The organism is Pseudomonas sp. GW821-FHT05H12, from assembly GCF_059419385.1.
In genome coordinates, this window is sequence record NZ_JBWKRS010000044.1 from 1 (window position 1) to 47,030 (window position 47,030).

The window sequence follows — 47,030 nt, forward strand, 5'->3', positions numbered from 1 at the left end:
CCCCCCCCCCCCCCCCCCCCCCCCCCCCCCCCCCCCCCCCCCCCCCCCCCCCCCCCCCCCCCCCCCCCCCCCCCCTCACTACAAATAGCAGGCGTTGATCCAATCGGCCGGGTGTTCGGCCAGTTGTTTGGCCACGGGGAGGTAACGCGGGTCCAACTGCGCCGCCAACCAGAACAGCGTGGCGCTGCTCTTGGGCTGCCAGGTGCCGGCGTACCCGGCCTCGCCGACCTTGGCGCGGTCTTTGTCGAATTGCACGTGGGTATGCACGAACTCTTCGTGGCTGCGTTGCCCGGTGGCATAGGGCACGAGCCAATCCAGCGCGGCGCCCAGTGATGCGCCATTGGCGCTGAGCGTCAGCCAGTCGCCGCCGTAGGGCTTGGCCGCCAACGCGGCCTGCACCAGGGGCTCGAGGTCGTAGACTACGTAATGCAAGGCGTCGCGGTCCTGAAAGTCCGTCACCGAACCGTCAGGCAGCACGTTATCGGCAATCTGCTGTTTGAACAGTTGATGGGCCTGCTCCAGCATCGCCCGGTCACCCAGCGCGGCGGCCGCCACGGTCACCAACTTGACGCGATGGCTCTGCCAGTTGTTGGTCTGGGTACCTTTTTTCTGCCCGTGAAACTGCTGGATATGCGCGATGTAACCGTTGCCCAGGCGGCTGATCAACTGGCGGGCGGCCTCGCGGGTCTGCGGGTGCAGGTGGTCGGCCGTCAGCGCGTAGGCATTGATCAGCATATCGAGGTTGGTTTCGTCGATCGGGTTGAAGTCCGGCTGGTACACCTCGGCCCAGGCGGCGAGGTAGTCATCGACCTGCTTGAGGTAACGCGCATCGCCGCTCAAGCGCCAGGCCAGGGCCGCTTGGCGCAGGATCGGCCAGTCTTTTTCCGCAGTAATGCTCTGCTCGCGAATCCCTTGATGGGGCAGGGTGCCTTCGGTGTGCAGGTGGGCCAGCGGGTGAGGCTGGTCGCCCAGATGGCGTTCGGCAGCGGCCAGCAGGGCTTTGTTCGTCGGGTTGGTGGCGGTGGGCTGGCACAGGTCGGCGGCCAAGACTGCGTGGGACAGCGCAGCCAGCACGGCAGCCAGGGCAAAGGCAATTTTGTTCATGAAGGGCTCGGCAGGATTGGCACCAAAATACGCTAGCACGCGACCGAATCCGCCGAGATGAAACTGCCGTATGCTTAGGCTCCCGTTCAGCTCGCCCACAGGAGCGCCCATGACCTTGCCGTTTGTGAAGATGCACGCCCATGGCGACGACTTCATCATCATCGACCGCCGTGGCCTGCACGACCCCATCACCGCGCAGGTCGCGCGCACGCTCGGCGACCGCCACACCGGCATCGGCTTCAACCAGCTGGCCGTAGTGCTCGACTGCGACGACGCCGCTGCGCGCATCAAGTTCTGGAACCCCAACGGTACGCCCCTGGCGACCTGCGGCAGCGCCACCCGTGGCGTGGCCGACCGCCTGATGCACGAAGCCGGCACCGACACCGTCGTGTTGCGCACCGATCGTGGCCTGTTGACCTGCGAACGTGCCAGCGGGCAGTGCGTCTCGGTGGACATGGGCCAGCCCTCCCTGGACTGGGCGGCCGTGCCCCTGGCCGAGGCGCTGGACACTTGCGTGTTACCCATCGAGGGCAACCCGGCCGCATGCAGCATGGGCAATCCGCACCTCACGTTTTTTGTGGAGGACATCCACACGGTCGACGTCGCGGCACTCGGCCCGGTGCTGGAAGTTCACCCGCTGTTCCCGGCCAAGACCAACGTGCATTTCGTGCAGGTGCTCGACCGTGGCCGCATCCGCCTGCGCATCTGGGAACGTGGCGGCGGCGTGCCGCTGGGCTCGGGGTCGTGCTGCTGCGGGGCGGTGGTCAACGGCATCCGCCGTGGGTTGCTGGACGACCGCGTCGAGGTGCAGTGCGACGGCGGCAGCGTCACCGTGCAATGGGACGGGCAGGGCGGCGTGGTGTTGACCGGCCGCGTGGAGCCGATCATGCAGGGCACTGCCTGCGGTTTCTAGAACGTTACGGTAAAGGTGGTGCCCTGGGTGGCGCAGGAACTCACGGCCACGTCGCCACCGTGCACCCTGGCCAGTTCGCGCACGATGTACAGGCCAAGGCCCACGCTGCGCACATCACTGCCCTGGTCGGTGCCGCGGGTCATGGGTTCGAACAGCCCGGCCAGCAACGTTTGCGGGATGGCTGCGCCGTGGTTGTGCACCGACACTTCGCAGCCGCTGTCGCCCAGGCGTGAGGTGATGGTGATCGGCCGCAGCAGGTCGCCATACGCCACGCTGTTGGCCACCAGGTTGCCGATGATCTGCTGCACGCGGTCGGCATCCAGGCAAGCCTCGCCGCTGCCGTCGGCGGTGTGTTCCAGCGTGGCCTTGGGGAAGGCCACGCGCAGCTCGTCCACGGCGCGATGAATCACCGCGTGCAAATCCAGCGGCGCGGCCTTGATGGTAATGCCCTGGCCGACCCGAGCCTGGGTGAAGTCCAGCAGGTCGGCGATCATCCGTTGCGCACGCTCGGAGGATTGGGCGATATGCCCCAGCAACTGGCGCTCCTTGGCGGTGCGCTCGCCCCGGTTGAGAAAGTCCGACGCCATGCGAATGGCCGTCAGCGGGTTTTTCAAGTCATGGCTGACGATCGCCACCATCTGCTCGGCAAACAGCGCGCGGCGCTGGGCGATGGCGTACGCCTCGCTGAGTTCGGCCTGGGCGTTTTTGAGGGCCAGTTCGGTGGCGGTTTTTTCCTGCAGCAGCGCCTCGGCCAGGTTGCGCGCGTTGAGCAACTCGCGCTCGTACTTGTCGCGGTCGGTGGTGCCGAACAATGCCAGGTCATGCACCACGCCGTCGGCCTGTTCGCGCTTGAGAGCATTGAGCAGCACGGTCACCTTGTGCCCGTCGCGGTGCAGCATGTCGAGCTTCACTTCGGTGACGCTGCCGCGCATGCGCAACATGGGCGCCAGGTGAGTCTGGTGGAAGATCCGCCCGCCCATGGTCAGCAGGTCCTGGAAGCGCCGGCCGCACAACTCGGCGGTGCTGAACCCCAACCAGTCGCTGAAGCGGGCGTTGGCTTGCAGGATCGTGCCGTCTTCGGCGGTGACCGCCAGGGCACAGGCGGCGCTGTCGAACAGGTCAACTGGCATGAGCGACCGCCCACGGCGCCAGGAAAACTTCCATGGCCGCCGCGCACGCCTGTGGCGCGCTCATGTGCGGGCAATGGCCGACGTTATCGACCAGGCAATAGGTGCTGTTGGGCAACACGCTGTGCAGGTATTCGCCCACGGCGACCGGAGCGATCAGGTCATCGCTCGATTGCAGAATCAGCACCGGGGTGGTGAGGCCGCTCACGTCCTGACGGTTATCCGACAGGAAGGTGACCCGCGCAAATTGCTTGGCGATCTCCGGCTCGGTGCGGCAGAAACTGTCGGTCAGTTCCTCGCTCAGCGCCGGTTGCCCAGGCGCGCCCATGATGACCGGGGCCATGGTGCTGGACCAACCGAGGTAATTGCTGTCGAGGGTGTCGAGCAGGTCGTCGATGTCGCTGCGCTTGAAGCCGCCGACATAGCCGACGTCATCGATATAGCGCGGGGAAGGGCCGATCATCACGTGGGCGGCGATACGCCCGGGCACCTGGCGGTCGGCGAGGGTGCCGATCATCGCGCTGACCGAATGGCTGACCAGGATCACCGGGCCGACGGCAAAGGCGTCGATCAGCTCGTTCAAGTCACGGGCATAGCCGTCCAGCGTGCTGTACTTGGCCTTGTCGAATGCACCCAGGTCCGAGAGACCGGCGCCGACCAGGTCATACATGACCACCCGGAAGCGCTCGAAAAATTGCGGCGCCAGGTAGTTCCACATGGCCTGGTTGCAGCCGAAACCGTGGGAAAACACCAGGGTCGAGGTGCCGTGGCCCATCACACTGACGTTGTTGCGGTGTCGTAGGTCCATGGGCTTCTCGGTTATGGCGTATTGCTAGCGTGTTGGGAGTTTAGATAGTCAAAGGCGTGGGGTCACGCGTTATAGCGCCGATAGGGTAAAGTCGGCGCCTTCAGGAAGAAACTTCAGGTAACAAAACATGATGGCGACTCTGCGGCAATCGATCGTGAGCCTGATGGCCATGCTGTTCATCGGCCTGTTGAGCACCGCCCAGGCGCAGAGTTCGCCCATTGGTGTTGCCCTTGACCAGCGGGTGATCGACCTTACAAACACCCTCGATGCGGGCACGACCACCCGTCTCAAAGACCAACTCGCGGCGCTTGAGCAACGTAAAGGCGCGCAAGTGGCGGTATTGCTGGTGCCCACCACGGGTGGCGCGAGCATCGAGGACTATGCCAACCAGCTGTTTCGCGCCTGGAAGCTGGGGCGCAAGGATGTCAACGACGGCATCCTGCTGGTGGTGGCCAAGGAAGACCACAAGGTGCGCATCGAAGTGGGTTACGGCCTTGAAGGCACCGTGACTGACCTGCTGGCCCACCGCATCATCGAAGAACACATCACCCCGGCGTTTCGCCAGGGCGACTTTGCGGGCGGCGTGCAGCAGGCGGTCAACGATTTGACCCTGCTGGTGGACGGCGGTGATCTGCCGGCGCCGGCTGCACGAGAGGTTAACCCTCAGTTCATTGCGCTACTGCTGGCGTTTATCGCCGGGGCCATCGGCGGCGTGCTGATGGCAGCCGGGAAGCTGCATTGGCGCCGTGCGTTGATTGCCAGCGTGGCGGCCACGGTGTTGCTGACCATTTACGGCGGTGGCCCTGACTGGCCGATGTACTTGCTGGTGTTGCCGTTGACCCTGCTGATTGGCGGCGCCACCTTCGGCGCATTGTGGATGGCGCGCGTGGTGTTTTACAGCGTGGTCGCGGTGCTGGCGTATATCGTCGGGTTGTTGGGGGTGGATCACTTCGTGGCAGTGGACTTCGTGCGCTGGCTGGCGATGCCACTGGGTGGCGCCTTGGTGCTGGGGTTATACGCGGGGTTGTTCTTTGTCATCCGCGAATCCTGGAGAAAAAGCCCGCGCTTTTTCATCGTACGGGTGCTGGCGGTGGCGGCGGTGTACGTGGCGGTGGGGATGTTGCTGGGCCATGGCTACCAGGACTGGCTGGTCGCGATACCGGCGGCCTCGATCGTGGCGTTTATCGTGTTTGTGCAGAGCATTTCCGAGGGCGGTTCGGGGTCGGGCGGTGGCTCGTCGGGTTCGAGTTCAGGCAGTTCCAGCTCCAGCAGTAGCAGTTCTTCGGGTGGCGGTGGCTCCAGCGGCGGCGGCGGAGCCTCCGGCAGCTGGTAAATGATTCCTCGCACTTGTAGTGAGCGAGCTTGCCTCGCGCCGCGGACGACGCAGTTCCCCCTGAAAAAAACACGGCGCCCGGGCTGGGGCGACGCGTTCCATCAGGTGGGGCGCAGCGCGGGGCAAGCCCGCTCACTACAAGGGTTTGTGGGCGATCCAGCCCTTGAAGCTGAAGCCAGCGTAGAACAGCTCCACGCCTTCGAACCCGGCCTCAACTAGCAAGGCCGCATCCGCCTCGGGCGACAACACCGGCAACTTCTCACTGATCGCCGCTATCGCTCGCTCGGCATCCGCCGCCGGCACACCTGAATCCACCGCAAACGCGGCGTAGCGCTTCAACCACCGGGCTTTCTCATCTGACGCCTGGGGGAAGCTGTGGTGCGCCACAATCAAAGGCGCCCCAGGCCGCAAGCGTTGCCATAACGCTTTGAGCGTCTGCAGGCGCTCCTCGGCCGGGATGAAGTGCAGGGTCAGCAGGCACGTGGCCCCATCGAACGGGCCCGCTGGCGCCGTGTCGATGTACCCTTCATGCAACTGCGCGCGTTCCTGCAAGGGCCCCAACGTCGCATGCGCCAGCTTCAACATCTCTGCCGACGGGTCCACCCCCACAAAACGCCAACCCGGTTCCGCCTCGGCAAACCGCTTCAACTCCAACCCGCCGCCAGCCCCCAGCACCAGCACATTGCCCGTGGCCGGCACGTTTTCGCGCAGCAGTAACGTGGTCATGCGTTGCAGGCCTTCAAAGCCCGGCACCAGGCGCACAGGGCCTTCGGCGTAACGGGCGACGGCGTCGGGGTCGGAAAAAAAGCTCATGGCGGGCTCCTGTAAGGTGGGCGAGGCGACAACCCTACTGCGGCAAACCAGCAGTGGCAATTGCCTCAAGGAATCAGGGATCATGTCGATATGATCTCATCGCTCACAAGGACCGTCACTCGATGAAACTGCTGAAACTCGCCGCCGTCTTGACCCTGCCACTGCTCGGCGCCTGTTCCTCGGACTACCACTACAAGAATTACCAGGGTGATTGGGCCCCGGAAAAACTGCACCCCGTCGACCTCTCCAACAACGCCCCCGACGCCGCACTGGTGTACTTCGACACCTGGCGCGAGCGTGAGCTGGGCATTCCGTTCCACCGCCTGGTGCTTGCCCTCGAAGTGGACGGCGTCAAACTGCCCGGTGCCGGGCGCACGTCGATCCTCAACGTCACCGGCGAACAGGCGCTGAAACTCAGCCCCGGCAAACACTCGCTGCGTTGGTGCAACGTGTCGATGAATGCCCTGGGCACCGGCGGCGCGTTCTGCAACAACGGCGCCGACGACGTCGACTTCAAGCCCGGCCAGCGTTACGTGGTGACCTTCCGCCTGACCGCCAGTACCAAGGGCGTTGGCCCGAACTACAGCACCGAATACCGCACCTATTCGAGCATCCGCAACCTGGACACCCAGGAAGTCATCTTCCCCGTGTCGGGGCAGCAGGGTTGAGCGCCGTGATCCGCCAGGCCGCCCCCCGGGACGCCCTGTGCATCGGTGTGCTGGGCATGCAGGTGTTCCTCGACACCTACGCCACCGAAGGCATTCGCTGCGCGATTGCCAAAGAGGCCCTGCACGCCTTTGCCCCCGAGTCCATCGCCCAACTGATCGAGCAACCCGGCACATTGTTGCTGGTGGCCGAAGTGAACAACCATCTGGTGGGGTTCGCCCAGCTCACACTCAACACCCGCCACGCGATGATCGAGGCCGGTGACGTTGCCGAGTTGCAGCGGCTGTACATCCAGGAGCGCTTCACGGGGCAGCGCATTGGCCAGCAGTTACTCGACGCGGCGGAACAGCAAGCGGCTGCGGGCGGGGCTTCGCTGCTATGGGCGACCGTGTGGGTGGGGAATGAACGGGCGCTGGGTTTTTACCCTCGGCGCGGGTATGTGGAGCTGGGTTCGCCCACCTATACCTTTCAAGGGGAAACCCATGAGAACCGTCTGTTTGGCAAAGCCCTGAGCACTACAGCGACTTAGACAGAAACACCCGGCAGCTGCCCTGCGGCTCACAAGGAACCTCGCCAAACCGCACCCAGCCGTGCTTCTCGTAAAACCCCGGCGCCTGGAAACTCAGGGTGTACAACACTGCATTGCGGCAACCCCGGCGCCGGGCTTCGTCTTCAAACGCCTGCAACAACTGGCTGCCCAGGCCTGAACCGCGCAGGGATTCGGGCAGGTGGAACAGGTCGAGAAACGCTGTGCCCAGGGTGGTCTTGCCGGTGATGCCGCCGAGGGTTTGCTGGGTGACGGGGTCTTTGATCAGTACCGTCAGCGAGCGCCGGTCGTTATAACCGGCGACTGCCTCATTGAACGTCGCCAACCCGCTGCCCAGGAGTTGCTCGGCTTCGGCGTTGGTTTGGTCACTGATTTCAATCTGCGGCGCCAGCATCAGAGGCTTCTCACCATCTCATGCCACGCCATCCCGCCGTGATCCGAGGGCGATGGCTGCACGTAGTCATAACCCATGCGCTCATACAGCGGCACATGCTGCGCCTTGCACATCAAATGAATCGTCAGCTTGCCCATGTCACGCATGCGCTGCACAAACTCGGTCATCAACGCCTTGGAATAGCCTTTGCCCTGATGCGCCGGGTCGACCACCACCGACATGATCACCACATTCGGCGCCTCGGGCGAATGGCCCACCAGTTCCTTGAAGGCCTCGTCCGACATCACCACGTCAAACGCGCAGCCACAGTTGATAAAACCCACCACCGCGCCATCGGCTTCCAATATCAGAAAACCTTGCGGGTACTGCGCAATACGCGTGGCGATTTTCTCCAGCGTCGCCGCTTCGTCGCCTTCGTAGGCGCTGGTTTCGATCTCAAAGCAACGGGCGGCGTCGGCGGGCAGGGCATTGCGGAAGGTGAGGGCGGGCATGGGTATTTCCTGAGGCGCTAAGCGAAAGCCCACATCATAGGCATCAGGCCAGATCACTGCCAGCCATGCCGCCGCTTTCGCGGCCTCGCTAAAGCTCGACGGCTCCCACATTAGAACAAGCATCGCCCATCCCCCGTGGGAGCAACTGTCTTAAAGGTTTTAAAAAACCATCATCAAGCCAGCCATAAAAACTCCCACAGTTGACCGAGTACACCCGCTGATCTGTCCTCACTGTAGGAGCCGGCTTGCCGGCGATACCGATCCATCAGCGAGTAAAGTTGTAGCTGACCCACCGCCATCGCTGGCAAGCCAGCGCCTACAGTAGATCTTCGTCGGTACGCAGACCCCTGTGGGAGCTGTCGAGCGCCAGCGAGGCTGCGAAGGCGGCAGCCCAGGCACCACAAACCTCCCCTCAAAACCCAATACTCCGTTCACCAAAAACCAGAAAACCCGCCAAAGCGGGTTTCCTCACAGCTCACATCAACTCAACCCACAACAGGCGAATCAAACCCCCGCCGCTCAATCACCGAAAACACATCCGCCACATCCTGGACCATGATCCGGGCAGTATTGGCGACGGTATTGATGTCGTGCTCGGCGTAGTCGGACACATTGGAGCAGGCCATCAGATGCAGGTAGGCGAGTGCGGCGTTTAGACGTTCACTGGCGCAAGCGTGCAATTCGCTGAGTGGCGCGTCGCTGTCGATCAGCAAAACGGGGTAGTCGGTAGCGGTTTGAGACATGGGGGTGAAGCGGCGGGGCGGGTGTTGAGTCGTCATGGTGTAAATCCTCAAGTAAAAAGAATTACCACCGGTTCTGCTGCGAAACAGATTGGGTGGCAGTTGTGCGCGGGTTCGCAGACCGGACGATTTACACCAAAACCCGGCAGACCCGAGGGTCTCCCACGCACAACCGCCATAAAACATTGGGCAGCCGAGAGCCGGCTTGGCATGTCTAACGGTATTGGTGTGAATCGTTTTAGGGCTGCGAAACCCCGTCACTGGCGGGTGCCAACGACAGGTCGAACTATAAGGTCCTGCTAGCTAGGGTGCAACCAAGGGGACGTATAAAATCTCACCCGCCAAACCCGGCAAGCCATCTGCATTCGAGCTAATCAGCCTTTTGGGTTGGGGTTGTTAACTGAAAAATTGGCAGCGATCACGGTTGCGATTCCCTAGTGGCTTGGTCAGTTTTCGAAAACCACACAGAGATGCGTTAGAGCTATGCAGTACCAACTGCCATCCGCCCATCGAAAAATTATTGGAAACGACTATCTCCTTGGTGATGTCATTCTGATATGATCGCGTGAATAAGTGGCCTTAAAATCCCTATTTCGTAGTTATTTGATAATGAGCGGGATAGAGGAAGCACAAAGGCCTTAGGAGCAATTGTAAAGCAGGAGCAAAAGCACTCATGTCTCGTAGACCTCAGACCAAGAATCCAGTACGTCCCGCCATAATTTTTAAGCTAATGTCTAGAGTGATAGCTCTAGATAAACGTAACTTGGCCAGAGGTTATGCTTCGAAAGAATTGCGTGTCAGTTCTGAAATAGAGGCTATACGTGAGGGGAACTCTCTTGAAGATATAATGACAATTGGGTCTTTGCTAAAAGGTACTGATGGGCTTTTGGGTGGTAGTAAAAAGAAAGTTAGTACTGATTTGTTTAAGTTTACCGGTTTTAGTCCGCTGGGCTGGAAAGATGAAATCCGATACACCGCCGGTTACTTGAATTCGTTCGAGTCTGAATGTTTGGATGCCGTGCAATTGATGCAGCCATTAGGCCAGATAGAGCGCTTGGACACAAACTTTGCTTTGGATGCGGTGCATTCGCTCGCAAGCGCATATGGGGCATCAAATTTTCTCTCATATAAACTAGCCTATCTTCGTGTTGCTCGGCAGCTAACCGCGCCACAACTAGCGAAAATTCATAGTATTGAGGAAGAGTTTGTTCATAGGGATAAGCCGGGCTTTCACTTTAGTGCATTAGAAAATCTTAGCCCGAGAATCTCTCTGTTTTTGATTGCGCAGCGGAGAGTTAGTAGTTTGGTTGGCAAGGTTAATGGGGAGCTCAGGAAGTCATATGTTCTGAGTAACTTCATTCCTACGCCCCTTGATGATGATGATTTGGCTGCATTTCTATTGCGGGCTAGTGAGTCATCTCTCCTAGATACCTTGCACGCCCTGGTTGTGATTCTAAATCTTCAGGAGAAGTTTCCTGCGCAAGTTTGTGAACTTAAGAAAAGGCTTAACCCTTGTGTGCTGGCTGCGTTGGAAGACCTGATAGCATATAGTTCAGCGGTGAACGATGGTCTTATAGTTACTGAGCATTACCGAAGTGGGGATGGCGATAGTGAGTCTTCTCTAGATTTGTACCGTTTGTCGTCAGCATTTCTCGAGCGAAAGCATTTAGCAGAGTTTAGGCACGAGCTTGATTGTGTGATTGGAGCAAGATTATTAGCCGAGATTATCACAGGGAAATCTGATTGTTTCGGTGGTGGGATTTCAGATAAGCATATTCTATTGCAGTCTGATGGTTCGATTGTCAGGGCCCAACCTAGAATTTTGTTGGATTCTTTTTATCGTACCTTTTTGTTTTTGCAGTTTATAAAGGATCGTACAAATTTTCTTGATTTAACGGATGATGACATAACGTACATTTTTGAGAATACGGTTTCTCTTGAAAGCTTATTTACCGAGGCAGAGCTTCGATCTGTTTACGGGTTGGCTCCGGATGAAAGTCAAAAATTAATTGCGGTTTTGGCTTTGGCGCTATTTCGTAAAACATCAATTGATCCGGATGTGGATTTTGAGTTTCGGGAAGATTTAGTTGCGCATGTTACGTCACGCCATAATGGGTCAATAGTGGAATTTATTGATTACCTAATTGGCGACTCACCTCAGATTGCAAGCTATATAGCGGAATCTCTTGATGAGGTTACGCTGGAGAAAATGTACGAGATTATTAAAACCGCTTCGCAGGCTGCGGAAATTCGAAGGGATTTATTAAGGCTTTTGGGTCGTAAGCTCAATCGTATTGAGTACTTAATAGAGGCGGATGCTATCGAAACTAGGTCAAAGCTTTCCACTTTGCAGAAGTATTTCGATAGTAGTCGTATGTACGTTGATAGCGTTGCAATGAAAAAGTGGCTGGATGGAAATCCATCCGTTTCAACTGAGCAGTTCAGAACACTTCAGCCAAGTATTCAAGCGACACTTCGTACAATTGAGTCTGAGCCAGGTAAGAGTAAAGATATCTACCTCGTAACACTGAATGCTCAAAGTGAAGGCTTGATTGAACAAATAGCTAAAGACTCCTTTGAGCAGTTTTGCCTAAATACGGAGTTTGGTATTGAGTCCTATTTGGGGCGACGAATTCGCCATAATACTTTGGATGGTGTTACAACAGAGACGGTAGATGCAGTGTTTAATAAGCCTGAGTACCATATGGGGCCCAGCATGAAACGAACTATCGATGCTTGGACCGCTCAGTATAGAGCTATTGTCGATAAGTTGCGTAAGGAACATTTGCAGTTTAAGTCTGGCGGCTCTTTGTTTAATGCAAATGTTGATCTTGAGGATTCTGCCACTAGAGAGAATATTCGCTTGTTATCAAGCAGTCTTCGCACGGCAGGTAGTCAGCTTTTAAATGATTTGGTTATCTCTTTTTGCTGGAAGCAAGTCTCCCCTCAGCTTGAGAATGCTGCTAGATATATTAAGACGGAGCTTCTGAAAGAGGCAACGAGCAGTATAGATAAGCACTTTTCGGGAGCGTTTGGAAGTGTCGAAGAGCAGATTAAGATTGGGCTTCATGAGGCTGTTAGTAGTGTGTTTATGAAAGTTGCTGATTGGTTCAGAGTGCCCCAGACTGGCTTTATATCGGCATCTGTTAAAGAGTTGTGTGAGATTATCCTGTACGATTTGAATAGATCACGAGCCGTAGAGTACGTGGGTGGTGCGCTCGGAAATAAATACACTGGTATTAGTGTGCATAGGTTGTACGACTGTTTGGCCGTTCTTTTGCAGAATGCCCTCACTCATGGTGCCGAAGGTGAGTCTGTTGTCGTAAATGTTACGGCTCGCAAGGCTGAGGATAATGATATTTTAGATGTGGTTTTTGTAGAGGTGACTTCAGTAGTTGCGTCCGAACTTTACGAGAATTCAAAGCAGCGTATTGAGAGATCAATCAGCTCGATATTAAATGGTATTGATATGGTTACCGAAGGATATACAGGTATTAAAAAGGTAAAGTTTATTACGCAAAAAAGTGAGGGGCAGCACACTGTAGAGTGTACTGCTGATGATGAGGCTAAATCTCTGAAGCTGAGTTTTTCTTTGCATTCTGAAGTTGTATTGGATGACTCAGTTGGGGTGCGCGATGAACAAGTTGTTGCTTGTTGAGGATGAAAATCATAAACGGGATGAGATAAACGGTTGTATTAAGGAGGTTTTCGATTTGTTACCCGATATGGCTGATAGCGTAAGCAGTGCTGTGCTGAAAGTTAAGTCGGGAAATTACGATCTCATAATTCTGGATATGGCACTATCTACGTTCGGGGAGAGCGCCGCGGATAATAAAAAAGGACATGACCAAGCGCAGGGTGGAATTGAAGTTCTCCGAGCTCTCAAGGCGTACAAGAAACATACAAAAATATTGATAGTTACGCAATACCCGGACTTTTTTGTTGGTGGCGCTAAAGTCAAGTTAAAGAGCTCTATTGACATTATACGTGAGAAGTATTCGCAAGATGTCGTAGGTGCGATTCTTTATACTTACAAGTCAAAACAAACTTTGCAAAAAATAACATCTATATTGAGATCTGTTCGTGAAAATATTGCTTATTGAAGATGATGATTTAAAGTCTCAGGCGATTTTGGCTCATTTGAAAGAGCGGGATATTGCAAGCAGTGATATTGTCCATGCTAAAAACATGACTGATTTTGCAGCATGCCTTGGTAATGAGATCGGTCTGTTTATAATTGATTTTAAGGTTCCGAATCTAGATAGTGGTAGTGCTATTCTGAATGGTAAGGTGATTCTTGAATCTATAGTGAAGGCTGGGAAAAATGATGCGCTTCTTCTCGCGATCAGTTCCTATCCTGCTGAATTTCCAGAGCTTCGTGATGAGTTTGAAGCGCAGGGCTGTATTCTCGCCGATTACAGAAATACTTCTGGGTGGAAGTCTACACTGGACCATCTTCTAACTCAGCTGAAAAAGAATGTTAGATTTGATTTTCTCATTTTCTGTGCTTTGAAAGAAGAGCGGAGACCCTACAGCGCCTTTATTGACGGGCGTGCAGTAACTCGTTCGGGTATAAATTTTCTAGATTTCAAAATTGATAGGGCGAGGGGGGCGGTTGTGATACTGCCTCAAATGGGGCTAGTTAACGCGGCTGTCATAGCTGCGACGTGTATCGATAGATACAAGCCAAAGCTCGTTGCTATGAGTGGGATCTGCGGTGGCTTTGAAGGGCGGGCGGAGCTGGGTCAACTACTCGTTTCGAAAATGACGTACGAATATCAGAGCGGAAAGTGGTGTGATGAAGGGTTTCAAAATGATCCCTATCAAGTACCTACTGACGCTGGGTTCGTATCTTTTATGGAACTGCTACTCGACCAGGAGGACCTCTTAGAAGAACTTGAGAGAGGGTTTAAAGGTGGAGGCAGGCCTTCAAAACAAACTGCTCCTGCAGTTGGTATATTTACTAGCGGTTCTGCGGTTGTCGCGAGTCAGGAGTACATGGATCAAATAAAAAATCTACACAGAAAAGTAAATGGTTTGGATATGGAGATTTTTGCTATACAAAAAGCGGCGGAAATATCTATTGTTAAGCCACTATGTTTGTGCGCCAAGGTCGTCGTGGATCTATGTAATGCGGAAAAGGGTGATAATATTCACCAATATGGTTCGTATGTTTCCGCAAAGTTCGTATTAAAAGTTATTGGGGAACACTTTTCCTCAAGATAAGGTGGTTGCTCATCAAGTAGCAGAGCTGATTCTGATGTTGACTTTCGAATCTGTAAAATTTGATTCGTATATTTTTGTCTGATGAAAATAGTTTTTTCTCAGCCAAGGTTATTCTGGAAGCGCGAGAAGTGATGTTCTGGGTAAGCAAAAATTTTGACATTAAAAGTTGTTCGGTCGCATGTGGTAAGGTTGGGTGGCAATGATAACTCAAATGGTTAATAGCATTTTTTGGTTGTCATTTAATAGTACTCTATCTAGCGGTTAAGCAAGCGACCACATGGACCTCAGGATAAGCCTTTCGAACACCTTTATGGATTCGCCGTCAACATAAAGACCCGGGGTCGGGTCTTTATGGGCTTGCTTGTATAGTTCGTTGGCCGATCGAGTTAATTCGTATATCCGTTTAATGGATGCTTTTGGCTGGTAGGCTTCTGTCTTGACCGTCGGCATTAGGGCGAATAGTCAATTTCAAAAGACTTCGGTCAGTTTAGTCAAACCTCACCCACCAACTTCCCCCCCTCCATCCGGCGCTTATACGCACTGTCCCGACTCGCCAACCAGAAATACAACGGCGACGTCACCACCAACCCCACCACCCAGGACAAATCCGCCCCGTTAATGTGCTCGGAGATCGGCCCCACATACAGCGGCGTGTTCATGAACGGAATCTGCACCGCAATCCCCACTGCGTACGCCAGCAGCGCCTGTGGGTTGTACTTGCCGTAGATCCCGCCATCCACGCGGAAGATCGAGGCGATGTCGTATTTGCCTTTGTGGATCGCGTAGAAGTCGATCAGGTTGATCGCTGTCCACGGCACCAGTACCACCAGCAGCACCAGCACCATGTCGACGAAGTGGCCGATGAAGTCTTTGGAGGCGAACACCGCCGCGATGGCGCAGGCCGCCAGCACCAGGGTGGAGATTACCGCGCGGCTCTTGGCCGTTGGGATCCAGCGGTAGGCGAAGGTCTGGATCAGGGTGATGATCGACAGCACGGCGCCGTACAGGTTGAGGGCGTTGTGGCTGATCACGCTGAGCAAGAACAGCACCAGCATCAGCGGGCCGATGGCGCCGGTGGCGAGTTTGACGGCGTCCATGGTGTCCATGCCCACGGGCGTGGCGAGCACGGCGACGGCGCCGAAGATGAAGGCCAGGCTGGAGCCCAGGGCAGAGCCCAGGTAGGTGGTCCAGAAGGTCGACGCCACCGGTACGTCGGCTGGCAGGTAGCGGGAGTAGTCCGACACGTAGGGGGCGAAGGCGATTTGCCAAAGGGCCGCCAACGACACGGTCGCCAACCAGCCGGAGATGTTGAATTCGCCGCGGGTCAGAAAGTCGGTGGTCTGTACGTGGGTGAAGATGTAGCCGAAGCCCAGCACGATGCCGGCGCCGAGCACCCAGGTGCCAATGCGGTTGAGCACGTGGATAAAGCGGTAGCCGATGATGCCGATGATGCCCGAGCCAATGGCGCCGATCACAATGCCCACGGGCACCGGCACGCTGTCGACCACGCCGTGCAGGGACTTACCCGCCAGCACGATGTTGGAGGCGAAGAAACCGATGTACATGACGCCGGCGATCACCACCACCAGCAATGCGCCGAGGGAGCCGAACTGGGCGCGGCTCTGGATCATCTGCGGGATGCCCATTTGCGGGCCCTGGGCCGAGTGCAAGGCCATCAGCACGCCGCCGACCAGGTGGCCGACGAGGATGGCGACGATGCCCCACAACAGGTTCAGGTGGAACAGTTGCACACCCAGTGCACCGGTGACGATCGGTAGCGGCGCGATGTTGCCGCCGAACCACAGGGTGAACAGGTCTCTTACCTTTCCATGGCGATCTTCCGGGGGCACGTATCCTATCGTGTGTTTTTCGATGAGCGGGGCGGAGGATGTTGCAGTGGTAACCATGACGAGCTCCAAGGCAAGGTGAGTACGTTGACGTACTTCGCTGTGCGCCGCACGGGCGGGCGCTTTGTTGTTGGAGTGATCATCTGCAATGGACGCAGGGAGGTAAATTAGTAAGTTTGTTGCTATAGACCTTAAAAAATATAGCTCGCGCGTGAGCGTGCTCCGGTATGTTGCCTACCTGTGTCTATGGGCGAAGTCCCGCGTTTCTGGAGGTCCCGATGGCTGCCTACAACCTGCGCCAACTCAGATATTTCGTCACCACGGCCGAGTGCGGCAGCGTCGCCGAGGCCTCGCGCAAGCTCTACATCGCGCAGCCGTCTGTCTCCACTGCGATCAAGCAGCTGGAAGACAGCTTTGGCGTGCAGCTGTTTATCCGCCATCACGCCCAGGGTGTGTCACTGACGCCCAGCGGCGCGCGGTTTTATCGCAAGGCGTTGGAGCTGTTGCGGGTGGCCCACGAATTCGAGCAGAACGCCCTGGCCGACAATGATGTGGTGGCCGGGCAGATCGATATCGGTTGCTTTGAAACCGTTGCGCCGTTGTACCTGCCGCGTCTGATCGCCGGGTTCAAGGCGCTCTGGCCGGGGGTGGAAATTCGCATCCGCGACGGCGAGCAGCAGGAGCTGGTGCAGGCGCTGACGGCGGGCAGTATCGACGTGGCGATGCTGTTCGAGCACGACCTGGGCGGCACCATCGAAACCACGCCGCTGATGCCGCCGCAGCAACCTTACGCGCTGCTGCCGGCCGATCACCGCTTTGCGCAGCAGGCCAAGGTCTCGCTGGCGGACCTGGTGCTGGAACCGATGATCTTGCTCGACGTGCTGCCCAGCCGCACCTACTTCGTGAGCATCTTTGAAGAGCGCGGGCTGACGCCGAACATCGTGTTCAGCTCGCCGTCCATCGAAATGGTGCGGGGGATGGTGGGACGGGGGTTCGGGTTTTCGATCCTGGTGACCAAGCCGTTCACCGAGTACACCTACGATGGGCAGAAAGTGGTGTGTGTACCGCTGGCCGAAACCGTGACCGGCTCCGGCTTGTCGGCCGTGTGGCTACGTCGCGCGCCGCTGACCAAGCCAGTGCAGCTGTTTGTGGATTACTGCCGCGAAGAGCTCGCAAGACTCCTGGGTTAAACACAGCGCAAAAATGTGGGAGCGGGCTTGCCCGCGATAGCGGTGGATCTGTTAGCACATTTGCCAACTGACCTACCGCCATCGCGGGCAAGCCCAGCTCCCACAGAGTTTTGCATTGGGTGAGGGGCCGGTGTTCGGCTTAGGAGGGTGCAGCTGTTTGTGGGTTTTTGCCGGGAGAACTGACAAGACTTCTGGGCTAACACAAATCCCCTGTAGGAGCTGGCTTGCCAGCGATGGCGGTACACCAGCCGATCACTGTGCTGGCTGATGCACCGCCATCGCCGGCAAGCCGGCTCCTACTAGGGATCGTCTAATAAGTTACGTGCGGATCGAGTCCAGCATCCTTTGCAGCATGGCATCACAACCTGCCAGCTGCTCAACCCTCACAAACTCATCCGGCTTGTGCCCCTGGTCCATGCTTCCGGGCCCGCACACCACCGTGGGAATGCCCTTGGCGTCAAACAACCCGCCTTCGGTGCCAAAGGCTACGGTGCCAAACTCCCGCGAGTCCGAGAACGCCGCGATCAATTCCGCTGCCTGGCTGCGCTCGTCGGTGACCAACCCGGGATACGCCGACAGTTCGGTAAAACGAATCGCACTCTGCGCGCTCACCGCCTGCATACGCGGCAACACATGCTGCTCGGCGTAAGCCTTCAGCTCAATTGCTACCTCGCCTGGGTCCTGGGATGGCAACGCCCGCACCTCGAAATCAAACCGGCAATCCGCCGGCACGATGTTCAAGGCCTTGCCGCCGCTGATCACCCCGGTCTGTACGGTGCTGAACGGCGGGTCAAACCGCGCATCCTGTGTGTCCCGCAGTCGCTGCCCAATCCGCCCCAGTTCACCGATCAACTCGGCGGCATGTTCGATCGCATTCACGCCATAAGGCGCATACGCCGAATGGCACGCTTCGCCATGCACGTCGCAACGCATAGCCAGCTTGCCCTTGTGACCCAGCACGGGTTTGAGTTCGGTCGGTTCGCCGATGATGCACAGCATCGGTTTCACCGGCCGTTGCTCCAGTACGGTGAGCAACGAACGCACACCCAGGCAACCGACTTCCTCGTCATACGACAGCGCGATATGCACCGGCAGGCGCAGGCTTGCCTCGACCAACGCCGGCACCAGCGCCAGCACGCAGGCGATGTAGCCCTTCATGTCCGCCGTGCCACGGCCAAACAGCTTGCCGTCGCGTTCGGTCAGCTCGAAGGGCGGCAGCGTCCACGGCTGCCCATCCACCGGCACCACGTCGGTATGGCCCGACAGCACAATCCCCGGCAGTTCAACCGGGCCGATGCTGGCGAACAGGTTGGCCTTGCTGCGCTCCTCGTTGTAGATCAGCTCGCTGGCCACGCCGAAACCGGCGAGGTAATCGCGCACGAATTCGATCAACTGCAGGTTCGACTCGCGGCTGGTGGTGTCGAATCCCACCAGCGTCTGCAGCAGTTGGCGGCTGCTGCTCATCGGTCGTCTCCGGCCACGCCGTAGCCCGGGGAGCGATCAGGGGCGAGGGCGCGGTCGATGTAGTCCTGCACTTGCGGGCAGTAGGCGTCCCAGAGTTTTTGCAGCGCGGCGATGGGCTGTTCATCGGCCCAATCCACCCGCAGGTTGATGATTGGCCAGGTCAGTTCACCCACCACCACCAGCGCCGCAGAGTGCACCGGGCCGGCTTCGCCACCGGCGGCGATGGCGGCATGCATCGCCGCCAACAAGCGATCCGCCAATTGGCCTTCGCCGCCTTCAAACGCCGCGACCATGGCCTCGATCACCGCGCGGTCGGCGAGCATATTGCCCGCCGCCACACACTGCTCACCGGAGACCGCATGGTGGGTGCCCAGGGTTTCGCTGCCGCTGAAATGCACGGTGCGGCCCAGGTGATCAATCGCCGTCAGTTGCCGGTATTGGCTGTAGCCGTTGCTCGTCAATGCTTTATCGATGGCCTCAGCCGGGGCCAGGCCCTGTTCCAGTAAATCAAGCACGTCCGGGCCCAGGGCTGGCAGGGTGATGTTCTGGGTCGACACCGCGCCCACACCGGGCCGCAGCCATGGGCAGCGGGCGCCCACGGCAATGCTCGATGAGCTGATGGCAATGCCCAACTGGCCGGTCTCGGCGCAACGGGCGACGATTGAAAAGGTCATGGTGGCGCTCCTTATTCGGGAATAACCGCGATCACATCAATTTCCATCAGCCACTGCGGCTGGCCCAGGGCCGACACCACCAACCCCGTGGAGATCGGAAACACGCCCTTGAGCCACTTGCCGACTTCCTGGTACACCGGCTCGCGGTAGCGCGGGTCGATCAGGTAGGTGGTGGTCTTGACGATGTGCGACAGGTCGGAGCCCGCTTCTTCCAGCAGTTGCTTGACGTTTTTCATCGCCTGTTCGGCCTGTGCACGCGGGTCGCCGAGGCCGATCAGGTTGCCCTCGAAATCAGTGCCCACCTGGCCGCGCACATACACGGTGTTGCCGGCGCGCACGGCCTGGCACAGGTCGTTGTCCAGGCTCTGGTTGGGGTAGGTTTCTTTGGTGTTGAACATGCGGATGCGAGTGTGAGTAGGCATCAAAAAAACTCCGGCAATAAATGATCAGGCGCTGACAGGGGACTGGCGAACCACCGGGGCGGCTTCGCGGTATTCAAGGTATTGGCGCTGGATGGCGATGTGGTCGGCCACGTATTTGGCGTCGTGCCACACCCCCCAGATAAACGACGAGCCACGGCGCGACTGCCACGGCAAACCGAGGAAGTAGATCCCGGCTTCGGTGGAGACCCCGCGCTGGTGCGCTGGCTTGCCGGCGGCGTCGAAGGCATCGACTTTCAGCCAGCTGTAGTCCACGGCAAAGCCGGTGGCCCAGATGATCGAAGTAATGCCGGCCGCGGCCAGGTCCAGCTCAAGGATCGGCTGCTTGATGCACTCGGCGTCGGGGAACACGCGGCGCGCTTCGGGTTCCAGCGGCAGGTCCAGGCCGTTGCGTTCGATGTAGGCATCGGCCGCATCCAGCAGGGCCAGGTAGTTCTCATCGCCACGGGCCAGGTTGTCCACCAGGTTCGGCTGGAAGGTGGCGACGCTGCCGTTGAAGGCCTGGGTGAGGCCGACCAGGGTCATGCCTTGCTGCGCCAGCTCACGGAAGTCGATGGTCTTGCCGCCGTGGGCACCGCTGACCGCGATGGTCACGTGTTCACGCCCCGGCTTCATGGCCGCTTGGTCCCATTCGCCCAGCACACCAAGCCACCAGCAGAAGTCGCGGTTGCGGTAGGCGCGAGGCGGGCGGTCGTGGGCGCCGACCGACAGGTACACCTTGCGCCCGGAACGCTGCAGTTCATCGGCAATCTGCACGCCGGACGAACCAGCCCCCACCACCAGCACGGCACCGGCTGGCAGTTGCGCCGGGTTGCGGTAGTCGGCGGAGTGGATCTGGTGCAGCGCCGTGTCTTTGGGGGCGATGGCCGGGATCACGGGCTTCTGGAACGGCCCGGTGGCCGCGACGACGCGGTTGGCTTCAATCACGCCTTCGCTGGTGTGCACGGTAAAGCCGGGGCGGCCCACATTGCGCACCACGGAGGTGACGTCCACACCGGTACGAATCGGCGCGTTGAATTTGCGTGCATAGGCTTCGAAATAATCCGCGACGCGTTCTTTGGGCGCGAATGCATCGTCGGCGACGTCATCGAAGTGCAGCCCCGGAAAACGGTCATGCCAGGCCGGGCCGTTCGCCACCAGCGAATCCCAGCGCCCGGTGCGCCAGCGCTCGGCAATGCGGCTGCGCTCCAGCACCAGGTGCGGCACACCTTGCTTGCTCAAGTGCTCGCTCATGGCCACGCCAGCCTGACCGGCTCCCACGACGAGGGTGTCTATTTTTGTTATTGCTTGGGTCATGTGTCTGTCCTTGCGTAATGCAGTTGGATTCAGCTTGGGCATGACTTCAAGGCTAGGGGGAGGGCGGTTTTTAATAAAATATTATTAAGCTGGGAAGTGAGCATAAATATCGAATGCAGGCTCACCCTATCGGGTGATTTCGATGAGGGGGCGGGTGTGTGACCATTCTCGCAGTCCCTTGAGCGAGTCTTCGAAGTGGAAAACGACCGGCTTTCTTCCGCGCAGTGGTTTGAACAGATGGCCCGGGTCACCGAGAGCATCGGGCAAGCGGGTTTCGCGGCCACTCTGTTCGAGGCCCTCGGTTACCTGCAACCGATCCAGGCCACGACACTGTATTGGTACCCGCGTGACGGCATGCCCAGCGCCTTGTTCGAGCTGGACGGGCCGTGGCTGCCCCAGGGCAACGTGCGCCAATACTTGTCCGGGTTCTATCTGCTCGACCCGTTCTACGGCGCCTGCGTCGAGGGCGTCAGCTCGGGCTGCTATGCCCTGGCCGACGTCGCCCCCGACCATTTCGAACTCAGCGAGTACTTCCAGTCGTTCTACCGGCATTCCCACCTGGAGGATGAACTCAACTACCTCCTGCAGTCGGGCAATGGCTCGAGCCTGGCGGTGTCGCTGGCGTTTACCCAGAAGCTCGACGCCGCCACCACTGAGCAGTTCAAGCGCATCACGCCGTGGCTGCTGGCCGTGCTGGGCAAGCACTTTGTGGGCTTGGACGCCCAGGGCGCGCGTTTTGCCAATGAGTTGGAGCAGCGCATTCACTCGGCGCTGAACAACTTTGGCTCGTCGATCCTGACCGAACGTGAATGCCGGATCGCCCAGTTGATCCTGCGCGGCCACTCCACCCGTTCGCTGGCCGAGCGCCTTGACGTCTCGGAAGACACGATCAAGTCCCACCGCAAACACATCTACACCAAGCTCGATATCGGCGCGCAGTCGGAGCTGTTTGCCCTGTTTATCGACTCGCTCGCCGAAGCCCAGGGCGTGCTGAGCAAAGACCCCCTTGAAAGCTACATGAGCAAGCACCGCTGAGCGGCGTTGCTCCCCCTTGCGTCATCACTAATAAGAGAGAACCGCCATGAATCTACCCGCCCACCTGAAACGTCGCACCGAGGATTACCAGGCGTCCGATGCGGCCCACCACATCCACGCTTTCGTTGATCAAAAAGCGCTGAACGCCGAAGGCCCGCGTGTGATGGTGCGGGGCGAGGGCCTGTACCTGTGGGACAGTGAAGGCAAGCGTTACCTGGACGGCATGTCGGGCCTGTGGTGCACGCAACTGGGCTATGGCCGCAAGGACCTGACCGCTGCCGCCGCCGCGCAGATGGACCAACTGGCCTACTACAACATGTTCTTCCACACCACCCACCCGGCGGTGGTCGAGTTGTCGGAACTGCTGTTCAGCCTGCTGCCGGCTCACTACAGCCACGTGATCTACACCAACTCCGGCTCCGAGGCCAACGAGGTGCTGATCCGCACCGTGCGCCGCTACTGGCAGGTGGAGGGCCAGCCACAGAAGAAAATCATGATTGGCCGCTGGAACGGCTATCACGGTTCTACCCTGGCGGCTTCTGCGTTGGGCGGCATGAAGTTCATGCACGATATGGGTGGCCTGATTCCGGATGTCGCGCACATCGACGAGCCTTATTGGTACGCCCAGGGCGGTGACCTGACGCCGGCCGAGTTCGGTCGCCGCTGTGCGCTGCAGCTGGAAGAAAAGATCCTTGAACTGGGCGCTGAAAACGTCGCGGGCTTTATCGCCGAGCCGTTCCAGGGTGCAGGCGGCATGATCTTCCCGCCGGAAAGCTACTGGCCCGAGATCCAGCGCATCTGCCGTCAATACGACGTGTTGCTGTGTGCCGACGAGGTGATCGGGGGCTTTGGGCGCACCGGCGAGTGGTTCGCCCACCAGCACTTCGGTTTCGAGCCCGACACCTTGTCGATCGCCAAGGGCCTGACCTCCGGCTACCTGCCCATGGGCGGCCTGGTGCTGAGCACACGCATCGCCGATGCGCTGGTGGAGCGGGGCGGGGTGTTCGCCCACGGGCTGACCTATTCCGGGCACCCGGTGGCGGCAGCGGTGGCGCTGGCCAACCTCAAGGCCCTGCGCGATGAAGGCATCGTGCGCCAGGTGAAGGACGACACCGGGCCGTACCTGCAAAAGATCCTGCGCGAGGTGTTCGGCAACCACCCGATGATCGGCGAGATCCAGGGCACCGGCCTGCTCGCCGCCTTGCAGTTTGCCGAAGACAAAAGCACCCGCAAACGCTTCGCCAACGAAAACGACCTGGCCTGGCAGTGCCGCACCTTCGGCTTCGAAGAGGGCGTGATCATTCGCTCGACCCTTGGCCGCATGATCATGGCCCCGGCCCTGGTGGCCACCCGTGCGGAGCTGGATGAACTGGTCGACAAGACCCGCATCGCGGTGGACCGCACCGCACGGATCGCGGGAAAACGCTGATGTGACCCGCTCACCCCTCCACGCAGAGGGGTGAGTGATCGCCTTCCGACAGCGCTTGAACGGCATCGATCTCATCGCATGCCGCGACCCCCTGCATGCCGATTTCCAGGAGTCACCCATGACGACAATAAAAAACGTGGCCGATACCCCCTCTCATCCTGCGTCCGCTGCACCTTCTGGCGGTCGACGCTTCCGCCAACCGCTGGGCCTGGTTGGGCTGATCCTGTTCGGCCTGGCCTACATGGTCCCGCTGGCGGTGTTCACCACCTATGGCCTGGTCACCCAGATGACCCGTGGCCACTTGCCGACCGCCTACATGCTGACCCTGGCGGCGATGCTGCTGACCGCCTACAGCTACGGGCGCATGGTCCAGGCCCATCCCTATTCGGGGTCGGTCTACTCCTACACCCGCAAGGCGTTCGGCGCGTGCTTCGGCTTTATCGCCGGGTGGACGCTGCTGCTCGACTACATCTTCCTGCCGCTGCTCAGTTACCTGCTGATCGGCATCTACCTGTCCGAATACTTCCCCGGCGTGCCGACGGCCGTGTGGGTGCTGAGCTCGATTGCCCTGGTGACGGGGCTCAATCTGGTGGGCATCGAATCGATCACCCGGGTCAACTGGGTGCTGATCGTGGCCCAGCTGGTGTTTATCGTGGTGTTCGTGGCCTTGTCGGTGCACAACCTGAACGCGCAAGCGGCACCGGTTTCGCTGTTTGCGCCGTTCCACCATGAAGGCTTCAGCGCGCCGCTGATCATGGCGGGGGCGGCGGTGTTGTGCCTGTCGTTCCTGGGTTTTGATGCGGTGTCGACCATGGCCGAGGAAACCCCCAACCCGCGCCGCACCATCCCGCAGGCCATCCTGCTGGTGTCGTTGATTGGCGGCTTGTTGTTCCTGCTGGTCTCGTATTTTGCCCAGATGGTATTTCCCGAGTGGAACAGCTTCGCCGACCCCGATTCCGCCTCGGTCGACGTGATGCGCCGCGTCGGCGGGGAAATGCTGGTGACCGCCTTTACCGCCACCTACGTCGCCGGCTGTTTTGCCTCGGCGATGGTGTCCCAGGCCAGCGTGTCGCGGGTGCTGTTTGCCATGGGCCGTGACGGCGCATTACCTCGGGTACTCGGCAAGCTGGTGACGAAAAAGCGCGTGCCGGCCACGGCGATTGTGCTGGTCAGCCTGTTTTCGTTGATTGCCTTGTTCATCACCCTGGACACCGTGGCCAACATGATCAGCTTCGGCGCGCTGTTCGCGTTCTCGGCGGTGAACCTGGCGGTGATCAAGCATTACCTGGTCGACCAGAAATTGCGTGGCCTGCGTAACTACCTGTTGTACGCCGCGCTGCCGGCCCTGGGGTTTCTCAGCACGATCTGGTTGTGGACCAGCCTGTCGAGCATGTCCTTCACCATCGGCCTGTGCTGGATGGGCCTGGGGCTGCTTTGCCTGCTCGGTATCACCCGGGGCTTGAGCGTGAAGATGCCCGAATTGCAGATCGCTGAATAACCCTTCTTATCCCTCCGAAATCCATTGGGAGCACACCGTGTTCGATCTTGATTACTGGCAACAGCGCGTTGCCCGCCAGCGCTTTATCACTACCGCCTTGATCGGAGGCCGCGCCGTGAGCGCGGCCTGCGGGGCGACCTTCGACGCCATCAACCCCGCCACCCACCAGTTGCTCTCACGGGTGGCCGCCTGTGGCGAAATGGAAGTCGACCTGGCTGTACGCAGCGCACGCCAGGCCTTTGAAACCGGTCCTTGGCGGCGCATGGCGCCGGCGGAACGCAAGAAAATCCTCATCAAGCTGTCTGAGTTGCTGATGACCCATCGCGAAGAACTGGCGCTGCTCGATTCGCTGAACATGGGCAAGCCGGTGATGGACGCCTATAACATCGACGTGCCCGGTGCGGCCCATGTGTTTGCCTGGTATGGCGAGGCACTCGACAAGCTCTACGATCAAGTCGCGCCCACGGCCCACAACGCGCTGGCAACCATTACCCGTGAAGCCCTCGGTGTGGTGGCGGCCGTGGTGCCGTGGAATTTCCCGCTGGACATGGCCGCGTGGAAGCTGGCCCCGGCCTTGGCGGCCGGCAACAGCGTGGTGCTCAAGCCCGCCGAGCAGTCGCCGTTTTCTGCGTTGCGCTTGGCCCAGCTCGCCCTCGAAGCGGGTATCCCCGAAGGCGTGCTCAATGTGGTACCCGGCCTCGGCGAAAGCGCCGGCAAAGCCCTGGGGCTGCACCCCGATGTGGATTGCCTGGTGTTCACCGGCTCCACGCAGGTGGGCAAGTACTTCATGCAGTATTCCGCGCAGTCGAATCTGAAGCAGGTGTGGCTGGAGTGCGGCGGCAAGAGCCCGAACCTGGTGTTCGAGGACTGCCAGGACCTGGACCTGGCAGCGGAGAAGGCCGCCTTCGGGATTTTCTTCAACCAGGGCGAAGTGTGTTCGGCCAACTCGCGACTGTATGTGCAACGTTCCATCCATGACGAATTCGTCGAACGCGTGATTGCCAAGTCCCGCGCGTGGATGCCCGGCGACCCCCTCGACCCGCGCAGTGCTGCCGGCGCCATCGTCGACCGTGGGCAAACCGCGCATATCCTGCAGGCCATCGAACAGGCCCAGGGCGAGGGCGCCCGGCTCTTGTGTGGCGGGCAGCAGTTGACGATCAACGGCTCGTCAAACTTTATCCAGCCTACCGTGTTCGGCGACGTGACCTCGGACATGGCGCTTGCCCGTGACGAGGTGTTCGGCCCGGTGCTCGCTGTCAGTGCCTTCGACACCGAAGAGCAGGCGATCCAGCAAGCCAATGCGAGCATCTATGGCCTGGCGGCGTCGGTGTGGAGCGACGACCTCAACCGCGCACACCGCGTTGCCCGTGCCCTCAAGGTCGGTACGGTGTCGGTCAATACCGTCGACGCGCTGGATGTGACGGTGCCCTTTGGTGGCGGCAAACAGTCCGGGTTTGGGCGGGACCTGTCGTTGCACTCGTTTGATAAATATACGCAGCTGAAAACCACCTGGTTCCAGTTGCGTTGATTCAAGCGCTCATCCGGTCGTGCATTCCTGGGTGCACGACTGCTGCCGGTGCAGGCACACTGGGCCCTCACTCAGAGGGCTTTCAGGACCATGGTCAACATTCGCGTGATGAGCACTGCCGACTACGACGCGGTGCTCGAACTGATGCAAGACACCCCCGGTATCTCACTGCGCGACGCCGATTCCCGCGAGGCCACCGAGCGTTACCTGGCGCGCAACCCGGGCATGAGTTTTGTGGCGCAAGACAGCGGCCGGTTGGTGGCCTGCGTGATGTGCGGCCACGATGGCCGTCGCGGTTATTTGCAGCACCTGCTGGTGCTGCCGGCGTACCGCCGCCAGGGCATCGCCCAGGCCTTGGTGCAACGTTGTCTTACGGAGCTTGAGCAACTGGGCATCCACAAATGCCACCTCGACGTGTTCAAGACCAACACAGACGCGGCCCGCTATTGGCAAGGGCAGGGCTGGACACTGCGCACGGATATCGACCGTTATTCATTCACCCGGGCGGGAAATGAAAACGCCTGAATCAGGGTTCCCTGTGGGCGCTGGCTTGCCTGCGAAGGCGGTGGCACGGCTGAAACAGATGTTGCCTGAACCACCGCTATCGCTGGCAAGCCAGCTCCTACAGGGGCTTTGTGGTGCCAGCTACGGCTCGCATCGATGAAGGCAAGGGCGGCAGGATAACGAAGGCGTAGGCCTGTATCCCACAAAAGCAGCCAATCTGTGTCTACCGCCCAACCGGGCAGGCCGTTAGTTTCACGTCACGTTAACTGACGACCGAGTACATCATGGATCTCACTGCTGTTGCGTTTGGCACCACCGATTGGTCAACCCTCGAAGCACAGCTTCACCCCGGCACCACGGGCAGTGCCTTATGGCGGACCTGCCACTTCGGCACCACCCGCGTGCGCATGGTGGAATACACCCCGGGCTACCTGGCGGATCACTGGTGCTGGAGAGGGCATGTCCTGTTGTGCCTCGAAGGCGAGTTGCACACGGAGCTGGAGGACGGTCGACAGTTCGTCCTCACACCTGGGATGAGTTATCAGGTGGGCAATGACATGGAAGGGCATCGCTCGTCGACGCCTGTTGGCGCGAAGCTGTTTATCGTGGATTGAAACGCAGATAAAAGCGCTTCATGCCTTTCGATAGATCCCACTCAATTCCCGCGCCAGCTCGATGAAGTTTTGCAGCGGTGCTGACGGGTTGAAGGTACGGCGTACCAGCGTAATCGGCGCCAGCAACTTCGGGCGGGCGTCCTTGATCCGGCAGTACACCACGCTTTCGCGGTGCACATCGCGCATGGAGGCGGGCACCACCGAGATGCCTTCGCCGGCCGCCACCAGGCTGACGTTGGTCAGCATGCGTTCCACTTCAAAGGCGATCCTGGGCTCGAAGCCGGCGTTCTGGCAGGCCTTGATCAGGTTAGCGTACATGCCCGGCGCGCCGGGGCGGCGGACCAGGATGAAGCGCTCGTCCTTGAGGGCGACCAGGGGGATGGCCGTGTCGTTCAGCAGCGGGTGGCCGGTGGGCAGTGCGAGCAGCATTTCTTCGTTGAGCAGGCGGTGAAAGGTCAGGCTTTGGTGGGTGCTGACCGGCGCGCGGAGGATACCGATGTCGAGGCGTTTTTCGATGCTGTCCTCGGTCACTTCCTGGGCGCTGCCTTCGTTGATCGACAGCTCCACGCCGGGGTAACGCTCGCGATAGGCACGGATGATGCGCGGGATCAGCGGGTGGGCGGCGGCGGAGCTGGTGAAGCCGATCATCAGCGTGCCTTCGATGCCTTGTGCGGCGCGAGAAGCCTTGAGCGAGCCGTGCTCGACCCGGGCCAGGATCACTCGGGCCTCCTCCAGAAACACCAGGCCGCCGGCCGTGAGATCGACGCCCTTGGGGTGGCGCTTGAACAGGTCGAAGCCCAGCTCTTTTTCAAGGGCGCGGATCTGTTGGCTGAGGGGCGGTTGCTGCATGTTCAGACGCGCAGCGGCACGGGTGAAATGTCGCTCTTCGGCCACCATGATGAAATAACGTAAATGGCGAAGTTCCATGGTGGTATATCCCGTGACAAGACTTTATTATTTGCGGCCTGCAGCGGCCAGGCGGTCAATATGCCGAAAGCGGCGGATGCCGACAATAACAATAAGTAAAAACATGCCGGAGTGCTGATGTTCACCCGATATACCCAGAATGGAACCTTGCCGATTCTGATTGCCATCGCACTGGGCATGATGTTGGGCCTGGTGTATCCGGACCTGGCAATCGAGATGAAAGTGCTCAGTGACGCGTTCATCAAGTTGGTCGGTTTATTGATGCCGTTTTTGCTGTTTGTGCTGGTGTCCACCGGTGTGGCCGGGATCAAGCGCGAACCCCATCACCGCCATGTCGTGCGGCGGATCATCGTGTATTTCCAATTAATGTCCTGCGCCGCGCTGATGGTGGGCATGGCAACCGGCTGGGTGTTCAACCTGGAGCACAGTGCCTTGCCGACGCCACCGTTACCGGTTGAAGGCTTCCTGCACGAACTGTCGCTGTTGTCGGCGTCTTCCACGCTGTATCACGTGTTTGCCCAAAGCCTGGTGCTGCAGGTGATGTGTGTCGCTATTGTCTGCGGGCTGCTGCTGGGGCGGGGCAGCCGGGTGGGCAACCGCTGTCTGGGTTGGCTGGAAAGCGGCGTACAAGGCCTGTTTCTGGTGCTGCGGATTATCTTGAAATTTGCCCCCTTGGCGGCGTTTGGGGCGATGGCATTTGTGGTGGGTAAATACGGCGTTAGTTCGGTATTGCCCTTATTGAAGTTTGTGGTGGTTATTTATCTGGTCAGTGCGTTATTTGTGATTGTGGTATTTGCCGCAATAACACGTTGGGTCGGCGTTAAGTTATCCAGCCTTATTATTTATTTAAAAGAAGAGTTGTTGTTGGTGACATTCACCGGCTCTTCCGTGGCTGCGCTTCCGGGGTGCGTGAATAAACTCGAAGCTCTGGGTTGCGACCGCCAATTGGTACGCCTGGTGTTGACCACCGGCTACACCTTCAACCTGGCGGGCACCAACCTCTACCTGACCACCGCGATCATGTTCCTCGCCCACCTGGCCGGTGTGGAAATGGCCATGCCGCAATTGCTCGCGGTGCTGGTGATCTGCCTGATCACCTCGTTGAGCTCTACCAGCGTGGCGGGCTCGGCGCTGTTCACCTTGATCGCGACCTTGAACATCCTGCAACTGGTGCCGCTGGAAGGCGTCGGGTTGTTGCTGGGCGTGGAGCGATTGATGAAGTGCCGCTCGTTGACCAATGTGCTCGGCAACTGCGTGGCGTGCCTGGCGATCTGCGCGTGGCAACGATCAATTGACCGCCAGGCCCTGCACACCCAACTGACACACCCCTCACTGTAGGAGCCGGCTTGCCGGCGATTTGGCCCTCGGATTCAAGGGTGATCCTGAGGACGCCATCGCCGGCAAGCCGGGCTCCTACAAGGTGAGGTGTCAGCCTTTGGGGTTAGCCAACGTTTCGAACGTTTCTGACACACCACCCCCTGTAGGAGCCGGCTTGCCGGCGATGAGGCCTTTGGATTCAATGGTGATCCTGAGGACGCCATCGCCGGCAAGCCGGGCTCCTACAAGGTGAGGTGTCAGCCTTTGGTGTCGGCCAGCCTGCCAAAGCCTTTTGACACACCACCCACTGTAGGAGCCGGCTTGCCGGCGATTTGGCCCTCGGATTCAAGGGGGATCCTGAGGACGCCATCGCCGGCAAGCCGGGCTCCTACAAGGTAGGTGTCAGCCTTTGGGGTTGGCCAGTTTGTCGAAGGCTTTGTCGAGGTTGCCTTCGGCGTTCTGCAGCTTTTCACGTCGTTCTTTCAGCCACTGCTGATCGCCTTCCAGGGTCTTGCGGGCCTCCACCAGCATGCGCTTGACCTCTTGCGGTTGCGGGCCGCCGGTGCCTTTGCGGGTCTGCACCATGGTGGTCGGCGACAGCGCTGCGCGGAAGCCGGCCTCATCAAGTGGCAAGGTGTTCGGCGTCCACTTGTACTTGTCCGCCGCCTGGCTATACAGCTTCTGCGCATCGGCATACGGGAAGGTTTTCGGCGTGGTGCCGTTGCTGCGGGCTTCGGTCACGATCAGCGAGGCAAAGCTGTGGCCGATGCGGAACGGCACCTTGAATTGGCGTTCCAGAGTGTCAGCCAATTCCATCGAGGTGGTCCATTCCGACTCCAGCTCTTCCAGCGCGCGCTGCGGGTTGATTTGCAACGCGTCGAGCACCGCGTCGGTGGCTTCGAACATCTCCTTGGTGGAACGGAACACACCCAGGGAGTCGAAGGCGAACTTGTAATCGGTCATGCCGGTGGTGACGTTATGGGCACGCAGGGTCACCGCCTGGGCCAGGCCGACCACGTCCGAGGCGCTCTCACGGGCGCGCATCAACAAGCCCGGGTTGCGCTTTTGCGGCATGGCGCTGCTGGTGTAGGTGGCTTCTTCATCCAGCAGCAGCCACGGGCGGATCTGGTGGTACTGGGTGTGGATGTCGCCGATCATCGCGCCCACGCGGATCGCCGAAGACGAGGCCAGGTTGGCCGCTTCTATCGGGATGTCATAGGTCGACACTTGGCTCGAATCCAGCGAGTTCTCACGCACCCCATCAAAACCCAGCAACTCGGCCAGGCGCTCGCGGTTCAGCGGGTACGCCGAGTTCGCCAGCACCGCCGTGCCCATCGGGCTCTTGTTCAGGCGCGTGTACAGCTCACGGATGCGTTGGCCGTCGCGGTCGAACGCGGCCTCGAAGGCCAGCAGGTAATGCGCATAACTGATCGGCATGGCCTGCACGCCATTGGTGTAGGCGGGCACCAGCGTGTCGACGTTTTTATCGGCAATGTTCAGCAGGCGCAGGCGCGTGGCGTTGAGGGCTTCGCTGTAGGCCAGCACCTGGCTGCGCAAGGCGGCCAGGCGGTAGGTGGCGAGCATGTCCTGGCGGCTGCGGCCGGAGTGGATCAAGGAGGCTTCGGGACCGATCTTGTCAGTCATGATTTTTTCCAGTTGCAGCACGTCACTCGGGCGCGTGCCACCGGGCTGGTCGGCCTGGGCGATGGCGTAGCGCACGCCACCGGCGATCTTCTGGCCCATCTCGGGCTTGACGATGCCTTCTTCGGTGAGCATCACAATCGAGGCTTTGTTGATGCGGTTCAGCCAGGCGAACTGGGTCTGGGTCGGGTCGCCCTTGGCTTTGTGTTCGGTTTGCGAACTGTCGGGCGTGGCGCCGACTTTCGCCGCCTGGGCAGCGCATTGTTCGGTGGTGGCGCACGGCAGCTCGCCGGTGTTGGCCGCCTGGGCGCCGAAGCTGTTGAAGAGGGCGAAAGCCACCGCCAGGTGGAGCAGGCTTTTCAGGGCGCGAGGGGATGTGTTCACAGGGATACCCGATTTATTTTTGGAATTGTGGGCCGCTGCCACGCGAGGCGAGGGCGGCAGAATCAGGCTATCGGGTCTGTTTGCAGATTGAAAATATATAGTAAGTGTTGATCGCAGAGCTTTTGTGTATGTCGTTAAGGCTTTGAAGCCATTCTTCACAATGGCTGTGCTATACCGTGCCTTTTCTGCGGAGCAACCTATGCGCCAGGATCAACTCGACGGGCTGGTGACCTTTGTGTGTGTCGCCGAACACGCGAGCTTTTCGGCCGCCGCCGTGCGCCTGGGCGTGTCGCCCTCGGCGGTGAGCCAGGTGATCCGCAACCTGGAGCAGCGCCTGGGTGTCGCGCTGTTCAACCGTACCACCCGCAGCGTGAGCCTGACGGAAGCGGGCGCGGGTTTCCTGGCCAAGGTGCAGCCGGCCGTGAACGCACTGACGGCGGCGGCCCAGGAGGTGGGTGACAGCAGCGGCCTGCCGTCCGGCCTGCTGCGCCTCAACGTGCCCCGCGCCGGCTACCTGACGGTGCTGCAACCGCTGTTGTCGGCGTTTCTTGAAGCCCACCCGCAGATCGACCTGGAACTGACCCTGGAAAATGCCCTGGTCGACATCGTGCGCCTGGGCTTCGATGCAGGCATTCGCTTTGGGGATTTCGTCGAGCAAGACATGGTGGCGGTCAAGGTCGGGCCGGCGTTGCGTATGCATGTGATCGCGTCCCCTGGCTATCTCGCCCGATACGGCACGCCCATACACCCGGGCGAATTGCTGCAGCACAACTGCATCGGCTTTCGTGCGTCGAGTGGCGTGGTGGAGCGTTGGGACTTGGCCCGGGGCCAGGAAACGCTGTTGTTGCCGGTGAGCGGGCGGATGATCGTCAACGACTCATCGGCGCTGGTGCAAAGCGTGCTGGACGGCTTGGGAATCGGCTACATGATCAGCGGGCACATCGACCCGCTGATTGCGCGAGGTGAACTGGTGAGCCTGTTCGAAGACTGGTGCCCGACGCTGCCCGGGTACACCCTGTATTACCCCGACCGCCGCCGCGTCAGCCGCAAACTGCGGGCCCTGATCGACTTCCTGCGCCAACCAAACCTGTAGTGAGCGGGCTTGCCCCGCGCGGCGGCGTGCCAGACAAACCCCAGGCGCCAGGTCGATCACGCAGCGGTGTGTCAGGTCGGGGTTGGGTGACTGACACGCCGCGGCGCGGGGCAAGCCCGCTCACTACAATCAGTGCATTTTGCTGTGGTCCATGCCGTCGAGGGCACGGGCGGGGGCTTTGACTTCAATCGACTGCTTCTCGCCTTTGGCATCTTGAACCGTGAGGGTCAGCGGCACCTGTTCGCCTTCCTTGATCTGGCCGGTCAGGCCCATCAGCATCACGTGGTAGCCATTCGGGTCGAGGGTGACCGCCTTGCCGGCGGGCAGGGCAACCGAGTCCACCGGGCCCATGCGCATCACGTCGTCCTTCATGCTCATCTCATGGATCTGCACGTCCTTGGCCACCGGCGAGGCTACGCTCAGCAGCTTGCTGTCGCTGTCGGCGGTGACGGTCATGAACGCACCGCTGGACGGCTGGCCCGGCACGCTGGCGCGCACCCAGGCGTCGGTGACCAGCACCTGGGCGCTGGCGTGGGCGGCGAGGCCCAGCAGCGTGAGGCCGAGGGTCAGGCGCTTGAGGTGTTGAACGGCAGTCATTAGCAGACCTCCATGACGGTGAGCAGGTCTTCTGCGCACTCTTTAGCGGTAAGGGACGCCTGCAGGCCCAGGCGCAGGTTGCCACGGGTGTCGAAGACAAAACTGGTGGCGGTGTGGGACAGGGTATAGGTGTCGCCGGCGGGGATCTTTTCATAAAAGATCCCGAATTCCTTGGCGGCCACGGCGATCTCTTCCGGGGTGCCGTACAGCGCTTCGAAGCTGGGGTCGAAGGCCTTGACGTACTTGTCGAGGATTTCCGGGGTGTCGCGTTCGGGATCGAGGGTGATGAACACCACCTGCATGATCTCGCCATCGCGGCCCATCAGCTTCTTGGCCTGGGCGGCGCGCGCCAGGGTGGTGGGGCACACCGCCGGGCATTGGGTAAAACCGAAGAACACCACCGGCATCAGGCCACGGTACGAACTCAGGGTGACGGTCTCGCCGTCGGTGTTCTTGAGCTTGAAGGTGCGGCCCATGATCTTGTCACTGAGGTCCTTGCCGTACTTGAAGTTCAGCTTGGGGCTGTAGTCACAGCCGCCCAGCAGGCTGCCCAGGCCCAACAGGCCCATACCGGTCAGCACTTTGCGGCGGGTGAATAACGTACTCATCAACTGTGCATCCTGTGAAACGCCTGCATTGCCCTGGAGCTGCACATCAGGCTTGGGAAAGGAGTAACGATGCGGGTGCACAGTCTACCAACCCGGGCCAGCCCACGTAATCTGCGACGTTCTGCCACAGGGGCGCGTCGTGCTTCATCCCTGCGCGGCTTCGGTGGTAGAGTCGCCGCCATGAAATTGAGCCACCCCGACCGCGCCCTGATCGCCTGGACCCTGTACTTCTGCGTGCTGATGAACGTGTTCGTCTGCGGTTTGGGGCATGGCCAGATGATGGGCCAACAGCTCAACGGGATCGGTGGCGCGTTCTGTTCCGTGGAGGGCAAGCAGGCGCCACTTTCCGACAAAGGGTTGAGTAACCCGGCGTCCAGCAACATCTCGAACTACTTTGCCTGCCCGGTGTGCAACGCGGTGACCGTCGCCATCGTGTTCCTGATCGGCCTGGCCTGGTTGCTCGGCCTTGGGCAAATCCCACGCCCGGCCCATGAACGGCGCAGCAAGGCGCCTCCCCGATATTCCTGGCCGTCGGCCAACCCCCGCGCTTCTCCCGCTTTCTGACGTGTGCCTTGGGCCTCCTGTGACTAGGGGGCGTTCTATCGTCACGACTGTGAGTGCGTTCCATGAACCCTGTATTGCCTGCCGGCGCTCGGCGCCTGGTCAGCAAGGCGTCCCGTCGCCTGCGCGCAGAACCGACTCTGCCTGACTACCCGAGCAATTCCCGTTGTTTCGTGCACCTGGATGCACGCCTGCTGCCCCATTGGCACACCTTGTTCGACATCTGCCCGGCGTTGCTCAAGCTCGACCCACCGGAAGGCCTGAACCTGTTCCGCAGCTTCATGACCTGGGCCTACCGTAACCAGCCGCCGCTGGACTGGACTTATCACCTGAATATCTGCCGCTGGCTGCTCGGCTCGGCCTATCGCACGCAGATCGACGACGAACCGATCGAAGCGTTCATGGCCGCTGCGGCTGCGTGCTGGGTCAACACGGACGACAGCCAGGCCCGGGGTGTGGTCCTGGCCTGGCGAGGTACGCGGGTATTCGATTGGAAGGGCGACGCGTTGCCCGCTGCCGAGCGTCAGCCGTTGCCGACGCCGGTGGGGGATTTCGCCTGGTGCCCGTTGACGGTGCGGGGTGAGTTCAGCGGGTGGTTGCTGGTGCCGTGAGGTGCTGGCGGATCCAACTTTTGACGTCTGTCACCGCAATCTGATGCTGTGCATTGAAGGTCACGGCGGGGTCCCAGGCCACGCCGTGGCCTTGGGCGAACACGGCGCGGTATTTCTTCAAGTTGTCGTCCGGCGTCTCTGCCAGTTCCGCCTGCAAGAACGGCACTGACCAGGGCGTGCGTTCGAGGCTAATGCCCAGCACCGCGTCGACGGTATCGGCCAGTTGCCCGTAAGTCAGGGTGTCGCCGGCAGTGAACACCACTTGGTTGCTGAGTGGCGGTTCAGCCAGCACGATCTGCGCGGTCAGCCGGCCGATATCCTCTGGGGTGGTGACGGTGACAGCGGTGTCCCAATCACCCAGGGCATGCACGGTATTGTTGGGTAAATCGACCACACCAAAGGACGGTTCGAACAGGAAACTGGTGAACATCCCGGTGGAGATGATCAGCCACTGCGTGCCTTGTTGGCCGCGCAGCAGGTCGCGTACATCCAGCTGTTCATCGAAGGTGTCCTGCGGGCTGTCGCGACCGATCACGTCGTAGTCCACGCCAAATTGCCACGGCACGTAGCGTTGCACGCCGCCTTCGATGGCCGCCCGTGCGAGCTTGCGCTGGGTGCCCGGGCCTGCGGCAAACCCGGTGCAACAGATGACCGTGGCGAAGGGCGCGAAAAGCGCGGCGAGGGTGCTTTGGCTGTCGTTCTGCAAGTCGCCGGCGAGCAACTCGATACCCAATGTTTGCAGCTGCCGGGCGGTGGCCGATTGCAGGCTGGCAGGGCGCAGCACGACGGCTATTCGCGTGGTGTGTGACGCGGCTGAAGCGGCCAGCGCTTGCAGCACAGCCATGCCCAGTTCCCCGGCGCCGAGTACCAGAATGGAAGAAGGGGTCATAGGGTTCTCCGTCGAGGTTGAAAGTCGTGGCATGCTTGCAGAATTAGTCGCCACGCATAAGAAGGCACACCAGTGATACCGGGAGAACAGCATGGATAACCACGAGATCATCCGACGCTCGCAAGCGGCCTGCGATGCCCTGAGCGCAGACGATGACGGCCTCAAGCGCGAGCTGCTGACCCATGCCGGCAACCGGTGGTCCCTGGGGATCGTGCATGTGCTGGGCGTGAACGGCCGGTTGCGCCATGCCGAGATCGGCCGGCGCATGAAAGGCGTGACCCAGCGCATGCTCACCCGCACGCTGCGCCAGTTGGAACGCGATGGCCTGGTGCTGCGCCATGACTTCGAAGAAGTGCCGCCCAAGGTCGAATACGAACTGTCATCCCTCGGCACGCAGCTACTGGTGAACATGTTCCCGCTGTGGAATTGGGTGGTGGACAACGCCGATGCGTTTCGCCAGGCGCGGGAACGCTTTGATGCCACCCGAGATGAGGCTTTGTAATCGGCAACAGGCGCGGCACACTACGCGCCTTCAACGCCTCACCTTCAAGGATTGCCATGGATTGCAGGGTCAAACAATACGCTTCGTTGTTGTGGCTTGCCGGAGTATTGCTGGGTGCCGGCACACCGGCCTGGGCCGCCTCCTTTGATTGCAGGAAAGCCACGACGCCCGTCGAACAGACGCTCTGCGCCAATGCCGAATTGAGCCGCCTCGACACCATGCTGGGCGAGCACTACCGGCGTGCCATGGCCAAGCTTGAAGGTGCGCCACGCGAGGCGTTGCGCAACGGCCAACGCGCCTGGCTGCAAACCCGCAATGCCTGCGGCGTTGACGTCACCTGCCTGCAACCCTTGTTGAGCCGGCGAGTGGTTGAAGTGGGCAAGCTCACTCAGCCGGACACTGCCGAGCTGGACGCGATCATCGCGAGTATTCCCGACCGCCCGGTCGACGCCGCCAAAGGCTTGCGCGGTTACCCGTCGAGTGAGCTGGCGGCGGCGTGGCTGGTGTACCTGCAACGTTTCGAACCCACCAGCGGGGTGACCGCTGAAGAAGCCGACGCCAACCGCCAGCAGGTGTTGGCGGTGCTCAAGACCGACAGTTTCCCCTGGGGGATTTACCAGGACCTGGACAACGACCCCAAGGTCAGCCGCGACCAGGTCATGCTGACCCTGCTGCGCATGATGATCGAGCGTGCGCAGTACGCGTTTTTCGGCGACCAGCGCGCCTATGTGCACTGCTTTGTGTTCAGTCGCCACGGCGCTGATGCCTACGCGGCGTTCGGGCCGTTGTATGGTTCCACCCGCGACACCTTCGCCCCGGTGTGCGCGCCTCAGGGTGACCTGTTCAAACAGGCGCCCTGGACCCAGTTGGAAGCTGGTTTCGACCCCGCCATCGACAAGGCCAGCGGCAATACCGGCACCATCCGCTTTGCCAGCTATGCCGCGTGGAATGTGCTGGGGCTTCGTGCCACGGTCTCGCCACGGGACTTCCTCACACCGGCCGCGCCCGCGCAAGATCCCGCCGCCGTTATAAGCAGCTGGACCGATGACGCGCTATGGCCAAAAAAAACCCGTCAGCAGGCACTGGCCGCCATCGAGCCTGCACGGCAAGTGACGGCGACCTGGTTGCAGCGCGAGCGCGGGCTATCGGCCGATGACGCACGCAGGGCAGCGCGAGAAATTGTCCGGCAGTGGCTGGACCAGCGCCTGGACTTTATCGGCGACTACGACGGCAGCGAATAAGCCGCTAACTCCCGGTGCGAGGTGTGCGGCTCGGCGGGGTTTTATCGCTGCGGTGCTTGGGTTTGGGGGCCGGTTTGGCGCTGTCTTTTTTCGGCGTCGAATCGGCTTTTTTGTCGCTGTCGGCGGGGCTGCTGGGGTAGGTGCCTGGCGGCAGGGCAGAGCCTGCGGCATTGTCCCCGCTCAAGCTGGGCGGTGGGCTGGTGTCATCGCCGAAGGCCGCGTAGGCCGGGCTGCCCAGCCATCCGGCGAGGCAGATGATCAACACGATGTTGCGCGAGATATCGGTCTTCATGACGTGATCCCTTTTCCATGTTTCGTCGCCTACGGGTCAATTCAAGGCGGCTCACTAATTGGGAGTCATGGTGTGGAACCAAAGTTTGGAAAATTTCCCCGTGCGCGACGAAAGGCCATTGCCGGGCAGTTTTAATGAACCCTCACGCCGATCCCTTGACCTAATGCATACGACCTCAGGAGGTGACGCATGCAAATAGAATATGTCTGGATCGGTTTGGCGGTGATTTTGCTGCTGTTGGAGCTGTGGGCGATCAACATCGTATTACGCAGCACCGGTGGTTGGGAGACCAAGGGGCTGTGGCTGATCATTCTGATTTTCGTACCGCTGTTCGGGCTCATCGCCTGGGCCATGTTCGGGCCTAAACGCGAGATGCCTGATCAGCGTCGAAGCTGAAGTAGCAGGTAAAAAAACAGGCGCCTCAGGGCGCCTGTTTTCATTCAACGGTGGGCCATCAACCGGCAACGGCCTTGGCAATCGCGTCGTTGAATGCCGGCAGATCGTCCGGCGTGCGTGAGGTGATCAGCGTCCAGCCATTGGCCTTGCACTCTTTGACCTGTGCGTCCACCCAATCGGCCACGCCGGCGTTGATCAGGTCCGTGCGCACGCTTTTGTACGAGGTGAGGGTCTTGCCCTTGATGACGCCAGCGTCGATCAACGCCCAGGGGCCGTGACAAATGGCCGCCACGGGTTTGCCCGCTTTGACGAACTCATTGATCAGCTTGAGCGCTGCCGCGTCCTGGCGCAGGGTATCGGCATTTACAGTGCCGCCAGGGATGATCAGGGCATCAAAGTCGGCGCTGGAGACCTCGGACAATTTGGCATCGGATTCCACCGCCTTATCTTTCTCGGTGTCGCCCACAAAGGTCTGGGTCGTACCGCCCTTGCTGGAGGCGTGGGTCACGGTCGCGCCATCGCCACGCAGTTGCTGCAGAGGCTTGAGCAGTTCGTCGCGCTCGATACCGGTGTTGGAGGTGATGATCAGGATCTTCTTGGCAGTGAGTCGGGAACTCATGGTGGGGTGTCTCCTGTGGCGCACGTTGGATGGGAAGGTGTGACTACCGTCTGTTGAGCGGGCGTGTGTGCCGAAGGTTTAAATTAATTCGCGTTTATTTCTCCGATGGTCCGCCAGAGCAACTTCCTTGAACTATCACCTGGGAGCGGGCCTCTGCTGTTTACAGGCCGCTGTTTCAAGGGCCGTTCAACTGCCAGGAGCCATCGCCATGATCCCGTTCGCCTGTGATGAAAAAAGCCCTGATCCCACGCAGGGGGAATAACCATGGCCCGTTCGATTAGTGCATCAGAACTGGGCATCGACCTCACGCCGGAAGACGACAACAGCCTGTTCAAGTGGTTTATCGCCAGCTTTCTCATGGGCAAGCGCATTCAAGCGCCCATCGCGGCCCAGGCTTATCGGGTGATTGTCGAGGAGGAGGGCTGCGATACGGCGCGCAAGCTGCAGCATTGCACCTCGGCTCAATTGGTCGCGATGCTCGGGCGTGCGCATTACGTGCGTTACGACGAGTCCACGGCGCAACGCCTGCTCGACCTGAGTGCCAGGTTGAATGCGCAATACGCGGGCAACATCACGCAGATGCGTGACGCCAGTGAAGACCGCCAGTCATTTGAAAAACGCCTTGCCGAATTCGATGGTGTGGGCCCCAAGACCATTGAGATTTTCATGCGCGATGCAGCCGCGGTGCTGTTTTGATTGCGCCGCTGTCAGTGGGCTGCGCCGGTTGGAGCTTGCCTCGGCAATCTGCGTCAGCCTTTGAAGGCGAAGGTACGCATTTGCAACGTTATGCAGCGCGCTTGAATGCGGTGGAAATCAACAGTTCATTTTACCGTCCACACCTGCCCAAGACCTATGAGCGCTGGGCCCAGTCGGTGCCATCGACGTTTCGTTTTTCAGTCAAGCTGCCCAGGCACATTACCCATGAACTGCGCTTGCAGCACTGCGAAACAGCGCTGGATGAGTTCATTGGGCAATGCCTGCACTTGGGTGAAAAACTGGGCTGCCTATTGGTGCAGTTGCCTCCCTCACTGAGCTATGAACCGGTGGTGGCCGCAATGTTTTTCGCCACACTGCGTCAGCGTTTTTCCGGCGCTGTCGTGCTTGAACCGCGTCACGCCAGTTGGCTCAAGGCCGAGGCATTGTTGGAGCGTTTCCAGGTAGCGCGGGTGGCTGCTGACCCTCCTGTGATCGAACACGGAGTGAGCCCGAGTGGATGGCAAGGCGTGCGCTATTGGCGCCTGCATGGTTCGCCGCACCTCTATCACAGCGCCTATGGCCCGGAGCGCGTGCAGGCGTTTGCGCGACGGCTCGACCCATCTGTTGCACATGGCATTCCCACATGGTGCATTTTTGATAACACCGCCAGCGGGCATGCGGTGGCCGATGCGCTGTGCCTACTCGACCTCTACCCGCAACACTTCCAAGCCTAACTGCTCGTAGGCCTCCACACTTGGCACATGCCATTCGGTGATCAGCGTATGGATGCGGTTGCACGGCGCCACCACAAAGGGTTCCACGGCGCCGAGTTTGTCTGCCATGGTCACGGCTACCACGTGGGAAGCACTGTCGAGCAGGGCTTGCTTGACCGCCACTTCATCGAAATGCAGCGAGCTGATGCCGATCTGCGGGTGCAGCGCGCACACGCCGGTAAACAGCAGGTCTGCCTTGACGCTCTCAATCAGCCGAACGGTTTCATGCCCACTGGTGGACAGGGTCGCCGGGTTGAGCTGGCCGCCCGCCACAATCACTTTTACGTTGGGATGATCCGCCAGTGCGATGGCAATCATCGGTGACGGCGTGACCACGGTCAGGCGGATGTTGCGTGGCAAGGACTGGGCGATTTTCAGGGTGGTCGAGCCGGAATCGAACAGCACGATCTGCCCGTCCTCCACACGGTCTGCGGCCAATTGCGCGAGCTGGCGCTTGGCGTCGTTGGTCTCGCCGACGCGGGTGAAGAAATCCTTGCCGGTGTCTTTGGGCCGGGGCAGGGCGCCGCCGTGGACACGTTGCAAAAGACCGGCTGCCGCAAGCTCGCCGAGGTCGCGGCGGATGGTGTCCTGGGACACGGCAAAATGCTCCACCAGTTCGGCGGCGGTGACTTTGCCGTCGCGCTCCAGCAGCAACAGGATCTTCTGTTTGCGCAACGAAGGCAGGTCGATTGCTTGATGGGTGTTTTGCATGTTTATGCGTCTTTTTGCGGGTTTGTGCGAGATTAGCCCTCGGGTGATGTAAACGCAATGGCTGGTTGTATCGCAGATCTACGCTTACTCTCTGTGTTCAGTTCAGGGAGAGGTGACCCCGATGTCGTTGATCACAACCATCGAAGACTTACGCAAGCTCGCGCAAAAACGTGTCCCAAGGATGTTTTACGACTACGCCGATTCCGGCTCCTGGACTGAAAGCACATACCGGGCTAATGAAAGCGATTTTGCCCAGATCAAATTCCGCCAGCGGGTGGCGCGCAACATCGATTCGCGCTCGATCCGCGCCACCATGATCGGCCAGGACATGGCCATGCCGGTGGCTCTGGCGCCGACCGGGTTGGCCGGCATGCAGCATGCCGACGGCGAGATCCTCACCGCCCGCGCCGCTGCCGCTTTTGGCCTGCGCTACACCTTGTCGACGATGAGTATCTGTTCACTGGAAGACATTGCCGAACACGTCGGCCAACCATTCTGGTTCCAGTTGTACGTGATGCGCGACCGCGCGTTTATCGAGCAATTGATCGAGCGCGCCAAGGCCGCAGGCGTGGACGCATTGGTGCTGACCCTGGACCTGCAGATCCTCGGGCAGCGTCACAAGGACTTGATCAATGGCTTGTCGGCGCCGCCCAAACTGACCTTGCCGAACATCCTCAACATGGCCACCAAACCGCGCTGGGTGATGGGCATGCTCGGCACTAAGCGCCGTGGTTTCGGCAATATCGTCGGGCATGTGAAAGGCGTGGCCGACATGAGTTCGTTGTCATCCTGGACCGCCCAGCAATTCGACCCGCGCCTGAGCTGGGACGATGTGGAGTGGATCAAGCAATGCTGGGGCGGCAAACTGATCATCAAGGGCATCCTCGATGTGGAAGATGCGCGGCTGGCGGCCGATTCCGGCGCCGATGCATTGGTGGTGAGCAACCACGGCGGCCGCCAGTTGGACGGCGCGCCGTCGAGCATCAGCCAGTTGCCGGCAATCGTCGAGGCCGTGGGCAAACGGATTGAAGTGTGGCTCGACGGTGGCATCCGCTCGGGGCAAGACGTGCTCAAGGCGATGGCACTGGGCGCAAAAGGTACCCTGATCGGGCGGCCGCATTTGTACGGTTTGGGTGCGATGGGCGAGGCGGGTGTGACCAAGGCGCTGGACATCATCGCCCGTGAGTTGGACGTGTCGATGGCGTTGTGCGGCTATAACGATATACGCGATGTGAACCGCGAAATTTTGCTGCCGGGTACATTTCCCGAAAGCATTTATTGAGCAAAAAAATCGTAAAAAAATAAAAAGAGTTGTCCACGAAAACCGTGGGTATCTCTGTGGATAACTTTACGAAGGCCCGGCAGGGTTGGCGATTTAACCCGCGGTTAATATTTGATCAACTGCCGGCGCGGGCCAGTATGGGCAGGGTTTGCGCTTGACAGCCAAGCGCAGACCGGGTGCCGAAAAGTGCTTTCAGGAGTCGCCGTTGCGACCTGTGGAGTGTGTCACCACCTGTGCTGGCACCTTCGTGCGCATCAGATTGTCCAGCGCCTGGCCATAGCTACGGCCTGCCAGGCTCATGCTGTTGTTGTGGCTGGCACCGGGCACCAGCAACAACCGCTTGGGGTCCTGGGCGGCATCAACCAATTGCTGGCTGAAACGCGGCGGTACATAGCGGTCGTCGAGACCGTGCACCACCAGCAGCGGCATGTGTACCTCGGCGATCTTGTCGATCGAATCGAACTTCTGCGACAGCAACCAGCGCACCGGCAACGAGGTGTTGGCGACTGCAGTGGCGACATCGGCCAGGGAGGTGAACGTGGACTCGATCACCAGCCCGCGCACCGGCACCGGGTTTTGTTTGCTCAACTCTGCAGCGAGGTCGATGGCCACGGCGCCGCCCAGTGAATGGCCGTAGAGCAGGCGCTTGCTTGGGTCGGGTTGCAGCACCTGGAAGCGTTCCCAGGCAATGCGTGCGTCTTCGTACACGCTGGTTTCCGAAGGCAGGTCGCCCTGGCTCTGGCCGAAACCGCGATAGTCGATGGCCAGCACCGAATAGCCCAGCGCGTGCAACTGCTCAATGCGAAACAGCTGCCCGGTGAGGTTCCAGCGCACGCCGTGTAGGTAGAGGATCGCCGGGGCGTCCTTCTTGTCTGCCGGCCACCACCAGCCGTGAATATTCTGCCCCGACTTGAAACTGGCGGGCTTGAGGTCGAACTCCTGCACCGCTTTCGGCAAGCCGGTGTACCAACCCGCCGTGCCCGGCTCGATGCGAAACACCAGCTCGCGCTCCTTGTGTTGCAACACCGCGCAACCCACCGGCAGGCCGACGATCAACAGCGCCATGCACAATAGGGGAAACCAGCGCAGGCTCAGGCGGGACATAAAACGAGATGACATGAAGGTTCCAGGACAAAGGCGAAGCACGGGTTTTACCAGATGGATTGCGCGGGCAGGAATTAATTCGACCACCGTCAGGGGCGATAGCTTGCAAAGTGTTACAGCATTGAACAAACCCGTCACGGGTTGTTAGGGTGGGCAGCCGAACAGGAGAGCACGTCTATGGATTTCACAGGAAAAACCGCGATTGTCACCGGTGGCGCACGCGGGTTGGGGCTCAGTTATGCACGAGCGCTGGCCATGGGCGGCGCCCGGGTGGTAATCAGTGACATCGGGGCCGATAAGGTGGGGGCAGGTGCCGACCCATCGGTGGTACAGCTCGCTGCCCAGGCGTTGCAGGCTGAAGGCCTGGCGGTGATCGGCGTAGCGGGCGACTTATCCCAGCAAGCGGGTTGCCGGCAACTGATCGCGCACACGATCGAGGCCTTCGGGCAGCTCGATATCCTGATCCACAACGCTGGCTGGGTGGGCTACCAAAACATCGAAGACCTCGACCCCGCGTTCCTGCAACGGGCCATGGATATCAACCTCTACGCGCCACTCTGGTTGTGCAAGCACGCCTGGCCGCACCTGCTGCGCTCCCGCTCACCGCGCATCATTCTCACCACCTCCGACCGCGCCATGTATGCGCAGTACGAGCAGACGGGGCTGGCGGCCTACAGTGCCGGCAAGATGGCGCAACTGGGCATCATGAATGCGCTGAGCCATGAGGGCGCGCCGGCCGGTATTCGCGTCAACGCGATCTCGCCGGTGGCCAAGACCCGCATGTGGGGCGTGACTGAAGAGCCGGACGAACTCAAGCCGGACTGGGTGACACCGGGCGTGGTATTCCTGGCCAGTGCGCAGTGCGACGACACGGGCTATATCTTGCGCGCCAGCAATGGCCAATTCACCGCGACGCGGTTCACGGAAAACCCCGGAGTGGATTACCCGCGCGATCTGGCGCGGGTAAAAGCGCACAGCGCCGAGGAAGTCGCCGCCGCCTGGTCGCGTATCAAGCAGGCGCCGGCTCAGACGGTTGCTGGCACCTGAACTCGATTGCGCCCCCGCGCTTTGGACGCGCACCACTATCCGTAGCGTCGGGATGTGCAGCATCATTTCCTTGAACCTGGAGAGATCCTTCGTGGAGCGCGATTGTAGCCGCAAGTGATCCGCTTGACGCTGGCCTTGGCGCAACCACATGCTCCACCTTCCACGCGCTAAGGACCGACCATGGACAACAGCCCCGTTCGCATCAACGCCGAAGAAACCCTCTCGGACAACTGGTACATCCTCAAGAAATACAGCTTCGACCTGCGCCGCCAGGACGGCACCTGGCAGGCCCAGACCCGCGAGGTCTACGACCGGGGCAATGGCGCGACCATCCTGTTGTACAACCGTGCGCAACGCACCGTGCTGTTGATCCGTCAGTTCCGCATGCCCACCTTCGTCAACGACTACCACGGCTACCTGATCGAAGCGGCGGCCGGTTTGCTCGACAACGCCAGCCCTGAAGAACGCATCCGCCTGGAGGCCGAAGAAGAGACCGGCTACCGCGTTCACCATGTGGAAAAAATCTACTCGGCCTTCATGAGCCCGGGGTCGGTCACCGAGCGCATTCACTTTTTCATCGGTGAGTACCAGCCAGGCGACCAGGTGGGCAGTGGCGGCGGCATCGAGGAAGAGGGCGAGGACATCGAAGTGCTGGAGCTGGGCTTCGAGCAGGCCTTGGCCATGGTGCAGAGCGGTGAGATTGTCGACGGCAAGACCCTCATGCTGTTGCAGTACCTGGAATTGCGCATGTTGAAAGAAGGCTGGTGATCGTCGATGCGTGGGTGGGCGTTGCTGTGGGTGTTGATCGCGGGCAGTAGCAGCGCTGCCGAGGGGTTCTACAGCTGGGACGGCCCGGTGCCGACGGTGCCAGGCAAGCTGCTGCGCAGCGAGGCCTTGACGCCGCCACATAGCCTGGCGTCGGCCGCGCAGAACCTGCGCATTCTTTATTCCTCCACCGACGGGCTCGACAACCGCACGCCCATCGCGGTGTCCGGTGCGCTGTTCGTGCCCAAGGGCACACCGCCTGCCGGTGGTTGGCCGCTGATGGCCTGGGCCCACGGCACGGTCGGCAGCGCTGACCGTTGTGCGCCGTCACTCAACGAGCGCAGCCCACGGGACACGCGCTACCTCAACTATTGGCTCGACCAGGGTTATGCGATTGTCGCCACTGACTATCAGGGGTTGGGCACGCCGGGTTTGCACCCTTACGGGCTGACTCGCCCGCTGGCCTATGGCGTGCTCGACAGCATCCGTGCGGTGGGTGGGGGGGATTTCAAACTGTCTCGGCGGGTGGTGGTGTTTGGCCAATCCCAGGGCGGCCGTGCGGCGTTCGCCACGGCGGTGTCGGCCAAGGCCTATGCACCGGAAGTGGAGATTGTCGGCGTGGTGGCGACGGGCACGCCTTATGCCTCGACCCACACCCACGGCAAAAGCCCTGAGCTTGAAGAGGCGCGTCGTTCGGTGGTGCCGACGTTTGCCTACAACCTGTTGCGGCTGAGTACGGTGGCGTTGCTTGATCCTTCCTTTGTGCCTGGCGATTACTTGGCTGATCAGGCGTTACCGGCGTTCAAGGCCAGCCAGGAGGATTGCTTGCATGCTATTGAGCAGCGGGTGGTGGCGGATGGGTTGACGTTCAATAACAGCTTCAAGCGTTCGCCCAAGGTGGCGCTGGAGCGGGTTTATCGTGAGTCGGCGTATCCCACGTTGAAAACCGATGTTCCGGTGTTTTTGGGGACGGGGGGTAAGGACCGTGATGTGTTTGTGCCGGGGCAGAAGGCGTTGGTGAGGGAGGCTTGCGGGGTGGGGGATCGGGTGGAGTGGCATTTTTATCCGGAGCTGGATCATTCGGGGACGGTGAATGGGTCGTTGGGGGATTCGACGGGGTTTGTTCGGCGGGCGTTTGGGGGGGAGGGGATTGGGGGGAATTGTCCGCGTTAATTTTGTTGGGGGGCATATCCGTTATTTGGGTGATGGCGGAGTGTGGTTCCGCCCTTACGGCGGGTCACTTTTGGAAAAGAGCCCCAAAAGTAACCAAAAGGGCTCTTGCCCCAACACTCG

Annotated in this window: 48 protein-coding genes; 27 read left to right on the plus strand and 21 right to left on the minus strand. The window is 60.1% G+C overall.

All coding sequences use genetic code 11. From position 1 onward, the window contains the following. Window positions 1-78: 78 nt before the first annotated feature. Entirely contained in the window at window positions 79-1,104 is a 1,026-nt protein-coding gene (locus AC07SU_RS27275; RefSeq protein ID WP_494998816.1) for an alginate lyase family protein, read from the minus strand. Between the two features lie 109 nt (window positions 1,105-1,213). Here AC07SU_RS27275 and dapF point away from each other — a divergent pair, with 109 nt between their 5' ends. Then, entirely contained in the window at window positions 1,214-2,017 is an 804-nt protein-coding gene (dapF, locus tag AC07SU_RS27280) for a diaminopimelate epimerase (protein ID WP_494998817.1), read from the plus strand. On the opposite strand, the gene AC07SU_RS27285 is transcribed toward dapF, so the two are convergent. Together AC07SU_RS27285 and AC07SU_RS27290 are read right to left on the minus strand one after the other, a co-directional pair. Beyond that, window positions 2,014-3,147, minus strand: a complete 1,134-nt coding sequence (locus tag AC07SU_RS27285; RefSeq protein ID WP_494998818.1) for a PAS domain-containing sensor histidine kinase — start codon at window positions 3,145-3,147, stop codon at window positions 2,014-2,016. The genes dapF and AC07SU_RS27285 overlap by 4 nt on opposite strands. Beyond that, on the minus strand, window positions 3,137-3,952 hold the full coding sequence (locus AC07SU_RS27290; RefSeq protein ID WP_494998819.1) for an alpha/beta fold hydrolase: 816 nt from the start codon (window positions 3,950-3,952) through the stop codon (window positions 3,137-3,139). Before AC07SU_RS27290 ends, AC07SU_RS27285 begins: the two co-directional genes overlap by 11 nt. Window positions 3,953-4,079: 127 nt before the next feature. Here AC07SU_RS27290 and AC07SU_RS27295 point away from each other — a divergent pair, with 127 nt between their 5' ends. Beyond that, a complete protein-coding gene (locus tag AC07SU_RS27295) occupies window positions 4,080-5,285 on the plus strand; it encodes a TPM domain-containing protein (RefSeq protein WP_494998820.1) in 1,206 nt (401 codons plus the stop codon). A gap of 135 nt (window positions 5,286-5,420) precedes the next feature. Here AC07SU_RS27295 and AC07SU_RS27300 read toward each other — a convergent pair whose 3' ends face one another. Then, window positions 5,421-6,098: a class I SAM-dependent methyltransferase gene (locus AC07SU_RS27300; protein ID WP_494998821.1), complete on the minus strand. Its 678-nt coding sequence runs from the start codon at window positions 6,096-6,098 to the stop codon at window positions 5,421-5,423. Between the two features lie 122 nt (window positions 6,099-6,220). On the opposite strand from AC07SU_RS27300, the gene AC07SU_RS27305 reads away from it, so the two are divergent. Both AC07SU_RS27305 and AC07SU_RS27310 read left to right on the plus strand, forming a co-directional pair. Next, window positions 6,221-6,766 (plus strand): hypothetical protein, encoded by a 546-nt coding sequence (locus AC07SU_RS27305; RefSeq protein WP_494998822.1) that lies wholly within the window; start codon window positions 6,221-6,223, stop codon window positions 6,764-6,766. A gap of 56 nt (window positions 6,767-6,822) precedes the next feature. After that, on the plus strand, window positions 6,823-7,293 hold the full coding sequence (locus AC07SU_RS27310) for a GNAT family N-acetyltransferase (RefSeq protein ID WP_494998850.1): 471 nt from the start codon (window positions 6,823-6,825) through the stop codon (window positions 7,291-7,293). On the opposite strand, the gene AC07SU_RS27315 is transcribed toward AC07SU_RS27310, so the two are convergent. From AC07SU_RS27315 to AC07SU_RS27325, 3 genes are all read right to left on the minus strand, one after another. After that, entirely contained in the window at window positions 7,280-7,705 is a 426-nt protein-coding gene (locus tag AC07SU_RS27315) for a GNAT family N-acetyltransferase (RefSeq protein WP_494998823.1), read from the minus strand. The two genes, AC07SU_RS27310 and AC07SU_RS27315, sit on opposite strands and share 14 nt — an antisense overlap. After that, complete coding sequence (locus tag AC07SU_RS27320; protein WP_494998824.1) at window positions 7,705-8,196, minus strand: GNAT family N-acetyltransferase; 492 nt, start codon at window positions 8,194-8,196, stop codon at window positions 7,705-7,707. Before AC07SU_RS27320 ends, AC07SU_RS27315 begins: the two co-directional genes overlap by 1 nt. A 485-nt stretch (window positions 8,197-8,681) precedes the next feature. Further along, the gene (locus AC07SU_RS27325) at window positions 8,682-8,975 is read right to left on the minus strand and encodes a fructose-bisphosphate aldolase (protein ID WP_494998825.1); all 294 of its coding nucleotides are present in this window, start codon (window positions 8,973-8,975) and stop codon (window positions 8,682-8,684) included. 634 nt (window positions 8,976-9,609) lie between these two features. Between AC07SU_RS27325 and AC07SU_RS27330 the strand changes: the two genes are divergently transcribed. From AC07SU_RS27330 to AC07SU_RS27340, 3 genes are read left to right on the plus strand one after another with little or no spacing between them, the layout of a single operon-like run. Further along, window positions 9,610-12,594 carry a hypothetical protein gene (locus AC07SU_RS27330; RefSeq protein ID WP_494998826.1) on the plus strand — a complete coding sequence of 995 codons (2,985 nt, stop codon included), beginning with the start codon at window positions 9,610-9,612 and terminating at the stop codon, window positions 12,592-12,594. Then, window positions 12,572-13,039, plus strand: coding sequence for a response regulator (locus AC07SU_RS27335; RefSeq protein WP_494998827.1), 468 nt, complete (start codon window positions 12,572-12,574; stop codon window positions 13,037-13,039). The genes AC07SU_RS27330 and AC07SU_RS27335 overlap by 23 nt, the downstream gene beginning before the upstream one ends. Beyond that, window positions 13,020-14,162, plus strand: a complete 1,143-nt coding sequence (locus AC07SU_RS27340) for a 5'-methylthioadenosine/S-adenosylhomocysteine nucleosidase family protein (RefSeq protein WP_494998828.1) — start codon at window positions 13,020-13,022, stop codon at window positions 14,160-14,162. The genes AC07SU_RS27335 and AC07SU_RS27340 overlap by 20 nt, the downstream gene beginning before the upstream one ends. A 491-nt stretch (window positions 14,163-14,653) precedes the next feature. Here AC07SU_RS27340 and AC07SU_RS27345 read toward each other — a convergent pair whose 3' ends face one another. After that, a complete protein-coding gene (locus AC07SU_RS27345; RefSeq protein WP_494998829.1) occupies window positions 14,654-16,069 on the minus strand; it encodes a purine-cytosine permease family protein in 1,416 nt (471 codons plus the stop codon). A gap of 218 nt (window positions 16,070-16,287) precedes the next feature. Here AC07SU_RS27345 and AC07SU_RS27350 point away from each other — a divergent pair, with 218 nt between their 5' ends. Next, the gene (locus AC07SU_RS27350) at window positions 16,288-17,199 is read left to right on the plus strand and encodes a LysR substrate-binding domain-containing protein (RefSeq protein ID WP_010171799.1); all 912 of its coding nucleotides are present in this window, start codon (window positions 16,288-16,290) and stop codon (window positions 17,197-17,199) included. A gap of 318 nt (window positions 17,200-17,517) precedes the next feature. Here AC07SU_RS27350 and argE read toward each other — a convergent pair whose 3' ends face one another. Genes argE through AC07SU_RS27370 form a run of 4 tightly spaced genes read right to left on the minus strand, consistent with a single transcriptional unit; the run spans window position 17,518 to window position 21,115 of the window. Next, window positions 17,518-18,663 (minus strand): acetylornithine deacetylase, encoded by a 1,146-nt coding sequence (argE, locus tag AC07SU_RS27355; RefSeq protein ID WP_494998830.1) that lies wholly within the window; start codon window positions 18,661-18,663, stop codon window positions 17,518-17,520. After that, complete coding sequence (locus AC07SU_RS27360) at window positions 18,660-19,337, minus strand: DUF1028 domain-containing protein (RefSeq protein WP_176995678.1); 678 nt, start codon at window positions 19,335-19,337, stop codon at window positions 18,660-18,662. Before AC07SU_RS27360 ends, argE begins: the two co-directional genes overlap by 4 nt. Window positions 19,338-19,348: 11 nt before the next feature. Continuing rightward, window positions 19,349-19,759 (minus strand): RidA family protein, encoded by a 411-nt coding sequence (locus tag AC07SU_RS27365; protein ID WP_016969085.1) that lies wholly within the window; start codon window positions 19,757-19,759, stop codon window positions 19,349-19,351. A gap of 24 nt (window positions 19,760-19,783) precedes the next feature. Next, entirely contained in the window at window positions 19,784-21,115 is a 1,332-nt protein-coding gene (locus tag AC07SU_RS27370; protein WP_494998831.1) for a flavin-containing monooxygenase, read from the minus strand. 195 nt (window positions 21,116-21,310) lie between these two features. On the opposite strand from AC07SU_RS27370, the gene AC07SU_RS27375 reads away from it, so the two are divergent. The 6 genes from AC07SU_RS27375 to AC07SU_RS27400 all read left to right on the plus strand — a co-directional run bounded on the left by AC07SU_RS27375 (window position 21,311) and on the right by AC07SU_RS27400 (window position 27,681). Then, window positions 21,311-22,108, plus strand: a complete 798-nt coding sequence (locus AC07SU_RS27375; RefSeq protein WP_176996168.1) for a helix-turn-helix domain-containing protein — start codon at window positions 21,311-21,313, stop codon at window positions 22,106-22,108. Between the two features lie 46 nt (window positions 22,109-22,154). Then, window positions 22,155-23,537 (plus strand): aspartate aminotransferase family protein, encoded by a 1,383-nt coding sequence (locus AC07SU_RS27380; RefSeq protein ID WP_494998832.1) that lies wholly within the window; start codon window positions 22,155-22,157, stop codon window positions 23,535-23,537. Between the two features lie 118 nt (window positions 23,538-23,655). Then, window positions 23,656-25,035 (plus strand): APC family permease, encoded by a 1,380-nt coding sequence (locus AC07SU_RS27385; protein WP_494998833.1) that lies wholly within the window; start codon window positions 23,656-23,658, stop codon window positions 25,033-25,035. A 37-nt stretch (window positions 25,036-25,072) separates the two neighbouring features. After that, window positions 25,073-26,563 (plus strand): aldehyde dehydrogenase, encoded by a 1,491-nt coding sequence (locus AC07SU_RS27390; protein WP_494998834.1) that lies wholly within the window; start codon window positions 25,073-25,075, stop codon window positions 26,561-26,563. Between the two features lie 90 nt (window positions 26,564-26,653). Beyond that, window positions 26,654-27,088, plus strand: a complete 435-nt coding sequence (locus AC07SU_RS27395; protein WP_494998835.1) for a GNAT family N-acetyltransferase — start codon at window positions 26,654-26,656, stop codon at window positions 27,086-27,088. 263 nt (window positions 27,089-27,351) lie between these two features. Continuing rightward, entirely contained in the window at window positions 27,352-27,681 is a 330-nt protein-coding gene (locus AC07SU_RS27400; RefSeq protein ID WP_494998836.1) for a DHCW motif cupin fold protein, read from the plus strand. 18 nt (window positions 27,682-27,699) lie between these two features. Here the strand turns inward: AC07SU_RS27400 and AC07SU_RS27405 are convergent, their stop codons facing one another. Then, a complete protein-coding gene (locus AC07SU_RS27405; protein WP_176995685.1) occupies window positions 27,700-28,608 on the minus strand; it encodes a LysR family transcriptional regulator in 909 nt (302 codons plus the stop codon). Between the two features lie 117 nt (window positions 28,609-28,725). Here AC07SU_RS27405 and AC07SU_RS27410 point away from each other — a divergent pair, with 117 nt between their 5' ends. Further along, a complete protein-coding gene (locus AC07SU_RS27410) occupies window positions 28,726-29,946 on the plus strand; it encodes a cation:dicarboxylate symporter family transporter (protein WP_494998837.1) in 1,221 nt (406 codons plus the stop codon). A 381-nt stretch (window positions 29,947-30,327) separates the two neighbouring features. Here AC07SU_RS27410 and AC07SU_RS27415 read toward each other — a convergent pair whose 3' ends face one another. Then, window positions 30,328-31,950 (minus strand): argininosuccinate lyase, encoded by a 1,623-nt coding sequence (locus tag AC07SU_RS27415; RefSeq protein WP_494998838.1) that lies wholly within the window; start codon window positions 31,948-31,950, stop codon window positions 30,328-30,330. A 199-nt stretch (window positions 31,951-32,149) separates the two neighbouring features. Between AC07SU_RS27415 and AC07SU_RS27420 the strand changes: the two genes are divergently transcribed. Continuing rightward, a complete protein-coding gene (locus AC07SU_RS27420; protein WP_494998839.1) occupies window positions 32,150-33,043 on the plus strand; it encodes a LysR family transcriptional regulator in 894 nt (297 codons plus the stop codon). A 129-nt stretch (window positions 33,044-33,172) separates the two neighbouring features. Here the strand turns inward: AC07SU_RS27420 and AC07SU_RS27425 are convergent, their stop codons facing one another. Continuing rightward, entirely contained in the window at window positions 33,173-33,640 is a 468-nt protein-coding gene (locus AC07SU_RS27425; protein WP_494998840.1) for a copper chaperone PCu(A)C, read from the minus strand. Continuing rightward, window positions 33,640-34,248 (minus strand): SCO family protein, encoded by a 609-nt coding sequence (locus AC07SU_RS27430; protein ID WP_034106413.1) that lies wholly within the window; start codon window positions 34,246-34,248, stop codon window positions 33,640-33,642. Before AC07SU_RS27430 ends, AC07SU_RS27425 begins: the two co-directional genes overlap by 1 nt. Before the next feature lie 180 nt (window positions 34,249-34,428). Between AC07SU_RS27430 and AC07SU_RS27435 the strand changes: the two genes are divergently transcribed. Beyond that, window positions 34,429-34,812: a DUF2946 domain-containing protein gene (locus AC07SU_RS27435; protein ID WP_176995691.1), complete on the plus strand. Its 384-nt coding sequence runs from the start codon at window positions 34,429-34,431 to the stop codon at window positions 34,810-34,812. 62 nt (window positions 34,813-34,874) lie between these two features. Beyond that, window positions 34,875-35,420: a putative natural product biosynthesis protein gene (locus tag AC07SU_RS27440; protein WP_176995692.1), complete on the plus strand. Its 546-nt coding sequence runs from the start codon at window positions 34,875-34,877 to the stop codon at window positions 35,418-35,420. Here AC07SU_RS27440 and AC07SU_RS27445 read toward each other — a convergent pair. Beyond that, entirely contained in the window at window positions 35,395-36,309 is a 915-nt protein-coding gene (locus tag AC07SU_RS27445) for an aromatic alcohol reductase (RefSeq protein ID WP_494998841.1), read from the minus strand. The genes AC07SU_RS27440 and AC07SU_RS27445 overlap by 26 nt on opposite strands. Window positions 36,310-36,400: 91 nt before the next feature. Here AC07SU_RS27445 and AC07SU_RS27450 point away from each other — a divergent pair, with 91 nt between their 5' ends. Both AC07SU_RS27450 and AC07SU_RS27455 read left to right on the plus strand, forming a co-directional pair. Then, window positions 36,401-36,811, plus strand: coding sequence for a winged helix-turn-helix transcriptional regulator (locus tag AC07SU_RS27450; protein ID WP_176995694.1), 411 nt, complete (start codon window positions 36,401-36,403; stop codon window positions 36,809-36,811). A 56-nt stretch (window positions 36,812-36,867) separates the two neighbouring features. Next, complete coding sequence (locus AC07SU_RS27455; protein ID WP_494998842.1) at window positions 36,868-38,052, plus strand: lysozyme inhibitor LprI family protein; 1,185 nt, start codon at window positions 36,868-36,870, stop codon at window positions 38,050-38,052. 4 nt (window positions 38,053-38,056) lie between these two features. Here AC07SU_RS27455 and AC07SU_RS27460 read toward each other — a convergent pair whose 3' ends face one another. Beyond that, window positions 38,057-38,344 (minus strand): hypothetical protein, encoded by a 288-nt coding sequence (locus AC07SU_RS27460; RefSeq protein WP_494998843.1) that lies wholly within the window; start codon window positions 38,342-38,344, stop codon window positions 38,057-38,059. A gap of 189 nt (window positions 38,345-38,533) precedes the next feature. Here AC07SU_RS27460 and AC07SU_RS27465 point away from each other — a divergent pair, with 189 nt between their 5' ends. Then, window positions 38,534-38,740: a PLDc N-terminal domain-containing protein gene (locus tag AC07SU_RS27465; protein ID WP_494998844.1), complete on the plus strand. Its 207-nt coding sequence runs from the start codon at window positions 38,534-38,536 to the stop codon at window positions 38,738-38,740. Between the two features lie 58 nt (window positions 38,741-38,798). On the opposite strand, the gene AC07SU_RS27470 is transcribed toward AC07SU_RS27465, so the two are convergent. Beyond that, a complete protein-coding gene (locus AC07SU_RS27470) occupies window positions 38,799-39,359 on the minus strand; it encodes a type 1 glutamine amidotransferase domain-containing protein (protein WP_494998845.1) in 561 nt (186 codons plus the stop codon). Between the two features lie 264 nt (window positions 39,360-39,623). On the opposite strand from AC07SU_RS27470, the gene AC07SU_RS27475 reads away from it, so the two are divergent. Then, window positions 39,624-40,055, plus strand: coding sequence for a DNA methylase (locus AC07SU_RS27475; RefSeq protein ID WP_494998846.1), 432 nt, complete (start codon window positions 39,624-39,626; stop codon window positions 40,053-40,055). Then, window positions 40,052-40,789, plus strand: a complete 738-nt coding sequence (locus AC07SU_RS27480; protein ID WP_371319336.1) for a DUF72 domain-containing protein — start codon at window positions 40,052-40,054, stop codon at window positions 40,787-40,789. The genes AC07SU_RS27475 and AC07SU_RS27480 overlap by 4 nt, the downstream gene beginning before the upstream one ends. Here AC07SU_RS27480 and AC07SU_RS27485 read toward each other — a convergent pair. Beyond that, window positions 40,754-41,539: a DeoR/GlpR family DNA-binding transcription regulator gene (locus tag AC07SU_RS27485; protein WP_176995701.1), complete on the minus strand. Its 786-nt coding sequence runs from the start codon at window positions 41,537-41,539 to the stop codon at window positions 40,754-40,756. The two genes, AC07SU_RS27480 and AC07SU_RS27485, sit on opposite strands and share 36 nt — an antisense overlap. Window positions 41,540-41,660: 121 nt before the next feature. Between AC07SU_RS27485 and AC07SU_RS27490 the strand changes: the two genes are divergently transcribed. Further along, on the plus strand, window positions 41,661-42,821 hold the full coding sequence (locus AC07SU_RS27490; RefSeq protein WP_176995702.1) for an alpha-hydroxy acid oxidase: 1,161 nt from the start codon (window positions 41,661-41,663) through the stop codon (window positions 42,819-42,821). 192 nt (window positions 42,822-43,013) lie between these two features. Here the strand turns inward: AC07SU_RS27490 and AC07SU_RS27495 are convergent, their stop codons facing one another. Next, on the minus strand, window positions 43,014-43,940 hold the full coding sequence (locus AC07SU_RS27495) for an alpha/beta hydrolase (protein WP_494998847.1): 927 nt from the start codon (window positions 43,938-43,940) through the stop codon (window positions 43,014-43,016). Window positions 43,941-44,102: 162 nt separating this feature from the next. On the opposite strand from AC07SU_RS27495, the gene AC07SU_RS27500 reads away from it, so the two are divergent. The 3 genes from AC07SU_RS27500 (at window position 44,103) to AC07SU_RS27510 (ending at window position 46,910) form a co-directional block, all read left to right on the plus strand. Continuing rightward, the gene (locus tag AC07SU_RS27500) at window positions 44,103-44,972 is read left to right on the plus strand and encodes an SDR family NAD(P)-dependent oxidoreductase (RefSeq protein WP_494998848.1); all 870 of its coding nucleotides are present in this window, start codon (window positions 44,103-44,105) and stop codon (window positions 44,970-44,972) included. 180 nt (window positions 44,973-45,152) lie between these two features. After that, the gene (locus AC07SU_RS27505; protein WP_178922128.1) at window positions 45,153-45,740 is read left to right on the plus strand and encodes an NUDIX domain-containing protein; all 588 of its coding nucleotides are present in this window, start codon (window positions 45,153-45,155) and stop codon (window positions 45,738-45,740) included. A 6-nt stretch (window positions 45,741-45,746) separates the two neighbouring features. Then, window positions 45,747-46,910 (plus strand): lipase family protein, encoded by a 1,164-nt coding sequence (locus tag AC07SU_RS27510; protein WP_494998849.1) that lies wholly within the window; start codon window positions 45,747-45,749, stop codon window positions 46,908-46,910. Window positions 46,911-47,030 lie beyond the last annotated feature (120 nt).

Bases quoted from the DNA above. Each gene is read 5' to 3' on its own strand.
- AC07SU_RS27275 (WP_494998816.1), bottom strand. From the start codon at position 1,104: ATGAACAAAATTGCCTTTGCCCTGGCTGCCGTGCTGGCTGCGCTGTCC.
- dapF (WP_494998817.1), top strand. From the start codon at position 1,214: ATGACCTTGCCGTTTGTGAAGATGCACGCCCATGGCGACGACTTCATC.
- AC07SU_RS27285 (WP_494998818.1), bottom strand. From the start codon at position 3,147: ATGCCAGTTGACCTGTTCGACAGCGCCGCCTGTGCCCTGGCGGTCACC.
- AC07SU_RS27290 (WP_494998819.1), bottom strand. From the start codon at position 3,952: ATGGACCTACGACACCGCAACAACGTCAGTGTGATGGGCCACGGCACC.
- AC07SU_RS27295 (WP_494998820.1), top strand. From the start codon at position 4,080: ATGATGGCGACTCTGCGGCAATCGATCGTGAGCCTGATGGCCATGCTG.
- AC07SU_RS27300 (WP_494998821.1), bottom strand. From the start codon at position 6,098: ATGAGCTTTTTTTCCGACCCCGACGCCGTCGCCCGTTACGCCGAAGGC.
- AC07SU_RS27305 (WP_494998822.1), top strand. From the start codon at position 6,221: ATGAAACTGCTGAAACTCGCCGCCGTCTTGACCCTGCCACTGCTCGGC.
- AC07SU_RS27310 (WP_494998850.1), top strand. From the start codon at position 6,823: ATGCAGGTGTTCCTCGACACCTACGCCACCGAAGGCATTCGCTGCGCG.
- AC07SU_RS27315 (WP_494998823.1), bottom strand. From the start codon at position 7,705: ATGCTGGCGCCGCAGATTGAAATCAGTGACCAAACCAACGCCGAAGCC.
- AC07SU_RS27320 (WP_494998824.1), bottom strand. From the start codon at position 8,196: ATGCCCGCCCTCACCTTCCGCAATGCCCTGCCCGCCGACGCCGCCCGT.
- AC07SU_RS27325 (WP_494998825.1), bottom strand. From the start codon at position 8,975: ATGACGACTCAACACCCGCCCCGCCGCTTCACCCCCATGTCTCAAACC.
- AC07SU_RS27330 (WP_494998826.1), top strand. From the start codon at position 9,610: ATGTCTCGTAGACCTCAGACCAAGAATCCAGTACGTCCCGCCATAATT.
- AC07SU_RS27335 (WP_494998827.1), top strand. From the start codon at position 12,572: ATGAACAAGTTGTTGCTTGTTGAGGATGAAAATCATAAACGGGATGAG.
- AC07SU_RS27345 (WP_494998829.1), bottom strand. From the start codon at position 16,069: ATGGTTACCACTGCAACATCCTCCGCCCCGCTCATCGAAAAACACACG.
- AC07SU_RS27350 (WP_010171799.1), top strand. From the start codon at position 16,288: ATGGCTGCCTACAACCTGCGCCAACTCAGATATTTCGTCACCACGGCC.
- argE (WP_494998830.1), bottom strand. From the start codon at position 18,663: ATGAGCAGCAGCCGCCAACTGCTGCAGACGCTGGTGGGATTCGACACC.
- AC07SU_RS27360 (WP_176995678.1), bottom strand. From the start codon at position 19,337: ATGACCTTTTCAATCGTCGCCCGTTGCGCCGAGACCGGCCAGTTGGGC.
- AC07SU_RS27365 (WP_016969085.1), bottom strand. From the start codon at position 19,759: ATGCCTACTCACACTCGCATCCGCATGTTCAACACCAAAGAAACCTAC.
- AC07SU_RS27370 (WP_494998831.1), bottom strand. From the start codon at position 21,115: ATGCCCAAGCTGAATCCAACTGCATTACGCAAGGACAGACACATGACC.
- AC07SU_RS27375 (WP_176996168.1), top strand. From the start codon at position 21,311: ATGGCCCGGGTCACCGAGAGCATCGGGCAAGCGGGTTTCGCGGCCACT.
- AC07SU_RS27380 (WP_494998832.1), top strand. From the start codon at position 22,155: ATGAATCTACCCGCCCACCTGAAACGTCGCACCGAGGATTACCAGGCG.
- AC07SU_RS27385 (WP_494998833.1), top strand. From the start codon at position 23,656: ATGACGACAATAAAAAACGTGGCCGATACCCCCTCTCATCCTGCGTCC.
- AC07SU_RS27395 (WP_494998835.1), top strand. From the start codon at position 26,654: ATGGTCAACATTCGCGTGATGAGCACTGCCGACTACGACGCGGTGCTC.
- AC07SU_RS27400 (WP_494998836.1), top strand. From the start codon at position 27,352: ATGGATCTCACTGCTGTTGCGTTTGGCACCACCGATTGGTCAACCCTC.
- AC07SU_RS27405 (WP_176995685.1), bottom strand. From the start codon at position 28,608: ATGGAACTTCGCCATTTACGTTATTTCATCATGGTGGCCGAAGAGCGA.
- AC07SU_RS27410 (WP_494998837.1), top strand. From the start codon at position 28,726: ATGTTCACCCGATATACCCAGAATGGAACCTTGCCGATTCTGATTGCC.
- AC07SU_RS27420 (WP_494998839.1), top strand. From the start codon at position 32,150: ATGCGCCAGGATCAACTCGACGGGCTGGTGACCTTTGTGTGTGTCGCC.
- AC07SU_RS27425 (WP_494998840.1), bottom strand. From the start codon at position 33,640: ATGACTGCCGTTCAACACCTCAAGCGCCTGACCCTCGGCCTCACGCTG.
- AC07SU_RS27430 (WP_034106413.1), bottom strand. From the start codon at position 34,248: ATGAGTACGTTATTCACCCGCCGCAAAGTGCTGACCGGTATGGGCCTG.
- AC07SU_RS27435 (WP_176995691.1), top strand. From the start codon at position 34,429: ATGAAATTGAGCCACCCCGACCGCGCCCTGATCGCCTGGACCCTGTAC.
- AC07SU_RS27440 (WP_176995692.1), top strand. From the start codon at position 34,875: ATGAACCCTGTATTGCCTGCCGGCGCTCGGCGCCTGGTCAGCAAGGCG.
- AC07SU_RS27445 (WP_494998841.1), bottom strand. From the start codon at position 36,309: ATGACCCCTTCTTCCATTCTGGTACTCGGCGCCGGGGAACTGGGCATG.
- AC07SU_RS27450 (WP_176995694.1), top strand. From the start codon at position 36,401: ATGGATAACCACGAGATCATCCGACGCTCGCAAGCGGCCTGCGATGCC.
- AC07SU_RS27455 (WP_494998842.1), top strand. From the start codon at position 36,868: ATGGATTGCAGGGTCAAACAATACGCTTCGTTGTTGTGGCTTGCCGGA.
- AC07SU_RS27460 (WP_494998843.1), bottom strand. From the start codon at position 38,344: ATGAAGACCGATATCTCGCGCAACATCGTGTTGATCATCTGCCTCGCC.
- AC07SU_RS27465 (WP_494998844.1), top strand. From the start codon at position 38,534: ATGCAAATAGAATATGTCTGGATCGGTTTGGCGGTGATTTTGCTGCTG.
- AC07SU_RS27470 (WP_494998845.1), bottom strand. From the start codon at position 39,359: ATGAGTTCCCGACTCACTGCCAAGAAGATCCTGATCATCACCTCCAAC.
- AC07SU_RS27475 (WP_494998846.1), top strand. From the start codon at position 39,624: ATGGCCCGTTCGATTAGTGCATCAGAACTGGGCATCGACCTCACGCCG.
- AC07SU_RS27485 (WP_176995701.1), bottom strand. From the start codon at position 41,539: ATGCAAAACACCCATCAAGCAATCGACCTGCCTTCGTTGCGCAAACAG.
- AC07SU_RS27490 (WP_176995702.1), top strand. From the start codon at position 41,661: ATGTCGTTGATCACAACCATCGAAGACTTACGCAAGCTCGCGCAAAAA.
- AC07SU_RS27495 (WP_494998847.1), bottom strand. From the start codon at position 43,940: ATGTCATCTCGTTTTATGTCCCGCCTGAGCCTGCGCTGGTTTCCCCTA.
- AC07SU_RS27500 (WP_494998848.1), top strand. From the start codon at position 44,103: ATGGATTTCACAGGAAAAACCGCGATTGTCACCGGTGGCGCACGCGGG.
- AC07SU_RS27505 (WP_178922128.1), top strand. From the start codon at position 45,153: ATGGACAACAGCCCCGTTCGCATCAACGCCGAAGAAACCCTCTCGGAC.
- AC07SU_RS27510 (WP_494998849.1), top strand. From the start codon at position 45,747: ATGCGTGGGTGGGCGTTGCTGTGGGTGTTGATCGCGGGCAGTAGCAGC.